Origin of the sequence: Micromonospora sp. SD12, assembly GCF_052068495.1 — a bacterium.
GTDB lineage: Bacteria > Actinomycetota > Actinomycetes > Mycobacteriales > Micromonosporaceae > Micromonospora > Micromonospora echinofusca.
In genome coordinates, this window is the sequence record NZ_JBQHDF010000009.1 from 1 (window position 1) to 56,909 (window position 56,909).

The window sequence follows — 56,909 nt, forward strand, 5'->3', positions numbered from 1 at the left end:
CGGCTACACCGCCTGACCAGCAGCCCCGCACCACGCAACGACGACAAGGGCCGACCCCCACCCGGGGGCCGGCCCTTTCGTCATACCGTTGTCGGGCGTCGAGCTAGCCGGAGGCGCCACGCCGCCGAGCCGGGACGTTGCGCCGAGCCCGGGGACCAGCCCTCTCGCCATGCAGCGCCAGCCCTCCCGCCCGGGTCGACCCCGTCCGGGCACCCGCCGCCGGTCGCTTCCCGGGTCCCCCGTTCGCTGCTCGTCCGGCTCAGGACCGGCGGTTGCGCTCCTGGATGAGCCGCTCGTCGAGCCGACCCAACTCGTAGATCGCGTTGAGTTCCGTCGGCAGGTGGGTCACGTTGTCGGCCACGGGTTCCTCGTACGGGTCCGGGGTGAGGGCCGCCGGACTGGCCGCGCCACTCGCCGACCCGGCCGCGCCAACCGCCGCCGCGACACCCCCGCCGGCCGCCGGACAATCCGCGACGGCCGCGCTGCTCCCCGCGACACCCGAGCCGGGCGCGGGACCAGCCGCGCCGCTCCCCGCGACACCCACGCCGGTCGCCGGACTGGCCGCGCCACTCGCCGACCCGGCCGCGCCGGTCGCCGGGCCAGCCGTACCGGTCGCTGCGACGGCAGGCTGGCGACGCCGGGTCAGGACGAGCAGCACGGACAGCACCAGGACACCCAGCGCCAGGCAGTAGACCAGCCACCGGTCCACTCCCCCGTCGTCCTCGCGGGGCGGGGCCGCGACCGTCGAGGGAGCGTCGGAGGCGGCGCCCGGCCCGTTCGCGGGCGGCGCCTCACCCTCCCGTGCCGCCGGGCGTCCGGCGGTCCCGTCGCGGGAACTCACGGGTGCGGATCCGGCGACGCTGGCGCTGGCGGGCGCGGACCGGCCGGGCGCCACCGGGGCGACCGAGGGGCCGACCGGGCCCGGGGCGGGCGCCGTCGAGTGGGACGGGACGGGCGTCGGGGAGGCGCCCGGGGTGGCCTTCCCACCGCCGTCGAGCAGGTCGTCGACGACCCGCCCGACGCCGTCGAGCAGGTCACCCACCGGGCCGCCAGAGGGCGTCGGCGCGGGAGCCAACGCCAGGGTCAGGGCGAGCGCGGCCACGACACGCATGGTTCACCTCGGAAGGGGTCGATGTGCCAGGCACCGTACCGCACTCCGGGTGGTCGCCGCGTGACGCCCCGGCGGCACGGCCCCGAAGACAGACGTACGGGGGACGCCGTCAGCGGCGTCCCCCGTACCGGGGTGGGTCAGACCGGCAGGCCACCGACCTGGGTGTTGATCCAGGTCCGGATGGACGGCAGGTCCACGTAGATGGAGGGGCCGGTGGCGCAGGTCGAGTTGTTGTTGCCGGCCCGGCTGGTGGCGCCGATCAGGGCCCACGCCCCGTTGATCCGGCGCACCTGCGGGCCGCCCGAGTCGCCGTAGCAGGCGCCCGCGTTGCCGTTGGTGTTGTTGGTGCAGATCTCGTACGGGCCGTTGATGCCGAGGCAACGGCTGTCCGCGACGATCGAGGTGTCCAGCTCGTGCGCGACGGTCGGGGCGCTACCGCAACCCCGGGGGGCGCAGGTCTGGCCCCAGCCGATGATCCGGGTGGCGGTGCCGACCGCGCCGGAGGTGCTCGGGATCGGCGCCGGGGCGTAGCTGACCGAGCTGGACAGCTGGAGCAGCTTGACGTCGACGCTCGGGTGGTTCACCGCCCGGATCACCGAGACGACGGTGCCGCCGCTGTTGCGGTAGATGCTGCCGACCCGCACCGAGGAGGGGGTCCCGCAGTGCTTGGCGGTGACCGCCCAGTTCGCCTTGATCAGCGTGCCGGTGCAGCCGGAGACGTACACCATCCACGGGTAGTTCTCGGTGGCCGGCCGGCCGTTGACCACCAGCGGCGAGATGTCGTCGGTGTCGTTCCACGTGAAGGTGCCGGTCGGCGCCTCCGCCGCGGCGAGACCGCCGGCGAAGAGCTGGTCCACCCGGGACGCCTCGGCGGCGCTCGGGTAGGCGTTGGTGCAGGAGACCGGCGCGCTGCTGCCGGACATCAGGTCGGAGCAGAGCCCCGTACGCCGGTCGGGCAGGCCGAGGATGTGGCCGAGCTCGTGGGTGGCGATGCGGGTACGGTTGTACCCCTGGTTGACGGCGGTCCAGCCCATCCAGACCCGGCCGGCGCCGAGGCTGGTGACCTGGGCGCGCGGCCAGCCACTGTCGACGTAGATGGTGACGTTGCCCGGCGTGCGGGGGACCAGCCGGACGTTGCTGACCTGGCTGTTCCAGATGGTCGCAGCCTGGTCGAAGTTGGTGCGGAACTCGCCGGCGCGGCTCGCGTCGTAGTAGACGGTGCGGGCGGCGGCGGACGCGCTCGTGTCGGTGGCGACCTGCATTCCGGTTGCGGCCAGCACCGCCGCCAGCGCGGCGGTCGCCGCGCGCAGCAGTTGTCGTCGGAACATACACGCACTCCCTGAGTTGGCCGGCGGCGTGCCACCGCCGGTCATCGATGTACGTGAATGCTAGAGCGAGGGCCGTCGATATGCGGCATAACGGAATCGTCATACCGGCCGCACCGCCGCGCGCCGCACGGACCGGATCGGCACGCAGTCGCGGCGGGCCGCACCGGGCCCGGCCACGCGGCTCGGCCCCGACCGCCGCCGGCCCGGCCGGAGCCTGCTCCGGCCGCCGGGAGGACCGCCCTCCGCCCCCTCGGCGCCGCGAGCGGATCGCCCCCGGCGCCGGCGCTCATCCGGCCGACGACGCGGCGGTCCGCTCCGACGAACGGACGGCCCGGCGGACGTCGCCGGCCGCCAGCGCGAACAGCGCGAGTGCGCCGGCGAGGGCCGCGTCCACCCCGATCACGAATCCCCGCTCCGACCCGGCCGGCGCCACGGCGACTCCGGCGGCAAGCGCCACCGCCGCCGCGAGCGCCATGCCCAGGCGGGCCGACGCCTCCCACCTCACGGCCCACCGGCTCCCCGACGACCGGCCCGCCGCGAGGCCCGCGCGCAGTCGCCACGCGGCGGCGGCGATGAGCGACGCACCGAGCGCCCCGGCGGCCCCGATCACCAGCCACGGCACGGCGAACGCCCCCGCCCGCCCGGCGGGCGACGACACGCCGCCCGCCGCGAGCAGCGCGAAGCCGACCGAGAGCCCGACATGCACGAGGATCACCCGCGACAGGCGACGCCGCAGCTCACTCAACTCGGTGACGGGTGTCGACACTGCCGCCTCCAATGCTCGGGTCCACCCCGCATCGTGCCACGTCGCATGCCACCCCACCCAGAGGTGACCGGCCTCGACGTTTGACAGCCAATCGACGCGCTGCTATCTGTTAATACAGTTTCCTGAAGCTCCCGGTGGCCGTCCGGCCGTCGTACGGGGCCGCGGGGCCCACCGACCGGAGGCGGCGCGCCGCCATCCCACCCGAGGAGCGCCATGCCTCGCAAGCGGACAGTCGCCCAGCTCTCGGGGGCACTCGCCGTCACCGTCGCCGCGATCGGCTACGGCCTGCCCTCGGCCAGCGCCGCGGCGGCCGGGACGGTCACCGGCCTCGGCGGCAAGTGCGTCGACGTCGCCGGGGCCAACCCCGCCAACGGCACGCCGATCCAGCTCTGGGACTGCAACAACACCGCGGCCCAGGTCTGGACGGTCGGCAACGCCGACGGATCGGTCCGCGCGCTCGGCAAGTGCCTGGACGTCACCGCCGCGTCGACCGCCGACGGCGCCAAGGTGCAGCTGTACGACTGCAACGGCACCGGCGCACAGAAGTGGACCGCCAGCAACGGCGCGCTGGTCAACACCGGCTCGGGCAAGTGCCTCGGCGTCACGGACTGGAGCACGGCCAACGGCACCCGGTTGCAGATCTGGAGTTGCTCCGGCACCGCCAACCAGCGGTGGGCCCTGCCCGGCGGCGGCGCCACGCCCACCCCGTCCGCCCCGGCCGGCGCTCCCCTCGACGACCCGGCCAAGAAGGACGTCGCCATGCAACTCGTGTCGGCGGCGGAGAACTCCTCGCTCGACTGGCGCGCGCAGTTCTCCTACATCGAGGACATCGGCGACGGGCGGGGCTACACGGCCGGCATCATCGGCTTCTGCTCCGGCACCGGCGACATGCTCGAACTGGTGGAGGCGTACACGCGGACCAAGCCCGGCAACGTGCTGGCCGGCTACCTGCCGGCGCTGCGCGCCGTCAACGGCAGCGACTCGCACGCCGGCCTCGACCCGTACTTCCCCCGCGACTGGCGCACCGCCGCCGCAGATCCCGTGTTCCGGGCCGCGCAGGAGGCCGAGCGGGACCGCGTCTACTTCAACCCGTCCGTCCGCGACGGCAAGGCCGACGGGGTGCGGGCGCTCGGGCAGTTCGCCTACTACGACGCGGCGGTGATGCACGGCTACGAGGGCATGCGCGCGATCCGCAGCCGCGCCCTGGCCCGGGCGAAGCCCCCGGCCCAGGGCGGCGACGAGCGGACCTGGCTGCACGCCTTCCTCGACGAGCGGGTCGCCGAGATGAGGAAGGAACCCGCCCACTCGGACACCTCCCGCGTGGACGCCGCGCAGCGGGTCTTCCTGAACAACGGCAACTTCAACCTGAACACGCCGCTGGTGTTCGCCGTCTACGGCGACCAGTACCGCATCGGCTGACGTCCCCGGTCACGACTCCGATGCGACGCCGGCGGGGGCGGCGGTCTCCCGCAGCCGGCCGTCGGCGAGCCGCAACCAGCGGTCCACACCGATCGACGCGAGGAACCGCGCGTCGTGGCTGACCACCACGAACGCGCCCTCGTACGCGTCGAGCGCGCTCTCCAACTGCGCGACGCTGACCAGGTCCAGGTTGTTGGTCGGTTCGTCCAGCAGGAGCAACTGCGGTGCCGGTTCGGCGAACAGCACGCAGGCCAGGGTGGCGCGCAGTCGCTCGCCGCCGGAGAGCGCCCCGACCGGAAGGTGGGCGCGGGGGCCCCGGAACAGGAAGCGGGCGAGCAGGGTCATCCGCTGCGCCTCCGGCGTCGTCGGGGCGTACGCGGCCAGGCTCTCCGCCACCGTGCGGTCGGGGTCGAGCAGGTCCAGCCGCTGCGACAGGTACGCGATGCGGCCGTCGGCCCGCCTGGTCCGGCCCCCTTCCGGCTGCACGTCGCCGGTGACCAGGCGCAGCAGGGTGGACTTGCCGGCGCCGTTCGGGCCGGTGAGCGCGATCCGCTCGGGCCCCCGGATCGTCAGCTCCAGCCCGTCGCCGGCGAAGAGGGCACGCCCGCCGTAGCGCACCTGCATCCCCTCGCCGTCGAAGACCGTACGCCCGGCCGGAACGTTCGTGCCGGGTAGCTCCAGCGTGATCCGCTGCTCCTCGCGCAGGGCTCGACCCGCCTCGTCGAGCCGGGCCTTGGCGTCGCCGACCCGCGCGGCGTGCGTTTCGTTCGCGCGGCCCGCCGACTCCTGCGCGCTCCGCTTCATCCCACCGGCGACGATCTTCGGCAGACCGGCGCTCTTGAGGTTGCGGGCGGCGTTGCCGGCCCGCCGCTCGGCCCGCTCGCGGGCCTGCTGCATCTCCCGCTTCTCCCGCTTGACCTCCTGCTCGGCGTGACGGACGTTCTTCTCCGCGACCTCCCGCTCGGCGCGCACCGCCTCCTCGTACGCGGTGTAGTTCCCGCCGTAGGAGCGGATCTCGGCGCGGTCGAGTTCGAGGATGCGGTCCATCCCGTCCAGCAGCGCCCGGTCGTGGCTGACCAGCAGCAGGCAACCGGTCCAGTCCGCCAGCACGGCGTGCAACGTGCGGCGGGCGTCGAGGTCCAGGTTGTTGGTGGGCTCGTCGAGGAGGAGGACGTCGGGGCGCCGCAGCAGTTGCGCCGCCAGGCCGAGGGAGACCACCTGCCCGCCGCTGAGGGTGTGCAGCCGGCGGTCGAGGGACACGTCGTCGAGGCCGAGGCTGTCCAACTGGGCGCGGGTGCGCTCCTCGACGTCCCAGTCGGTGCCGATGGTGGTGAAGTGCTCCTCGTCGGCGTCCCCGGACTCGATGGCGTGCAGCGCGGCGAGGACCGGCGCGACACCCATGACCTCGGCAACCGTCAGGTCACCGGTCAGCGGGAGGCTCTGCGGCAGGTAGCCGAGCACGCCGTCGACGGTCACGGAGCCGCCCGTGGGCCGACATTCGCCGGCGATCAGCCGGAGCAGCGTGGTCTTGCCGGCGCCGTTGGGCGCGACGAGGCCGGTGCGGCCGGCGCCCACGGTGAACGACAACCCCTCGAAGACCGGCGTGTCGTCCGGCCAGGAGAAGGAGAGGCGCGAGCAGACGATGGAGGGTTGCGGCATGGGGAGACCCTTGCGGTGACGTGGGCGCGCCCGGCGCCCGGGAGACGGGATGCGGCAACGACGCCCTGGGCCCACGGCGGCGGTCGAACGCCTGCCGGTGGCCGGGCACCATCCGGTGTCACCCGGAGATGTCGTCGTCACCCGCCATGTCTGGTCTCCCTGTCCCGATCACTGCCGCCCATCCTAACAGCGCGTGTCCGACGCGACGGGTACGCGCGCCGGCGTCAGAGACCCGCGCAGGGCGCGTCGCCCAGCGCGCAGTCCTCGGGCGCCCTGGTGAGCGGGTCGACGTCGCGGACCGCGAACGTGAACGTGCGGGAGCGACCGGCCGGCACGGACGGCCCGGTGAAGGTGACGACCTGCCCCTCCTGCCGCCAGTCGGCCCCGCTGACGTCGGTGAGCGAGCCGCCCTCGGCCAGCGTGACGACCACCTTCCAGCCGTTCACCGGCGCGCCGCCGGGATTGTCGACGACCACCTCGCCCGTGTAGCCGAGCAGCCGCGTCGACACGGTCTCGTAGCGGGCGGTCAGGGCGGGCGCCGACGGCGCGCCCGAGCTGGGCGTACGCGACGGCGTGGCCGAGGGGGTCGCCGACGGCGTGCGGCTCGGGCGGGACGGGCTCGGTGAGGCGCTGCGCGTGGGGCGGGCGGAGGGCGTCGGCTGCGGCGTACGGCTCGGGGTGGCCGTGGCGGTCGGCGACGGTGCCGGAGCCGGGCCGGCGACCGGCTCCGGGTCGGCGGGCAGCACGGCCCACACCGCCGCCCCGGCGACCAGCACGACGCCGACCAGCCCGCCGACCAGCAGCGGCCAACGGCGGCGGCCCGGCGCCGGCTCGTCGTCGACGCCCTCGGTCACGGGCATCTCGGCGGTCATCCCCGCCTCGCCCCGGCGCAGGTCGACCTGCCGGAAGGCCAGCCAGTCGAGGATCGCCGGCAGCCGGCCCGTCAGCGCCTGCCGGTAGGACTCCTCGCGGCCCTCGCGCTGTTCCTCGGCCCAACCGCCGTGCTCCAGCACCTCACGCACCGACAGCCGGCAGCCCTCGGCGGTGGGGGCGACGGCACAGGTCAGCCGGCTGCGTCGGCCGCCCTCGAGGCACCGCAACGCGATTAGCTCCGGCTCCCGCCGGTCGGTCACCTCCGCGTCGACGGCGGCGTCGAACCCGGGCAGGCCCGCCGTGAACAGCAGCAGCCGGCCGCGCGCCCCGGCCATCGGCTCGACCTCGGTGAACCACCGGGCGAGCAGGGCGCGATCCGTCAATGCGTGCCACACCCGGTCCGCCGGGTGGAACAGGTCGACCTGTACGTCGATCTCGGTCACGGCGAGACTCTACGGGTATCGATCGGGGGCCGGCCCGGACGGGGGGATCCCCACCGGACGCCGGCCGCGCCGCCCGGGCCGTACGACCGGCGCCCGCCCCCGTCCGGGCGCCGGTCGACGCTCAGCCCTTCACGCAGACCACCTGCTTGAGGTGCGCGACCACCTCGACCAGGTCCTCCTGCTGCGCCATCACCTGGGTGATGTCCTTGTACGCGCCGGGGATCTCGTCGACCACGCCGGCGTCCTTGCGGCACTCCACGCCGGCCGTCTGCGCGGCCAGGTCGGCGGTGCTGTACGTGCGCTTCGCCTGCGCCCGCGACATGCGCCGCCCCGCCCCGTGCGAGGCGGAGCAGTACGCGTCCGGGTTGCCCTTGCCCCGCACGACGTACGAGCCGGTGCCCATCGAGCCCGGGATGACGCCCAGGTCCCCCCGGCCGGCCCGGATCGCCCCCTTGCGGGTGACCAGCACGTCGACGCCGTCGTAGCTCTCCTCCGCCACGTAGTTGTGGTGGCAGCTGATCGGCTCGTCGTAGCCGACCTGCGGGAACTGCTCCCGCACCACGCCGCAGAGCAGGGCGAGCATGACCGCCCGGTTGCGCCGCGCGTACTCCTGCGCCCACCACAGGTCCCGGCGGTAGGCGTCCATCTCCGGCGTGCCGGCGAGGAACACCGCGAGGTCCCGGTCGGGCAGGTCGGCGTTGTGCGGCAGCCGCCGGGCGACGGCGATGTGCCGCTCCGCCAGCTCCTTGCCGATGTTGCGGGAGCCGGAGTGCAGCATCAGCCACACCCGTCCGTCGTCGGCGCCGCCCTGCTCCAGGCAGACCTCGATGAAGTGGTTGCCGCCGCCGAGCGTGCCGAGCTGCCGCTGGGCCCGCGTCTCCAGTTGCGCCACCCGCCGGTCGAGGTCGGCGAACCGGCGCCAGAAGTCGTCCCAGCCGGCCTGCTCCAGCCCACGGATCCGGCGCGGGTCGACCGGCTTCTCCCGCTGGTTGAACCCGACCGGGATGGTGGCCTCGATCGCCGAGCGCAGCCCAGCCAGGTCGTCGGGGAGGTCGGCGGCGGTCAGCGTGGTGCGCACCGCCGACATGCCGCAGCCGATGTCGACGCCGACGGCGGCCGGCGAGACGGCCTGCCGCATCGCGATGACCGAGCCGACCGTGGCGCCCTTGCCGAAGTGCACGTCCGGCATGACCGCGACGCCCTGCACCCAGGGCAGCGCACCGATGTTGCGCAGCTGCTGGGCGGCCTGCGGCTCGATGGCGTACGGGTCGGTCCAGACCCGTACCGGCGCGCGGGTGCCCGCGAGCGGGGTGTAGCTCATCGTCGTCTCCTCGTGTCGTCGGCTGGTCGTCGCCGTGACGGCGGAACCGGAAGGGATCGACGGCCGCCCGGGAGTCGAACCCGGTGGGAGTGGCCGCTCGGCCTCTCCCCGCGCCCGGCGCGCGGCCGGCCCGAAGGGGCGGGGCCCGACGGGTGCGGCGGTCGACCTGATTCGCACCGGGTGGACGAAAGAGCCGCCCGTTCCCCCGGTGGGGTGGGCGGCTGCGCGTACGCGTCGGCGCTAGCCGCGCCACCACCCCTGTCGCCGGCCCCGTTCGGGGCGGCGCCGCCAGTGGGCCCGTCCGCCTGTGGACAGCGCGGCCCCACCACGCGGCGTCGGCCACGTGGCGTCGGTGCGGGTGCGCTGCGACACGGCGTACTCCCCTGGGGTGGTTCGGTTGACCTTGCGCCGATGACGGTAGGCGGGCCGCAGGGGCCGCGCAATGGATATTCGGGGACACACGTGCCCGGCGGCGAGGATGAGAACTTCCCTAAACTTCCCTATGGGGGCTAGATTGGGTGCCGATGAGTGAGGAAATGTTCTCAGTCGAGCAGGTGGCCGAACGGTTGGGACTGCACGTGCGCACCGTGCGTGGCTACATCCGCGCCGGTCGGCTCAGGGCGGTGCGGATCGGCAAGCAGTACCGGATCGCCCGCGCCGACCTCGACGCGCTGACCGGCCGGCCGGCGCCCGCCGGCGGCGCGGCGGTGGAGGTGTCGAGCATCCTGCAGATCGACGGCGTCGACCGGGCCGCGGCCGACCGGCTGGCCACGCTCGTCCTGGCCACGGCGAACACCAACCACCAGCCCGCACACCCGCTGCGCATCCAGACCGTCCACGACGAGGAGCGAAACCGCATGAAGATCGTGATACTGGGCGGCGCCTCGGCCACCGCCGACGTGCTGCGTCTCGTCGACGCCGTGCTCGACGGCGACAACGGCCTGCTCACCGGGGAGGCCGGCGGTGCCTGACGTCATCCAGGAGCGGGCCGGGGTGCCGGTGCTGGTGTGCGACCCGGACGGTCCCCCCGTGGCCACCGAGCAGGACGCGCTGGACCTGATCGGCGCGGCCTTCCTCGGCGCCCAACTGGTGGCCGTGCCGGCGAGCCGGCTCGACCCCTCCTTCTTCGCCCTCGGCACCCGCTTCGCCGGCGAGGTCATGCAGAAGTTCGTCAACTACCGCATCCGCCTGGTCGTCGTCGGCGACATCGCCGCGCATCTCGCGGCCAGCTCGGCCCTGCGCGCCCTCGTCCACGAGTCGAACCGGTCCGGGCACGTGTGGTTCGTCCCCGACCTCGACGCCCTCGACGCCCGGCTGGCGCCGGCGGCGGGGCGCGGGCCGGACGGGGCACCGACGCGCGGCTGACCGCCCCGGGGTTGCCGGCCGGCGGGGCGGGTAACCGGCGCGGATGAGGCCCGGGGCAGAGCCCGTGGACGTCGACGAGCCGCTGGCCGTCGACGTACCGCCCGCACCGCACGACGCCAGCGGCGAACGCGTGCCGACCCGCGACCTGGCCGGGCTGGCGCCGGCGGCGCGCCCGGCGCGGCGGTGGACGCCGCGCCGGGTGGTCGCCACGCCGGCCGCACTCGCCCATCCGCACGGCCGGCGGATCGCCGAGCGGGTCGAGGCCCTGGGCATCGAGGTCGAGCGGCTGCGCGCCAACCGGCTCACCGGCGTCCGGGGCGACACGGAACGGCAGACGTACGCGCGGGCGAAGGCGACCATGGCGATCGTGGTCAGCCCGCCGTCGCGCCGCAGGCTGCAACCCATCGCGCCCAGCGCCGACTGGCGCTTCGACCTGGCGGAGGGCTGCCCCGCCCACTGCCAGTACTGCTACCTGGCCGGCTCGCTGTCGGGGCCGCCGGTGACGCGGGTCTACGCCGACCTGGACGACATCCTCGCCGGCCTGGCCGACTACGCCGGGCGGGGCACGGTGACCAGCCGCAGCACCGCGCGGGCCGGCGAGGGCACCACCTTCGAGGCGTCCTGCTACACCGATCCGCTGGCCCTGGAGCACCTCACCGGCAGCTGGCGGCGGGCCGTGGAGCACTTCGCCGGCTGGGACGCCCCGGTGCAGCTGCGCTGGACCACCAAGTACGCCGACGTCGACACGTTCGTCGGGCTGCCGCACGCCGGCCGCACCCGGGTGCGGTTCAGTGTCAACTGCCGCCCGGTCAGCGAGCGGATGGAGGGCGGCACCGCCACGGTCGCCGACCGGCTGTCGGCGCTGCGTCGACTCGCCCTCGACGGCTACCCCGTGGGCCTGACCGTCGCGCCGATCATGCCGCTGCCCGGCTGGCGGGAGCACTACGGCGAACTGCTCGACGCGGTGGCCGGCGCCGTCGCCGGAGTGCCCGGGCTCGACCTGACCGCCGAGCTGATCACCCACCGCTTCACCCCGGGCAGCAGGGAGGTGCTGCTCGGCTGGTACCCACGTACCCGGCTGGAGATGGACGAGTCCGCCCGCACCCGCAGGTACGGCAGGTTCGGCGCGGTGAAGTACGTCTACCCGCGCGACACCATGGCGGAGCTGCGCTCCTGGTTCGAGCGCGAGCTGGCGGCCCGGCTGCCGGCCTGCCGGGTCCTGTACTGGACCTGACGATCCGCTACGGTCGACGACCGTGGCCCTGACGCGTGTCGACCTCTACTCCGAGGTGCTCGGTCTCAGCACCTCGATGACGGTGATCCTGCCCCAGCAGACCACCACGCAGATCGGCATGTCCGGCAGCGCCGGGCAGGGCGACCCGCCCGTGCTCTACCTGCTGCACGGCCTGTCCGACGACGACACGATCTGGCTGCGCCGCACCTCGATCGAGCGGTACGTGGCGCCGCTCGGCCTGGCCGTGGTGATGCCGCAGGTGGGGCGCAGCTTCTACGCCGACGAGGAGCACGGCAACCGGTACTGGACCTTCCTCACCGAGGAGTTGCCCCGGCTGTGCCACGGGTTCTTCCGGCTCTCCGCGCGCCGGGAGGACACCTTCGTCGCCGGACTCTCGATGGGCGGCTACGGCGCGCTGAAGTGGGCGCTGCGCGAGCCGGGCCGCTTCGCGGCGGCGGCGAGCCTCTCCGGCGCGCTCGACGTGGCCGCCCGCCGCCACGCCACGACCGCGCCCCTCGACCCCGCCGTCTGGCACACCGCCTTCGGCGAGCGCACCGTCGCGGGCAGCGACGACGACCTCCTCGCCCTGCTCGGCAGGGCCACGCGCGACGACCTGCCCGCGCTGCGCGTCGCCTGCGGCACCGAGGACTTCCTGTACGAGGACAACCTGACCTTCGTGGCGGCGGCCCACGAGCGGGGCGTGCCGCTCACCGTGGACTTCTCCCCCGGCGCGCACGACTGGGCGTACTGGGACGCGAAGATCCAGGACGTGCTGGCCTGGCTGCCGCTGCGCACCGGCGGCTGAGCGCACGGGGCGCGGAAGCCGCCGGCCGGCTCAGGCGCCGACGGCGCCGTCGATGCCCTCGCGCAGCAGGTCGGCGTGACCGTTGTGGCGGGCGTACTCGTGGATCAGATGCAGCATCACCAGCCGCAGGGACACGTCCTCGCCGGACCTGGCGTGGCGGCCGGTCACGTCGAGCGACTCGGCCGCGCGCTCGATGCGGCGGGAGTGCGCCACCTCCCGCTGCCAGGCGTCGAAGGCATCGGCGCGGGTGGCGCCGCTCGCGTCGTACGCCACCTGGAAGTCACCGGAGTCCGACCAGACCAGCGGCACGTCCTCGCCGTCGATGGTGCGGCGGAACCAGGCCCGCTCCACCTCCGCCATGTGCCGGACCAGGCCGAGCAGCGACAGGGTGGACGGGGGCATCGACTGCCGGCGCAGGTCCTCGTCGGACAGGCCGTCGCACTTCATCGCGAGGGTCGCCCGGTGGTAGTCGAGGAAGGCGCGCAGCATCTCGCGCTCACCCCCGGTGACGGGCGGCCCGATTCGTTCGGTGGCCACGGCCCACTCCCCCTCGCGTGACGACACACCCGCCGTCCGACGGTCGCTCGGCTGCGCGGCGGGACCCCGCCGCAGGGTGATCATGCCGGACGTCGGCGGGGACGCGGTACGCGGCCGCCGCCCTCCGACCCGTGGCACCCCGAAGGTCCCGACCGGACGCGCCACGACCCCGTGATCAGGCCAGGAGCAGAAGGCCGTCCTGTTTGTCCGGTAGTGCTCCCGTAGAACGACTGACGACCTGCAAATTTGACGAAATTCGTCGCTCAGAGGCGATTATTTGACGAGTTAGCCAGGATCTATGGACATGAACCGCCGGCACTCGTAGGGTCTCACCATCTTCCGATGATCCTGGAGATGACGTGAACACTGCCGCCACGGAAATTCCCGCCAACTTGGCGACCGACCTCCACGCCGCCGCCACCGTGGTGGACGGGAGCACGGTCATCGAGCTCAGCGACGCCCACCTCGACCGGATCCGGCGAGGCGGCGTCACCGCTGTCAACCACACCGTCACCAGGCCGTACGCGGACACGGTCACCGCCCTGCGGGAGGTGAACCGGTGCCGCAGGTGGATCGACGAACACTCCGACGACGTGCTGCTCGCGCTGACCGTCGCCGACATCGAACGGGCCAAGGCCGAGGGCAAGGAGGCCGTCATCTTCGGTCCGCAGGACACGGAGATGATCGGCGTCGATCTCGACCTGCTCGGCACCTTCTACGATCTCGGCGTCCGCATCCTGCAACTGACCTACCAGCGGCAGAACCTGCTCGGCGCCGGCTGCGGCGAGGAGACCGACTCGGGTCTGACGCACCGGGGTCGCCGCTTCGTCCAGGCGATGGACGAGCTGGGCATCCTGGTCGACGTCTCGCACTGTGGCGAGCGCACCGGCCTGGACGCCATGGAGGCGTCCGCCAAGCCGGTCGTCGTCACCCATTCCTTCTGCGACGCGATGTCGCCGCACATCCGGGCCAAGTCCGACGGATACCTGCGCAGTCTCGCCGAGCAGGGCGGCGTCATGGGCATCACCACCTTGTCAGGTTTCCTGTACTACCCGGAGGACCCGTCCCGGCGTCCGGATCTCGCCCGCTTCGTCGAGCACGTCAGCCGCGTGGTGGAGGTGGCCGGCATCGACCACGTCGCGATCGCCACCGACTACGACGAGACGTGGACCGAGCCGATGCGGATCGCGCAGTTGAAGTCCATCGCCCAGTCGAAGTCCAAGGAGCACCAGAACCTCCTCGGCGACTTCGGCTGGACCGAGCGTCGGGCGATCGGGATGGACGACGCCGCGGACTTCCCCAACTTCACCCAGGCGCTGCTGGACGGCGGCTTCTCGCCGGCGGACGTGACCAAGGTCCTCGGCGGCAACTGGCTCCGGGTCTACGGACAGACGTGGAAACCGGCCTGACCTGTAAGTGCTGATCGTGATACCAGCCAAGGAGACCCATGCGAACTCGTGTTTTGACCAAGGTGCTGGCAGTGGGCGTCATCTCGGCGCTCGCCGCCGGCTGCGGAGGCGGTGAGCCTCCGTCCAAGAACAGCGGCAGCAGCTCCAACGACGGCCTGAGCGGCAACGTCCGCCTTCAGGACGAGTCGCAGCCGGCAGGCACCCCGAAGTCCGGCGGTCGGCTCCGGGTCATGATCCGGCTGGACGCGAACGAACTCGACCCGCACCGCATGTCGGAGACCTCGGCCTTCGTCATCAACGAGCAGATCTACGAGTCGCTGGTGCAGTCGTACCGGGGCGAGATCAAGCCGGCCATCGCGGAGTCGTGGACGCAGAGCACCGACGGCCTGTCGGTGACGTTCAAGCTGCGCGACAACGCCGTCTTCCACAGCGGGCGCAAGGTGACCGCGGCGGACGTGAAGTACTCGATCGAACGGATCAAGGACCCGGCGACCCGGGCGCCACGGGCCCGTAGCTACGAGGGCATCACCTCGGTCACGGCGCTCGACGAACGTACCGTCGAGATGAAGCTGGCCAAGCCGAACGCCGCGATCCTGACCCTGCTCTCCACCGCCGCCTCGTCGATCGTGGACCGCACGGTGGCCGAGGCGGGCGGCCTCAACGGCAGCGTCGACGGCGGCAGCGGCCCCTTCAAGATGGCCTCGCGGGTCACCGGCCAGGCCATCAAGCTCGACAAGCACGCCCAGTACTGGGAGCCGGGCGTCCCCTACCTCGACGGGATGGACTTCACGTTCAACCCGGACGACAACGCCCGCGCCGCGGCGGTTCGCAGCGGCACCGTCGACTTCCTCTGGCGTCCCGCGCCCGAGTTCATCGACGCGCTCAAGCGCGACGAGAAGCTCAAGTGGTACGGCGGCTCCGGGTCGCTCTCGCTGCACCTGCGGCTCAACACCTCCAAGGCCCCGTACGACAACGTCAAGGTCCGGCAGGCCATCTTCCTCGCGCTCGACCGCCAGGAGATCCTCAACGTGGCCAACTCCGGCTTCGGGACCGCGCTCAACGCCGGATACCTGCCACCGGACCGGTTCGGCGCGGTGCAGGAGCCGATCTACGGCAAGGCCGACATCGAGAAGGCCAAGGCGCTGCTGGCCGAGGCCGGGTACCCGAACGGCTTCGAGGCCAAGCTCATGGTCATCGCCACGTCGGCGTTCCAGGTGCGCTCGGCCGAGGTGGAGCAGCAGCAGCTCGCCAAGATCGGCATCAAGGTGACCATCGAGTCGGTCGAGTCGACCATCGCCGACACGAAGACGAAGTCCGCCGACTTCGACATGTACCAGTCCGGCTTCGGTCTGACCTACGACCCGGACGAGCGGTTCACCGCCAGCTTCCTCTCCGGCGGCGGCCTGAACTACGGCAACTGGACCGATCAGGAGTACGAGAACCTCGTCGTGCAGGCCCGCTCGGAGATGGACAAGGACAAGCGCGCCGCGCTCTACCAGCAGGCCGAGAAGATCCTGGCCGACCGCGGGCCGGTGGCCATGACCTTCCTGAACGCGGACTTCGACGTGGTGCAGAAGGACGTCATGGGATACCAGGGCGACCCGACACCGACGTACCGCTTCTACCGGCACATCTGGCTCGACCGCTGACGCCGTGGCGGGGACGCCGGCCTCCCGGCGCCCCCGCCACCCCCGCAGGACGACGAAAGGCAGGCCCATGACGGCTGTACCGCTGACCGACCGCTACGTCATCGCCGCCCGGCTCAAGGGCTATCTCAACAAGCACGGCGAGTCGGTGGCGCTGCTGACCGAGGCGCTCGAGCTGGAGCCGGGCAGCGCACGCCTGCTGCGCTTCCGTGGGCACCGGCGCATCTCGATCGGCGACTACGCCGGCGCCATCGCCGACCTGCGCGCCGCGGCCGACCAGCTGCCCGGCGTCGAGGACGAGTACGAGATGTACCAGCCCGAGGTGGAGAAGGACGTCGTCAGCCTGATCCTCGGCAGGCCCGAGCAGGTACGCCCGCAGCACCTCACCGACACCATGGCCGCCCAGGACCCGCAGGCCCTCGGCCGGTACCACACGACGCTGCACGCCGGCATCTGGTACCACCTCGGGGTCGCCCAGTACCTGAGCGGTGACTTCGAGGGCTGCCTGCCCAGCTTCCGCGCGGCCGAGGAGTCCTCCCGGCACCAGGAGGGCACCGTGGCGTCGCAGGACTGGCAGTACATGGCGCTGCGCCGCCTCGGCCGGCCGGCCGAGGCCGAGGAGGTGCTCGACCGGTTCCGCAAGATCGCCCTGGTCCAGGAGGACCACCTGGTCGGCTACGAGGGCCGGATGCAGCTCTACACCGGCGACATCACCCCTGAGCAGCTGTGGGCCATGTGTGACGGCAACGACCTGAAGACCGTCACACAGGGCTACGGTCTGGGCAACTGGCACTACTACCAGGGCGACATCGAGAAGGCCCGCGAGGTCTTCGACGGGGTGCTGCGGACCGGTGTCACGCACGCCTTCGCCTACCTCGCGGTCAAGGCCGAGTACGCCAACAATCCCGACTTCGCCGCGGCGGCGACGACAAAGGAGAACTGAGGACGATGGCAATCATCCGTGCCGAGATCGGCAAGCGTGACCAGGAGACCAAGAACGCGATCATCGCCGAGCTGACCGACGTGCTGGTCAAGTACGGCTCCCCGCGGGAGAACACCCACGTCCTGCTGTACGAGGTCTCGTACGACAACTGGGCCAAGGGCGGCCTGACCTACAACGAGCGGAAGAAGCAGGCGCAGGAGTCGTCATGACCACCGCCACCGGGGGACCCCACGTCCTGATCACGCCGAACCTGGCCGAGCTGCTGCCGCAGCTGCGCGAGCGCTATCCACAGTGCCGGTTCACGTCGGTGCCGGAGGACGAGCCGGTACGTGCGGAGTACCTCGACGCCGAGGTGATCCTACGCAGCGCGATGAACGAGGACACCTTCGACGAGCTGCTCAGCAAGTGCGACGGCCTGCGCTGGGTCCAGATCACCGCCGCCGGCTTCGACTGGGTGGGCGGCGACATCATGCGCCGCCGCCTCGACGAAGGGCTGGTCTACACCCGATCCGGGAACTCCTACAACGTGCCGATCGCCGAGTACGTCATCGGTGCGGTGCTGCTGCACCAGCGGGCGTTTCCCGAGCTGCGCGAGGCCCAGGAGCGCCGGGAGTGGGTGCGCATCGTCGGCCGGGACCTCATCGGCAGCACCATGCTGGTCTTCGGCACCGGCGGGATCGGGCGCGAGGTGGCCTGGCGCGCCAGGGCACTGGGCGTCACCGTGATCGGGGTCAACCGTGCGGGTACGCCCGCCGAGGGCTTCGACCGGGTGGTCTCGTTCGCCGACCACCTCGCGCTGCTGCCCGAGGCCGACTCCGTGGTGCTGGCCATGCCACTGACCAGGGAGAACCGGTACTTCTTCGACGCTGAGCACTTCGCGGCGATGAAGGAGACCGGCATCCTGGTCAACGTCGGGCGGGGTGCGCTGGTCGTCGAGGACGCCCTCGTCGACGCCATGCGGCAGGGCCGGATCGCCGGTGCCGTGCTCGACGTGTTCGAGGAGGAGCCGCTGCCCCCGGAGCACCGGTTGTGGGGGCTGCCCCGCACGACGCTCACCCCGCACACGTCGTTCCGGGGTTCGGGCAACCTGCAGCGGCTCTACGCGGACTTCTGCGCCAACTTCGACCTGTACCTGGCCGGTGAGCCGTTGACCGGCACGAAGCGTCAGCCCGAGCTGGGGTACTGACCGACCCGTCCGCGTCGTGAGGCGGCGGAGCACCTGGATACGGATGCTCCGCCGCCTCACGTCGTGCCCGGCCGCTGCCGCCCGGCGTCCGGGGGGACGCGGCGCCTGATGTCGTCAACGACTCAGCTCGACAGGGCGGACACGCCGTACGCGTCCCGCAGACACGCCGGCGGGCCACCCGGTCGATCGGGTGGGCCGCCGGCGTCCTGCGGTCCTGCCGGGGATCACCCGAGCAACGAGCGGGCCGCCGCCAGCACGTCGTCCTCGCCCAGCAGCACCTGGTCGGCGGCCGGGCCCAGGGGAACGTAGCTGTCGACGCTGTTGACGCGCGAGATCGGGCCGGTGAAGCCGCGGTCAACCAGCGCGGCCACCACCGCCTCGGAGACGCCACCACTGGTGCGGCTCTCGTCGACGACGAGCACCCGCGAGACCCCGGCGAGCGCGGCGCGCAGGCTCACGGCCGGCAGCGGCGACAGCCACTGCAGGTCGATGACCCGGGTGCTGACCTGTCGTTCCCGGGCCAGCGTCGCGGCCACCCGCAGGCTCATCGGAACGCCGTTGCCGAAGGTGACCATCGCCAGGTCCGTGCCCTCGCACACCGTCCGCACCTGGCCGAGCGGGTTCTCCGTCGCCGCCCAGTCGGCCGGCTCCGGATAGTCGGCGAGCCAGCCGCCGTCGCCGTCGGTGTGCAGGTCACGCCGATGGTAGAGCGCGATCGGCTCCAGGAAGACACACACCCGCCCCTCCTGCTCGGCCAGGGCGAGACACTGGCGCAGCAGGGCGGGAGCGGTGGCCGGGTGTGCGGCGACCGCGAAGGCCAGCCCGGGGATGTCCCGCAGCACCGCCACCGAGTTGTCGTTGTGGAAGTGCCCGCCGAACCCCTTCTGGTAGGCCAGGCCGGCGATCCGCACCACCATGCCGTTGGAGTACTGCCCGTCGGAGAAGAAACGCAGCGACGCGGCCTCACCGCGCAGCTGGTCCTCCGCGTTGTGCAGGTAGGCCAGGTACTGGATCTCCGGGATCGGCAGCGTGCCGGCCAGGGCCCCGCCGAGCGCCACCCCGAGGATGGTCTGTTCGTCGAGGAGGGTGTCGAAGACCCGGCTGGCCCCGAAGACCTTCCGCAGCCCCCGGGTGACGCCGTAGACGCCACCCTTGCGCGCCACGTCCTCGCCGAAGACCTGAGCCTGCGGCCAGGTCAGCAGCGCGTCGTGCAGGGCGGCGTTGATCGACTGGGCCAGGGTGAGCGGGCCGCGGGACTCGGGGGGTCTGCCGCCGAACGCCCTCTCCCGTCCGGCACCGGCACGGCGCGCGGCGGCGCCGACCCGGTCCACCCGCCGGGCGGTCAACGGTGCGGTCACCGCCGCCGGGTCGTCCAGTCGCCCGACCCGGCCCAGCATCAGCTCGGCCTGCTCCATCACCCGCTTGCGGGAGTGCTCGTAGCGGTCGAGGGTCTCGGCCGAACTGAGTATCCCGCGCCGCGCGAGCAGGGCCGCGGTCGCCAGGATCGGATCGCGGGCGTGGTCGGCGAGGATCTCCGCGCGGGCGCGGTAGGCAAGTTCGGCGTCGGAACCGGCGTGGCCCATGAACCGTACGGTGCTCAGGTGCAGCACGGCGGGCCGGCGCCGGGTACGCACCTGGTGCGCCACGTCGGCCGCGGTGGCCAGCAGGCCGGCGGGATCGGTGCCGTCGGCGTACGCGTAGTCGATGCCGGGCAGGGCCGACAGCATCCGGCGCACCCAGCCCCGCGGGGAGCGGGTGCTGATGCCGATGCCGTTGTCCTCGCAGACGAACAGCAGCGGTACCGGGATGCCCTGGTGGGCGCTGTAGCCCACCGCGTTGAGGGCGCCCGCCGCCGTGGAGTGGTTGGCAGAGGCGTCGCCGAAGCTGCACACCACCACGGCGTCGGCCGGGTATCCGGTGTCGGTGACGCCCCGGTCGAGCGCGAACGCCAGGCCCATGGCCCGCGGCAGGTGGGAGGCGATCGTCGACGTCTGCGGGATGATGTTCAGGTCCCGGTGGCCGAAGACCTTGTGCCGACCACCGGAGATCGGGTCCTGCCGGGACGCCGCCGCCGAGTGCAGCACGTCCGCGATCGGCGTGGAGCCGGCGACCTGACCGGCCCGCGCGGCGTAGAAGCCGCCGGAACGGTAGTGCAGCAGGGCGGGATCGGTCGGGCGCAGCGCCAGCGCGACGGCGGCGTTGCTCTCGTGCCCGCTGGAGCCGATCGTGTAGAACCCCTCCTGCCGGGCCTGCAACCAGCGCAGCGCGAGGTCGAGGTGCCGGCTCTGGATCTGGGCGTCGAGGTAGTCCAGCAGCAGGCCGGGGTCCACGTCGACGTCCGGGGAGGTCTGCTCGGGCAGCGACTGACCCGCGGACCACTCGCTGAGGCGGCGGACCAGGTGCTCGTCGATGGATTCCACGCGGTTGTGCTCCTTGCGGGTCAGCGACTGGAACGGCCCCGCAGCCGCGGGTCCAGAACGTCGCGAAGGGTGTCGCCCAGGAGGTTGAAACCGAGAACGGCGATCATGATGCAGACCCCTGGTACGACCGACGGCCAGATCGACATCTCCATGAAGGACTTGCCGTTCGAGAGCATCGAGCCCCAGGACGGTTGGGGCGGCTGCACGCCGAGCCCGAGGTAGCCCAGGGACGCCTCGATCAGGATCGCGTAGGCGATGCTCGTGGTGAACTGCACCGCGATCGGGGCGACCGAGTTGGGCAGGATGTACTTGAGGATGAGCCGGGTGTTGCTCAGCCCGACCGCCTGGCCCGACTCCACGTACGGCTCCCGGCGCACCGACATCGCGGTGCCGCGCACGATCCGGGCGAAGCTGGGGATGAAGACGATGACCAGGGCCAGGACGAGGTTCTCCGTGCCCGGCCCGCGGGCGGCCACGACCGCGAGGGCCAGCAGCAGGGTGGGGAAGGAGAACATGATGTCGGTCGCCGGGGTGATGATCGCGTCGAGTACGCCCCGGTAGAAGCCGGCGAGCAGCCCCAGCAGGACGCCGATGGCCCCGGCGCAGGTCACCACGATCAGGCTCACCGTCAACGAGGTGCGCGCGCCGTAGAGCGCCCGGCTGAGCAGGTCGCGCCCGGCCTCGTCGGCGCCGAGCGGGAAATCGCCCCCGGGCGGGGCGAGCCGCTGGTCGGACATCGCGGTCGGGTCGTACGGGGAGATCAGCGGGGCCAACGCGGCGGCCGCCATCATCAGCACCACGATGACCAGCCCGACCAGGCCGACCTTGTCACGCGTCAGCAACCTCAGCAGGTGCCCGCCACGACGCCCGACAGACTTCAGGGAGGCGCCCTCCTGCTGCTTGCCGGGACGTTGGCGGGGGCCGGGAACGACTTCAGTGACCACTGCGCAACCTCGGATCCAGGTAGGTGTAGAGCAGGTCGACGAGGAGGTTGACCACGACGTAGAAGAAGGCCAGGAAGAGCAGGGTCCCCTGGACGACGGGGTAGTCACGCTGGCTGATCCCACGGATGACCATGGTGCCGAGCCCCGGCCAGGCGAAGACCTGTTCCACGATGACCGTGCCGCCCAGCAACGCCCCGGCCTGGATGCCCAGCACGGTCACCACCGGGATGAGCGAGTTGCGCAGGGCGTGCCGGACCATGACCCCGCGTTCGCCCAGCCCCTTGGCGCGGGCGGTGCGGACGTAGTCCTGGTTGAGCACCTCCAGCATGCTGGACCGGGTCATCCGCATGCTGATCGCCGCGAGACTGGCGCCGAGGGTGACCGAGGGGAGGACGAGGTACTTCAGGCTGCCCAGGAAGCCCTCGCCCTCCCCGGCGCCCTGTGACGGCAGCCAGCCCAGCGAGACCGAGAAGATGTACACCAACAGGATGCCGAGCCAGAAGTTCGGCAGCGACAGCCCGATCAGCGACGCGACCCGGGTGCTGGCGTCGAGCAGGCCGTTGCGCTTGGTGGCGCTGAGCACACCGAGCGGGATCGAGATGAGGATCGAGACCAGCAGCGCCGAGACGGCCAGCAACAGCGTGGACGGGAAGCGCTGCATGATCTCTTCGAGCACCGGCTGACCGGTGCGCATCGAGGTGCCGAGGTCGCCCTGCAGGAGGGCGCCCAACCACCGCACGAACTGTTCGTACACGGGCATGTCCAGCCCGAAGTAGCGGCGCATCTCCGCCTCGATCGCGGGGTCGCCGAAGTCCTGCCCCATGATCGAGCTGATCACGTCGCCGGGGATCATGCGGATCACCAGGAACGAGATCACCGAGATCCCGAACAGGACCGGAATAACCGATACAAGGCGGATCAGCGTGATGCGCAGCATGTCTTGCCTCTTTCGGTCTGGTCAGACTTCAGAACCGGGCGCGCCAGGATCCGAGCTCGCGTCCCAGGCGGACTCCTCGTCGCCGGTGACAGCGATGTCGCGGGCCCACTCGTGCGCACGCTTGGCGACCCGCAGCACCATCACCGAGCGGCTCTCCATTACCCCGTCGAGGTGGCCCAGCCGCTCCGTCCAGAACCGGCGCATGGCGTTGCTGGAGGCGAAGTAGCCGACGGCGATGACGTCGAACTGCCCGGTCACGTGGTAGACGTACGCGATCTCGGGCATGCCCGCGAGCTTGTCGATGAGCTGTTCGGTGCTGCCCGGCGCACTCTGGATCTCGAAGAGTGTGTGCACCGGACGCCCCATGAACGCGGCGCTGGGAATCGCGGCGAACTGCAACTGCCCGTCCGCGATCAACCTTTCCATCCGTCGTCGGACCGACCCTTCCGACAGACCGACCTTGGCGGCCAGCGCCACGTTCGTCTGTCGCGGGTCCTGGACGAGTTCCCGGATGATGCTGCGATCTTTTTCGATCGAGCTCTTGGATGCCAACGTTGCTCCAACTTCACTGGGTGGCGGTATTCGTCGCTGTCGGGAGCCTAGACGACGAACATCGTCTGTGCAACACTCCTGGTTGACGAATGGCGACGTTCAAGCGTCCAGACTGCGGGGTGGGTTCGATGGCCTTGTTGGAGGTGCGGGACCTGCGTACCGAATTCCGTGCGGCACGGGGTTCGGTGACGGCGGTCGACGGGGTCTCGTTCACCGTCGACGCCGGCGAGACGGTGGCACTGGTGGGCGAGTCCGGCTGCGGAAAGTCGGCCACCGCGCAGTCCATCATGGGCCTGATCGTGCCGCCGGCCGGACAGGTGACCGGCGGACAGGTCCTCTTCGAAGGACGGGACCTGGTGCGCCTGCGCCCTCGCGAGCTGCGGGCCGTCCGCGGCAAGGGCATCTCGATGATCTTCCAGGACCCGATGACCTCACTGAACCCGGTGCTGACCGTGGGGAAGCAACTCACCGAGACCCTGGAGCTGCACCTTGGACTCAGCCGCAGGGCTGCGCGTACGCGAGCCGTCGAACTGCTGGAGATGGTGCGCATCCCGGCCGCGGAGACCCGGCTGAGTTCCTATCCGCACCAACTCTCCGGCGGCATGCGGCAACGCGTGATGATCGCGATGGCCCTCTCCTGCCAGCCCCGGCTGATCCTCGCCGACGAGATCACCACCGCACTCGACGTGACCATCCAGGCGCAGATCCTGGAACTGCTTCGGGAACTGGCCCGGGAGACCCGGACCGCCGTCCTGCTCATCACCCACGACCTCGGGGTGGTGGCCGGCATGGCGGAACGGGTCAACGTGATGTACGCCGGGCAGATCGTGGAGCGGGCCGAGACGGTCGACCTGTTCCACCGTCCGCAGATGCCCTACACGTGGGGGCTGCTGGGGTCGGTGCCCCGGCTGGACCTCGTCCGTGGCGGCAAGCTGCGCCCGATCGCCGGGCGCCCGCCGGAGCTGTCGGAGATGCCCCCCGGCTGCCGGTTCGCGCCCCGCTGCGCGCACGTCCGGGAGACGTGCCAGGGGGACGCACCCGACCTCATCACCACGTGGGAGAAGCCGGACCGGGGCCAGCTGACCCGCTGCTGGGGCATGCGACCGGAAAGCGAGGGCGGCTGGCTCTCCACCCAGGACCGGCACCCCTATCTCTCGACAGAGGAGAGCTGATGACCGAATCCCCTGTCGCCGCTTCCGAGCACGCCCTGCTGCGGGTGCGCGACCTGGCGGTCGACTTCAAGGTGCCCGCGCGTGGCAAGCTGCGTCCGGCCCGCCTGCGCGCCGTGTCCGGGGTGGACCTCGACGTCCGGCGGGGCGAGATCATCGGAGTGGTGGGTGAGTCCGGCTGCGGCAAGTCCACCACCGGGCGGGCCATCCTCCAGCTCCTCAAACCCACCAGCGGAACGGTGACCTTCGACGGCACCGAGCTGACCACCCTGAGCCGGGGCCGGATGCGGGCGATGCGCCGGCGGATGCAGATGATCTTCCAGGACCCGTACGCGTCGCTGAACCCGCGCATGACCATCGGCGAACTCATCGAGGAGCCGCTGCTCGTGCACGCGGACCTCTCCGCCGCCGGGCGGCGGGCCAAGGCGGTGGACACCATGCAGCTGGTCGGGCTCAGCGAGCAGTGGCACGACCGCTATCCGCACGAGTTCTCCGGCGGCCAGCGACAACGGGTGGGCATCGCGCGGGCGCTGGTCAGCAACCCGGACTTCATCGTCGCCGACGAGCCGGTCTCCGCGCTCGACGTCTCGGTCCAGGCCCAGATCGTCAACCTGCTCGAACAACTGCAGGAGGAGCTGGGTCTGACGATGATGTTCATCGCCCACGACCTGGCCGTCGTGCGGCACCTCTGCGACCGCATCGCCGTGATGTACCTCGGCACCGTCGTCGAGGTGGGCGAGTGCGAGGACATGTACCGCAGGCCGCAGCATCCCTACACCAAGGCACTGTTGTCGGCGGTGCCGATCCCCGATCCGCTGGTCGAGACCGAGCGCCAGCGCGTGATCCTCACCGGAGACGTGCCGAGCCCGCTCAGCCCACCCAGCGGATGCCGCTTCCGCACCCGGTGCTGGAAGGCGCAGGAGATCTGCGCGGTGCAGGAGCCGGTGCTCACGACGGCAGCCGGCAGCGGCCACCAGGTCGCCTGCCACTTCCCCGAGGAGCCCGGCCCGATGGACCAGACCCTCGCCGCCGCGGCCGGTGGCCGATGAGCGTGACCGTGCATCTCAATCTCGTCGACGGCGAGTGGGTCGACGGGGAACGCCGGTCCAACGGCAACCCCGCCCGCCCCGGCGAAGTCGTCAGCGAGTACGCCGTGGCCGACCGGGACACCGCCCGCGCGGCGATCGAAGCCGCCCGCCGTGCGCAGCCCGGCTGGGCCAGCCAACCCGTCGGGTCCCGCATGGCCGTCCTGGACGACATCGGCACCACCATCCTGCGCCGCACCGAGGAACTCGCGGTCCTGCTCTCGCGGGAGGAGGGCAAGCTGCTCAGCGAGGCGCGCGGAGAGGTCACCCGCGCCGGCCAGACCTTCCGCTACTACGCCCACCAACTGCTGCAACCGCAGGGCGAGGTCTACTCCTCCACCCGCCCCGGCGTCCACGCCGAGGTCCGGCGCCGCCCGCTGGGCGTGGTCGGGATCATCACACCCTGGAACTACCCCCTCGCCATCCCGGCCTGGAAGGTCGCGCCCGCGCTCGCCTACGGCAACGCGGTCGTGCTCAAACCCGCCGAACTGGTCACCGCCTCGGCCGGGGAACTCGCCCGGATCATCGCCGGATCCGCGCTGCCGCCCGGCGTGTTCAACCTCGTCATGGGCGCCGGGCGGGTCGTCGGCGAGGAGCTGCTGACCTCGACCGGGATCGACGGCGTCTCCTTCACCGGAGGCACCGGCACCGGCGGCCACGTGGCACGGCAGTGCCTCGCGCACGGCAACAAGCGGTTCCAGCTGGAGATGGGTGGCAAGAACCCCCTCGTCGTGCTCGACGACGCCGATCTGGAGGTCGCGGTGCGCTGCGCCCTGGACGGCAGCTTCTTCAGCACCGGCCAGCGCTGTACGGCGTCGAGCCGGCTGATCGTGCAGGCGGGCATCCACGACCGGTTCGTCGACGCGCTGGCCGCGGCGGCCGGCGCGCTACGGGTCGGCGACCCACTCGACCCCCAAAGCGAGCTGGGCCCGGTGGTGAGCCCCGAACAGCTCGCCCAGAACCTCGACTACGTCCGGATCGGGCGCGACGAGGGCGCGAGGGTGGTGGCCGGCGGGACGCACCACCCGGACGAGGGGCAGTTCATGCGGCCCACCCTCTTCGCCGGCGCACGCAACGACATGCGGTTGGCCCGGGAGGAGATCTTCGGCCCGGTCTCCTGCGTGATCGAGGTCGACGACCTCGACGAGGCGATCAGCTTCGCCGGCGACACCGACTACGGGCTCTCCGCCGGCATCGTGACCACGTCGCTGTCGGCGGCCGAACGGTTCAAACGCGACGCCCGCGCCGGCATCGTCTCGGTCAACCTGCCCACCGCCGGGACCGAGCTGCACCTGCCCTTCGGCGGCACCGGCGCCTCCAACCACGGCCCCCGGGAGCAGGGCGGCTACGCGCGGGACTTCTACTCCGTACCGGTGACCTGCTACACCGGCTGGTGAGGACGCCATGACACCGAAGATCCTGCTCACCGAGCCGATCGCCACACCCGGCATGGAGCTGCTGCGGGCGGCGGGCGAGGTGCACGTCGCCCACGCCACCGACCCGGCGACACTCGCCGCCGGGCCACTGACCACCGCCGACGCCCTCGTGGTGCGCTCCTCACCGGTGACTGCCGACATGCTCGAAGCGGGCCGCCGGCTCAGGGTCGTCGGCCGCCACGGCGCCGGGCTGGACGGCATCGACCTCGCCGCCGCCGACCGCCTGGGCATCCCGGTGGTCAGCACGCCGGGCGCCAACGCCGAATCGGTCGCCGAGTTCGTCATCCTGGCCGCCCTCACCCTCGCCCGGCAGGCGCCGTCGGCCGCCGCGTCGTTGACCCGGGGCGCCTTCCCGACCGGCCGGTCGCTGCCGTCCGCGGTCGTCGCGGCCGGGCTCACCGGGACCATGCTGGCCGGCCGCACGCTGGGCCTCGTCGGGCTCGGCGCGATCGGCCGGGGCGTCGCGGCCCGCGCCCAGGGCCTGGGCATGAACGTGATCGGGTACGACGTCGCGACGGCCACCCCGCCCCCGGGCGTACGCCTCGTCGCGCTGGACGACCTGCTGCGCGAGGCCGACGTGGTGAGCCTGCACGTGCCCCAGACCCCGCAGACGACCGGCCTGATCGGCGTCGCCGCGCTCGCCCGGATGCGGCCGGACGCCCTGCTGGTCAACACCGCGCGGGCCGGGGTCGTGGACAGCGGGGCCGTACTCGCCGCGCTCGACGCCGGGCGACTGCGGGGCTACGCGGTCGACGTCTTCGCGCCCGAGCCGCCCCGCCCCGACGATCCGCTCCTGCACCATCGGAGGGTCTTCGCCACCCCGCACATGGCGGCGATGACCCACGACGCGCTGGACGCGATGGCCGTCGCCGTCGCGCGTAGCGTGATCGCGCACCTGCAAGCCCCGGGAGGAAACCAACCGTGACCCTGTCCATCCCCTCGCCCGCGCTCGCGTACTTCGGCGTCGACGCCCTGATCGACGACGACACCCGGGACCTCCAGGCCGCCGTCCGCGGCTTCGTCGACCGGCGGATCCGACCGGAGATCGCCACCTGGTACGAGCAGGGCCGCCTGCCCGTACGGGAGCTGGCCCGCGAACTCGGCGAACTCGGCGTGCTCGGCATGCACCTGAGCGGCTACGGCTGCGCCGGCACCTCCGCCGTCGCGTACGGGCTGGCCTGCTTCGAACTGGAGGCGGGCGACTCGGGGCTGCGCTCCCTGGTCTCGGTGCAGGGATCGCTCGCCATGTACGCCATCTGGCGCTTCGGCTCCGAGGAGCAGAAGCAGCAGTGGCTGCCCCGGATGGCCGCCGGCGAGGCGATCGGCTGCTTCGGCCTGACCGAACCGGACTTCGGCTCCGACCCGGCCGGGATGCGCACCAGGGCCCGCCGCGACGGGGACGACTGGGTGCTCAACGGCACCAAGATGTGGATCACGAACGGCTCCGTCGCGGACGTCGCCGTGGTGTGGGCCCGCACCGACGAGGGCGTACGCGGCTTCCTCGTCCCCGCCGGCACCCCCGGCTTCACTGCCCCCGAGATCACCCGCAAGCTCTCCCTGCGCGCCTCGGTCACCTCGGAACTCGTCCTCGACGACGTGCGGCTGCCCGCCGACGCGATGCTGCCGGAGGCCGCCGGCCTGTCCGGGCCGCTGACGTGCCTCAACGAGGCCCGCTTCGGCATCGTGTTCGGGGCGCTGGGCGCGGCCCACGACTGCCTGGAGACGACGATCGCGTACGCCCGCAGCCGGCAGATCTTCGACAAGCCGCTGGCCGCGTACCAGGCCACCCAGCTCAAGCTCGCCGACATGGGGCTGGAGTTGGGCAAGGGAATGCTGCTGGCGTTGCAGATCGGTGCGCTGAAGGACGCCGGCACGCTCGACCACCGGCAGATCAGCCTGGGCAAGCTCAACAGCGTGCGGGAGTCCATCGCCATCGCCCGCGAGTGCCGCGCGATCCTCGGCGCGGCCGGGATCACCCTCGACTACCCGGTCATTCGGCACTCGGCCAACCTCGAGTCCGTGCTCACCTACGAGGGCACGTCCGAGGTGCATCAGCTGATCATCGGGCAGGTGCTGACGGGTCACGCCGCCTTCAAGTGAGCGGGGCGCGCAGGCACCTCGTGTCGCCTCGTCGCCGGCGATGGGTGGCCACGAGGTCTCCGGTACGGGTTCTTCCTGGTCGTTGAACCACCTACCGGAGACCCCGTGGAAGGCGCGTGAGGCAGATGAACCACTGTCGCCGTTTATGAAACAGACCGTAGTCGGCGTGGTGCGGCGCGACCACGGCAGCCGTCACGCCGGCACGCCCGACACGACGTCCGCGACATTGCCCTGGTAGCAGGTGGTGGTGGAGATGCTGGGGGCGGTGACCACCGGGCCGTAGACCACGTATCGCTGGCCTGTCTGCGCGTTGCGGCACTGGATCTGGACCCGGTAGGTGCCGGTGTCGCACTGGGCGGTACCACGGCCGTAGTAGTGGTTGCTCCCCTGGTGGACCCACTCCGCCCAAGAGACGCAACCGGTGACGCCGGCCGTGGGCAGTGGGTCCTCGACGGGGTACACGCCCTCGGCGACGTTACCGCTGTAGCAGGTGGCGGTGGCCGTGCCCGGCGCGTTCACCGCATAGCCACCGTAGATGACGTAGCCCACGCCCGTCTGCAGGTTGCGGCACTGAAGCTTGACCTTGTAGCGGCCGGTGGCGCACTGCACGTTGCCGCGACCGTAGTAGTAGCTGTTGCCGCCCTCCTGCACCCACTGCACCCACGTCGTGCAGCCGGTGGGGGCGACCTGGACGCCGAGGTCGGATTGCGCCACCACGTGGGCCGGTGCCGGGGCGGCCTGCGCGGGTGCGGCCACGGCGGAAAGGCCGAGGACAGCGGCTGCGACCAGCGAAAGCGGATGCCTGATCAAGTCTGTCTCCTGATTAGGGATAGAGGGGTCTTGCCCGCACGGCAGGGACAATATCAGGAAAAGCTTCGAACAACGTCTATGCGACGTCACCGTAGTTCGTCGAGGACTCGAATCTTGGCGTAGTGCCGGTCGACCTGTCTCTGACGGCGGGACAGGCGGTGCGGCGGCGTTTGAACGGAGTCCGGACGGCGCCGCGTGTGACGGGGCGGGGCCCTAGCCGCCCGCCGGCTCGGCCGAGGAGCGGGCCACGGGCACGTCGAAGTAGGTGTCCGGCCAGGGTTCGTCGCGGTAGCGGTAGTGCCACCACTCGCGGTCGTAGTTGACGAAGCCCCCGTCGGTCATGAGCTGCCGCAGCAGCCGCCGGTTGTCCCGGGCCACGCCGGTGACCTGCGGCGAGTCGGTGTGCGCGAGCGGGTCGAAGCAGTCGAAGCCGGTGCCCATGTCGACGCCGTTGTCGGCGAACCGCTGGCCCTTCGGGGCGGTGCAGGAGACCAGGGGCTGGCCCGGGGCGTACGGGGGCTGGGTGGGGGTCGGCACGTCGACCAGGGTCAGGTCGAGCGTGCTGCCCCGGCTGTGGGCGGTGGGGGCGCCGATGTAGCCCTCGTCGAACAGCTCGGACTTGGCCACCCGGGGATAGAACTCGGCCTTCATCCGCTGCTCCCCGGGCTGCCCGGCCCACTCGACGAAGTCGTCGGCGGCCCGCCGGGGGCGGTAGCAGTCGTACACCTTCAGGCTGCGCCCCCGGGTCAGCGCGGCGTCCTGCACCCGGCGCAGCGCCTCGGCGGCCGGGCGGCTGAGCAGGCAGAGGGGTTCGGCATAGCCGGCGACCGGGCGTCCGACGAAGTTGTGCGCGCCCGCGTACCGGATTTCGGTGCGGATGCGCGGGTCGACGTCGGTGAGGACGACGAGGCCCGGCCCGCGCGGCGTGACCGCCGACGCCGACGTCCGCGGAGCGGACGATGGCGGGGCGGACGGTGGCGGCGTCGGTGAGGCGGCCGGTGGCGGCGCGGCGGACGGCGACGGCGACGGCGCGGGCCGGGTGCAGCCGGGCGCGAGCGCCACGATCACGACGGCCGCCGCGACGGCCCGCCCACGGGCGGTCGCGGTTCGCCGGCGGATCCGCGCTGGGCTGGCCACGCCCCCTGTCTATCAGGCTGCGGGCCGTCGGGCGCCCGGTCCGGCGACAGGTGTACGCGCAGGAAGCGCACGGCCGCCTCGTCGTCGTCGATCCCGCCGGCCTCGTGGCCGTTGTACCGCCAGACCGACACCTCCGTCGGCCCCCGCCAGGCGTTGACGGCGGCGAAGACGGTCGACGGCGGCACGATCTCGTCCATCAGCGCGACGGAGAAGCGGCCCGGCAGGTGGCACCGGCGGGCGAAGTTGACCCCGTCGACGTAGGCCAGGGTGGCCAGCACCCGCTCCTCGGCGTGCCGGTGGATCGCCAGGAAGTCACGGACCTCCCGGTAGGGGTACGCGTCGGTGACCGTGATCGCGCGCGGGATGTCGCACAGGAAGGGCACGCCCGCCACGACGGCCCGCAGGTCGGGCCGCAGCGCCGCCACGGCCAGCGCCGCCGCCCCGCCCTGGCTGTGCCCGAGGACCGCGACCCGCGCCGGATCGACCGCCGGCAGGGTCCGGGCCGTGTCCACCGCCCGCACCGCGTCCGTGAGGAACCGCCGGTAGTAGTACGTGCGGGGGTCCGTCACGCCCCGGGTGAGCACCCCCGGCGCCTCGGGGCCGGCGGCGGCCGGATCCGGGGTGTCCCCCCGGGCCCAGCCCGCCCCCTGCCCCCGGGTGTCCATCTGCAGGTGCGCGAAGCCGGCCGAGGCCCAGAGCAGGTTCTCCAGCGGGTGGCCCCGGCCGCCGCCGTAGCCGGCGTACTGCACGACGGTGGGCAGCGGCGGCTCGACGCCGCGCGGCAGCCGCAGCCAGGCCCGCACCGGCTGCCCGGCGAACCCGGGGAAGGTCACGTCGTGCACGTCGATCGTGCTCAGCCCGGTGGGCACCGGCTCGACGCGCACCGGCCAGCCGCACTCGCGCGCCTCGGCGATCGTGTCCGCCCAGAACCGGTCGAAGTCCGCCGGCTCCGACACCTGACCCCGGTACGCCCGCAACTGCTCCTCGGGCAGGTCGGTGAGGGCCACCGCTCAGCCGGCCGACGGCGTGACGGCGAAGCGGGGGTGCAGCCGCCGGGTGTGGTCGACGTGCCGGGCCGGACCACGCAGCGCGACCGCCGCCACGAGCCGGTGGTCGGTGCTGGACGCCGCCAGCCGCAGCTCCAGCTCGCCCGGCTCGACCACGCGCCGTCCGTCGCGCCCCGTGAACGAGAACAGGTCGGCCGGCACCGCCAGGTCGATCCGGCAGGCCGCGCCCGCCTCCAGCGGCACCCGCAGGTAGCCGACGAGGCGCTGCACGGGCTGGACCACCGAGGCCACCGGGTCGTGGGCGTACACCTGCACCACCTCGCTGCCCCACCGGGAGCCGGTGTTGCGCAGCGTGAAGTGCAGCCGCAGCTCCCCGTCGGTCGCCGCGACCGGCTCGTCGAGCTCCAGGCCCGACCAGTCGAACGTGGTGTAGCCGAGGCCGTGCCCGAAGCCGTACGCGGGCGTCGGGTCGACGTTGGAGACGTCGCTGGCCTGGCCCAGCCGCGCCGACAGGTAGGTGGCCGGCTGCGCGCCCGGCCCGCGGGGCACGCTGACCGGCAGCCGCCCCTGCGGGTCGACCCGGCCGCCGAGCACGCCGGCGATGGCCGGGGTGCCCTCCTCGCCGGGGAAGAACGACTGAACGATCGCCGCCGCCTCGGTCACCGCCCGGCCCAGCGCGTAGGGGCGCCCGGCGAGCAGCGTCACCACCACGGGCGTGCCGGTGTCCAGCAGCGCGTCGAGCAGGTGCTGCTGCGCCCCGGGCAGGGCCAGCGACTCGGCGTCGCAGCCCTCGCCGCTGGTGCCCCGCCCGAACAGGCCCGCCCGGTCGCCGAGGGCGGCGACCACCACGTCCGCGCCCCGCGCCGCCTCGACCGCCGCCGCCACCCCGGCGGTGTCGTCGCCGTCGACGGAGACGCCGGGCACGGTGACCACGACGCTGCCCGCGAACTCGGCGCGCAGCGCCGCCGCCAGGGTGGGCAGCTCGATGCCGACGGGCACCTCGGGGTGGCGGGAGCCGACGTGGGCCGGGAACGAGTAGCAGCCGAGCACCGCCGTGGGGCTCTCCGCCTGCGGGCCGACCAGCGCGATGCGGGCCGGCCGGTCGAGCGGCAGGATGCCGTCGTTGGCCAGCAGCACCACGGATCGCTCGGCGACCTCGCGGGCCAGCGCCCGGTTGGCCGGCGGGTCCAGGTCGACGGTGCCGCGCAGCGCGTCCGGGTCGGACAGGTCGGCGCCGGCCAGCGCGGCCGGCACCGGGCTCCAGTCGGCGTCGAGGAGGCCCATCTGTGCCTTCTGCGTCAGCACCCGGCGGACCGCCCGGTCGATCAGCGCCTCCGGCACCGCACCGGCCGCGAGCGCCTCGCGCAGCGGCTCCCCGAAGGTCTTCACGGTCGGCAGCTCGACGTCCACGCCGGCGGCTAGGGCCTCCGCCGCCGCATCGGCCCAGCCGGCGGCCACCCCGTGCAGGGTGTGCAGGAAGGCGATGCCGAAGTAGTCGGCCACCACGGTGCCCGAAAAGCCCCAGGCCTCGCGGAGCAGGCCGGTCAGCAGCTGCTCGTCGGCCGCCGACGGCATCCCGTCGGTGTCGGTGTAGGCGTGCATCACCGACCGCGCGCCGCCCTCGCGTACCGCCATCTCGAACGGCGGGAGGATCACGTCCGCGCGCTCGCGGGGGCCCATCGGCACCGGCGCCAGGTTGCGCCCGCCCCGGGAGGCGGAGTAGCCGGCGAAGTGCTTCAGCGTCGCCACCACGCCAGCGGACTCCAGCCCCCGAACGTACGCGGTGGCGATGGTGCCCACCAGGTAGGGGTCCTCCCCGATGGTCTCCTCCACCCGCCCCCAGCGCGCGTCGCGCACCACGTCGAGAACCGGCGCCAGCCCCTGGTGCACGCCGACGCGGCGCAGGTCGGCGCCGATGGCGGCGGCCATCCGCCCGATCAGCTCCGGGTCGAAGGTGGCGCCCCAGGACAGCGGCACGGGGTACGCGGTCGCGCCCCAGGCGGCGAAGCCGGCCAGGCACTCCTCGTGCGCCATGGCCGGAATGCCGAACCGGTTGGCGGCGGCGACGCGCTGCTGGGTCCGCAGCAGCGACAGCGCGCCGAGCGCGGGGTCGACGGGCGCGGTGCCGAACGGGCGGGTGAGCTGGCCGAGGCCGGCGTCCAGCAGGTCGTCCAGGTCGACCGCTTCCTCCATGTCGTGCTGGTACGGCGCGACCTCTCCCCCGTCGGCGGCGGCGCCGACCCAGACGCCGTAGAGCTGGGCCACCTTCTCCGGCAGGGTCATCGCGGCGACCAGGGCGTCGACGCGGGTCGCGAGGTCGAGGGTCGGGTCGGTCCAGGTCGCGGTGCCGGGGGCGATGTCGAGGGTCACGTTGTCGGTCACTTTCCTCCGACGCCCATCAGCCCCTGCACCAGGGCCCGCCGGGCGAACAGATAGACGAGCAGGACGGGCACCATCGACAGCACGACCGCGGCGAGCAGGCCGGGAATGTTGATCCCGTACTGCGTCTGGAAGTTGTAGAGGCCGAGGGTGATCACCTTGGTGGAGTCGGACTGGGTGAGGATCAGCGGGAAGAGGAAGCCGTTCCACGCCTGCAGGGCGGAGAAGACCGCGATCGTGGCGATCCCGCCGCGCGACAGCGGCAGCACCAGCTGGCGGAACACCCGGGCGGGGCCGGCGCCGTCGATGGCCATCGCCTCGTACAGGTCGGGGGTGATGTCGCGCATGACGCCGCTGAGGATCAGCGCGCACACCGGCAGCGAGAAGGCGGCGGTGGGCAGGATGACGCCGACGAGGTTGTCGTAGAGCCCGGCCTTGCTGATCAGGTAGAAGATCGGCACGATGACCGCCTGCGCGGGGATCGCCAGGCCCAGCAGGAACAGCCGGAACACGCCGGAGGTGAGCCGGCTGCGGCTGCGCACGATGGCGTACGCCAGCGGTGGCACGAGCAGCAGCACGATGGCCACCACGCTCGCCGTCACCACCAGGGTGTTGAACAGGTAGCGGCCGAAGCCCTCGTCGAAGGCGCCGGTGTAGTTGTCCAGGGTGAAGGTGTCGGGCAGGGCGATCGGGCCGTTGCGGCCGTACCCCTCGCGGGTCTGCACGGTGATCGCCAGCATGACGTAGATCGGCAGGCCGACCAGGAGCAGCCAGGCCACGGCGCCGATGCCGGCGAGCCAGTTGGGACGGTGCCGCTTCACAGACCCTCCATCGTGGAGCGCATCCTGTCGTAGCCGGAGACCCGGACCACGATCAGCGAGATGACGGTGGCGACGACGACGAGCAGCAGGGCGATGGCCGCGCCGGCGCCGAAGTCGAAGCTGCGGAACGCCTGCTCGTACATGTGGTAGGCGGTGATGGTGGTGTCGGTGCCCGGCCCGCCCTGGGTGAGGATCAGCACGGTGTCGAAGGTGGTCAGCCCGCCGACGACCATGAGCACCACCGAGGTGATCATGGCGTTGCGCAGTTGCGGCAGGGTGACGTGGCGGAACTGCCCCCACCGGCTGGCCCCGTCGACCTCGGCGGCCTGGTAGAGCACCGCCGGTACGGCGCGGGCCGCGCCCTGGTAGATCAGCGCGTGGAACGGGATGAACTGCCAGCTGCTGACGAAGACCAGCACGGCGATCGCGCCCGTGCGGCTGCCGAAGAGGTTGCCGTCGCCGAACAGCCACGGGGCCTGGCCCGGCACGCCGAAGTTCGGGTCGAGCAGCGCCCGCCACAGCACCGAGACGGCGGTCGCCGACAGCAGCAGCGGGAGGAAGAAGATGGCGGACAGCACGGCCCGGTTGCGCTGCGGCCCGGCCGCCCACACGCCGATCAGCAGGCTCAGCGGGGTCTGCACCAGCACGCCGAGGGCGGTGAGCAGGACGCTCAACCAGAGGCTGTTGATCATGACGGGGTCGCGGGCCAGCCGCTGCCAGTTGTCCAGCCCGACGAACTCCGGCGAGCCGAGGCCGGCCCAGCTGGTGAAGCTGAGCACGACGACGAGGACCAGCGGGGCGAGCGCGAAGAGCCCGAAGAACAGGGTCGCGGGCAGGGCCCAGGCGAAGCCCGGGCGGCTGAGGGTGGGGCCGCCGCCCGGGCGTCGTCGGGCCCGTCGCTGCTCCGTCACGGTGGGGGCGGCGAGGGTGGTGGTGGACATGGTCGCGCTCAGCCCGCCTGGAGGGACTGCATGGCCTTGATGAAGCCGGCGGCGTCCATCCGGCCGTTGCAGTACTGCTGCACCGCCTGGTGGATGGTCGTGGTCGCGGCCGGCGGGTACGCCTGGTCCCAGGAGAGCTGGAAGCTCGGGGCCTCCTTGACCAGGGTGAACTGGTACTTCAGGTAGTCGGGGTTGGTGGCGCCGTCGAGGAACTTCTCGGTGTTGGTGGTGGTGGGCAGGTTGCCGATGGCGAGCTGCGCCTGGACGAACTCGTCGGAGTACTGGAGCTTGAGGAACTCGGCCACCGCCTCCGGGTGCCGGGTCTTCTTCAGCACGGAGTAGAAGTTGTTGGTGTTGCCGACCACGTTGCGCGGGTCGCCCTTGCCGCCCGGGACGCTCGGGAAGGCGCTCCAGCCGAGGCCCTCGGCGGCGAAGGTCGGGTTGGCGTCGTTGTGGGTCGAGTAGTTCCAGGAGCCCATCAGTTCGAAGCCGGCCTTGCCGCTGGACAGCAGCGCCGGAGAGCCGCCGTCGGTGAACTTGACCGAGTCGAAGTTGGTGCCGAACGCGCCGGCGTCGGTCAGCTGCCGCAGCAGCTCCAGGGCGCGGCGGCTCTCCGGGCTCTCCCAGGCGCTCTTGTCGCCGCCGAGCGCCTTGGCGAACAGCTCGGGGCCGGCCACCCGGTCGTAGAGGTACTGGTACCACATCTGGGTGGGCCACTGGTCGCCGCCGCCGAGGGCGATCGGGGTGATCCCCTTGCCCTTGAGGGTCTTCACGGCCGCCAACAGGTCGTCCCACGTCTTCGGCGGGGTGATGCCGGCGTCGGCGAGGACCTTCTTGTTGTGGAACAGCAGCACCGGCTGGGTGCCGCGCATCGGCACCCCGTACGCCTTGCCGTCGACCACGGCGGTGTTGAAGACCGAGGGCAGGAAGTTGGCCTTCAGCCCCGGGTCCTTGGCGATCATGTCGTCGAGCGGCAGCAGCAGGTCGGCCTTGACGAACGGGGTGATGCTGCCGCCGCCCCAGTTGAAGAAGACGTCCGGCGCCTGCTTGGTGTTGATGATCGTCTGGAGCTTGGTCTGGTAGTCGGCGCCGGGAATGGTGTCCAGCACCGCCTTGACCTTCGACGTCTTGTTGAACGTGTCGACGAGCTGCTTCTCGACCTTGTTGGTGGCGTCGCCGTACACCAGGATGCGGATCTCGTCCTGGCCGGCGGCCGAGTCACCGTCGCCGCAGGCGGTCAGTGGCAGCGCCAGCGCCAGGGCGGCGCCGAGCGCGACGACGCGGGCGAGCCGCGTACGTACAGTCATGATCGACCTCTCGTGGTGGGGGTGTGGTGGGGGACGTCGCCGCCGGCGCGACGACCGAAAGGTGTCCGACAAGTTTCCGGAATACTTCCGTAACTCGTCCGAACGCTAGAACCGACCTGCCGTGTCGTCAACCCCCGATCGTGGGGCAAGATGGGCCGGTGGAGCGGCCCCGCCGTTCCGGACGTTTTCCGGTGGTGACGGGTACGGTCGGCCTTCCGACCGGTGAAGGAGACGCGGGTGGACGGCGACGACGGGCGCAGGATCACCATCACCGCTATCGCGCGGGAGGCCGGGGTCTCGGTGCCGACCGTGTCGCGGGTGCTCAACGGGCGCTCGGACGTGGCGCCCGACACCCGCGAGCGCGTGGAGGAGCTGCTACGCCACCACGGCTACCAACGCCGGGGCAGCCGCACGGTCAGCCACGCCGGCCTGGTCGACCTGGTCTTCAACGACCTGGACAGCCCCTGGGCGGTGGAGATCATCCGGGGGGTCGAGGACGTGGGGCACGGCGCGGGCGTCGGCACGGTGGTCTCCGCGATACACCGCCAGTCGACCGCCGCCCGGCAGTGGTTGCAGAACCTGCGGGCCCGCGCCACCGACGGCGTCATCTTCGTGACCTCGCACCTGAGCCCGCCGCTGCACGCGCAGCTGCGCCGGCTCAACGTGCCCGTGGTCGTCGTCGACCCGGCCGGCGTGCCCGCCACGGACGTGCCCACCGTCGGGGCCACCAACTGGGCGGGCGGGCTCGCCGCCACCGAGCACCTGCTGTCGCTCGGGCACCGGCGGATCGGCTTCGTCGCCGGACCGACGCACCTGCTGTGCAGCCGGGCCCGCCTGGACGGGCACCGCGCCGGGCTGGAGGCGGCCGGGGTGCCGGTGGAGGACCGGCTGGTGCACCCGGGCGACTTCTACCACGCCTCGGGCTTCGCCGCCGGTACGGCGCTGCTCGACCTCGAAGACCCGCCGACGGCCATCTTCGCCGCCAGCGACCAGATGGCCTTCGGCGTCTACGAGGCCGTCCGGCGGCGCGGGCTGCGGATCCCCGACGACGTCAGCGTCGTGGGCTTCGACGACCTGCCCGAGGCCCGCTGGGCCTCACCGCCGCTGACCACCGTCCGGCAACCGCTGGTGGAGATGGGCCGGCTGGCCGCCCGCACCGTGCTGCGGCTGGCGCAGGGCGAGAGCATCGACTCCCCCCGGGTGGAACTCGCCACCAACCTGGTCGTCCGCGACAGCACGGCCCCACCCCGGCTGCCGTGAGGCTCCCCGCCCCTCGACGGCGCTCCCGGTAGCGTTCCGGAAGTTCCGATCACCCCCGCCGGCCCGGAGCACCCGGAGGTCCGGCACGGCCTGCCGCTCCCCGGCCGCCCGGGGCCGGCCGGAGGTTCCGGCAACAGCGCCACGGGCGGCGGGGTCGAACGGATCTGCGACGCCCGGGGCGCCGTCGACGGCGGGCGGGGAGGTTCAGCGGTGCTGGGGGTGGTGCCGGACCGCGCGCCGGATGTCGACCGGCAGGGCGGGTGCGCCGTCGACCGGCGCGGGATCCTCGACGGTGGGGGCGATCCCGCCGGCGGCGATCCGGTCGAGGGTGGCCAGGCCGGCGGCGTCGATCGAGCCGAAGACCGTGTAGTTGGGGCGCAACGCCGAGTCCGCCTGGACCAGGAAGAACTGGCTGCCGTTGGTGTCGGGGCCCGCGTTGGCCATGGCGAGCGTGCCCCGCGCGTAGAGCCGGCGCGCGCCGGTCGGATCGGTCGGCGCCGGCGGCAGGTCGGTGGGCAGTTCGTCGGCGTAGCGGTAGCCCGGCCCGCCGGAGCCGGTGCCGGACGGGTCACCGCACTGGAGCACCCGCAGCGTCGGGTACGCCGTGAGCCGGTGGCAGGAGGTCCGGTCGTAGAAGCGGTGGCGCACCAGGTGCAGGAAGCTCTGCACCGTGCAGGGGGCGGTCTCCCGGTCGAGGGTCAGCCCGATCGGCCCCTGGTTGGTCCGCAGCGTGACCCGCACGGTGCCCCGGTCGGGGGTGCGCCTCGGGTCGGGCGGCAGCGGGACCGGCCGGGCGGCCGGGTCCTCGGGCGTCTCGGTGTAGGCGCACGGGCCGGGGGTCACCCGGGGACCGCCGGCGGCGTCGGCCGGGGACCCGCCGGGCGCGGCGAGCGCGGCGGCGCCGCCACCGGTCACCAGCGCCCCCACGACCAGGGCCACCCCGGCGAGGCGGGACAGCGTACGGGTCGGTCGACGGCGTGCCGCGATGGGCGGCGCGACGGTCTGCGGTCGGGGTTCGCTCGACACGGTGATCCTCCCTGCACTGATGGCGCCAGAAAGACCGGAGTCTATGGATCCCGTCGTCGGTTGTCGATCCGCGACGCCCCGGGCCGGGTCGACCGGGCGACCCCGACCGCGCGGAGGAGCCCTGCCGCTAACGGCGCCGCCCCGCGCGGCGACGCCACAGCAGGGCCGCCCCCAGCAGCGCGACGGCCGTCGCCACGGCCACGGCCACGGGCCAGCGCGCGATCAGCCCGTCCTCGAGTGGGCCGCTGGCCGCAGCCGGGCGCGGGTCACCGGTGGCGGCGAGCGCGGGCGGCGGGGCGGCCGCCGAGGCGGTCAGCTCCCCCGGCTCGACCAGCCGGCCGACGGCGGAGCCCCGCGGCAGCGAGAAGCCCCAGTCGAGCAGGGCGGCCCCCTGCTCCCAGCCCCGCGCGGGCTGCGGCTCGGCGCCGAGCAGGGTCACCACCAGCCGCCGCCCGTTCCGCTGGGCAGCCCCGACGTAGGTGTGCCGGGCCAGGTCGGTGAAGCCGGTCTTGCCGCCGAGCGCGCCCGGGTAGCGGTAGATGAGCTGGTTCTCGTTCTGGATCTCGAAACCCTTGGTGCGCTGCGCCGGCTGGGCGGGGATGCGGTGCGTCTCGGTCAGCGCGTACCGGCGGAACGTCGGGTCGGCGAAGCAGGCCCGGGCGATCAGCGCCAGGTCGTACGCGCTGGTGAACTGGCCCCGCCCGTCGAGGCCGGACGGGGTCACCGCGTGGGTCTGGAGGGCGCCGAGGCGGTGCGCCTCCTCGTTCATCGCCCGTACGCCGCCGGCCATCCCGTCCGCCCCGCCGCCGAGGCGGGCCAGCACGTTCGCCGCCTCGTTGCCGGACTGGAGCAGCAGCCCGAGCCAGACGGTCTCGACCCGGTAGCGCCCGCCGGCGACCAGCCCGACGGCCGAGGAGCCGGGTTCGATGTCCATGTCCCCGTCGGAGACGGTGACGACCTGCCGTGGGTCGAGCCGGGGCAGCATGGTGGCCGCCAGCAGCAGCTTCTGCACGCTGGCCGGGGTGCCGTACTCGTGCGGCCCGCAACCGCCCAGCACCTCGCCGGTGTCCAGGTCGGCGACCAGCCACGAGATCGCGGTGACCGCCGGCGGGCGCGCGGCCCCCGGCGGGACGACCAGGCCGGCGGTGTCCAGCGCCGGGCCGCCGACGGTCCGCTCACTCGGCACGGCCGGCGGCGGCGATGGACGGGGTGGCCGGGACACCCGGGGCGCGGGCGCCTTCGGGCAGGGCGCGGGCGGGACGACGCCGGGCGTGGGCGCGGCCACACCGGACGCGGCGGCACCGGGAGTCGCCGGTACGGAAGCGGATGCCACCGGCACCAGGGCGGGCGCGGCCGGCGCGGCGGGACCGGCCGCCGCGGGAACGGGCACGCCGGTGCCGAGGAGGACGGCGGTCGCCGTGGCCGCCAGCAGCCGAACCTTCATGCCCCGCACCCTAGTCGGCCCGGTTCGCGGTCCGGGCCGGGTTCCCCAGGCCCGGGAGGGCGGGACGGGCTTCGTGGTCCGCGGCGGCGACGTCGCCCAGCTCGCCGACCGGGTGGCCACGGGTGTGTCGCCGGCGCCCGGAGGCCCGCCGGCGCACGCCGCCGACGGTGGCGGCGCGGGCCACGGCGACTTCGGGACCATCGGCCCTGCCCGCCGGGCGGCACCGCGACGGAAGCTGGGGACTGAAAACGGTAGACGATCTTCCGGTTTGCGCGATGATCCGCCGTACCGGCGGCCCGCCGCGCGGCCCGGACGACACCGACGAAGGGACGACCATGGAAGCCCTCTCGCTGACCCGCCTCGCCGACGAGCAGCTCGCCGCCGCGCGGGAGGCCGACAGCGGACGCAGTGCCCGTTCCCTGCACCACGGGCGGGACCGCCGGCTGCGGCAGACCCTGCTGGCCCTGCGCGGTGGCCGCTCCCTCGACGAGCACGACAGCCCGGGCGAGGCGACGTTGCAGGTGCTCGCGGGGCGGGTACGCCTGGTGGCCGGGGACGAGGCCTGGGAGGGCGACGCCGGCGACCTCGTGGTCATCCCGCCGCTGCGGCACGCGCTGCACGCCGTCACGGACGCCGCCGTCCTGCTCACCGTGACGCCGCGGCCGTGACCACCGTCCCGGCCCACCGCCGCCCGGCCGCCGGCCCGGCCGCCGGCCCGGCCGGGCGGACCACGGTCGGCGCCACCGGCCACGCGCCGGGCCGGGGCAGGTCGCCGGGGTGGATGCCGCCGCAGCACGGCGCGTGGGCGATGCTGCTGCTGCCCGTCCTGGCGGCGCTGACCGTCACCGGTCCGCAGCCGCTGCACCTGCCCCTGCTCGGCGCCGCGCTCGCGGCGTACCCGCTGTCGTACTTCGGGTTGCAGGCGGTCAAGACCGGGCGGTTCCGCCGCGTACGCCCGCAGCTCGTCGGCTACGGCCTCGCCACGGTCGTGCTGGCCGCGCCGGTGCTGGTGGCCCGGCCCGCGACGCTCGCCTACGCGCCCCTCTACGCGGCCCTCGCCGCCGTCAACGCCGGCCACGCCCGCCGGCGCCGGGACCGGGCGTTCGTCAACGACCTCGCCTTCGTGCTCCAGTGCGGGTTGCTCGGTCTCGTCGTCGCCACGGTCGCCGAGGTGCCGTGGACGCGCGTGGTCGGGGTGACGGTCGTGGCGCTGGGTTACCTGGTCGGCACCGTCCTGTACGTCAAGACGATGATCCGGGAGCGGGACAGCGTCCGGTACCGGTGGGCTTCGTGGGCCTACCACGCCGTGGCCGCGCTCGCCGCGGTGCTCTGGGCGTCGGTGCCGGTCGCCGTCGTCTTCGCGCTGCTGCTCGCCCGGGCGGTCCTGCTCGCCGGACGCCGCGTCGCTCCGGTGCGGGTGGGGCTGGTCGAGACGGCGTGCGCCCTGCTGGTGCTGGCCGCGGTGGCGCTCTGACCGGCCGGCGCGACGCCGGCGCGGGCCGCCCGGCCCTGCGGCCACCGGGCGGCCGTCGAGATACCTTCAGGGCACCTCTGTTCGGTCGGACATGGACGGTGTCGGCATGCGTTTCCTCTTCCTGCTGGGCAGCTCACGCTCGGGCGGCAACACCGAACTCCTGGCCCGGCGCGCCGCGGCCGCGCTGCCGGCCGGGACCGAGCAGCACTGGCTGCGCCTGGCGGACCATCCCCTGGCGCCCTTCCGCGACATCCGCCACGACGAGCAGCGCTACGCGCAGCCGACCGGCAACGAGGCGCTGCTGCTGGCCGAGACGCTCGCCGCGACCGACCTGGTGGTCGCCTCCCCGCTCTACTGGTACAGCGTCAGCGCCGCCTCCAAGCTCTACCTCGACCACTGGTCGGGCTGGCTGCGGGTACCCGGCGTCGACTTCCGCCAGCGCATGCGGGGCCGCCGGATGTGGGCGGTCAGCGCCCTCAACGACGAGGACCCGGCCACGGCGGAACCGCTGGTGACCACCCTGCGGCGAAGCGCCGACTACCTCGGCATGCGGTGGGGCGGCGTGCTGCTCGGCCACGCCAACCGGCCCGGCGACGTGCTCCGCGACGCCGCCGCGCTGCGCGCCGCCGACACCTTCTTCGCGCCGCCGTCCGAGGGCGGCGAACAGGACGGGTGCCTGGCGCAGCCCGCCTCCTGCTGACGCCCCGGCGCACCCCGGTCCGGGGCGTCCCGCGTCGACGGAGCCCGCTCGACGGGCCGGGCCGCCCGCGTCGGATGGCTCACAAGCCGTTGCCTCCCGCCTGCCGCACCAACTAGAACCGGGGAACGATCGCCCGGACCTCCCGGCGACGGTGGCGAGGTGATGGCCGTGGCGCTGATCCCGTACGACGACACCGACTCGGCGGCCTTCGCCGCGACCCGGGAGCTGCCGCGCAGCGGGCTGGAGCGGTGGCGGCACGCCGTGCAGCAGCACCTGCGCCCGCGTGCCGGCGCCACCGTGCTCGACGTCGGAGCCGGCACCGGCGCCTGGGCCACCGCCTTCACCGACTGGTTCGGCGTCCGGGTGGTGGGCGTGGAGCCCGCCGGGGCGATGCGCTCGCGCGCCACCCACCGGCCGCTGCTCGCCGGCGACGCCGTCGCGCTGCCGCTGCGCGACGGCACGGCGGACGCGGCGTGGCTGTCCACCATGATCCACCACGTCCCCGACCTCGACGTCGCGGCGCGCGAGCTGCGCCGGGTGCTCCGGCCGGGCGCCCCCGTGCTGATCCGCTCGCCGTTCCCCGGCCGGCACCGGCGGATCACGCTGTTCCGCTGGTTCCCCGAGGCCGTACGGGTCCTCGAGACCTACCCCGACCTGGCGCGGGTACGCGCGGCGTTCGCCGCGGCCGGGTTCACCGTCAGCACGGTCGAGCCCGTCGCGCAGACCACGGCGGCGTCGCTGGCCGAGTTCGCCGAGCGTCTCGACCGCCGGGCCCACACCCCGCTCCAGTTGATCAGCGACGAGGAGTACGCCGCCGGCCTGGCCCGGCTCCGGGCCGCCGCCGACGCGGTCACCGGCCCGGTCGTCGACCACCTCGACCTGCTGGTGCTGCGCTGAGTCACCCCGGCAGGGCCGGGTCGAGGTGGCGCAGGTAGTCGTGCAGCGCCGCCGAGGCGCCCAGCCGGCGCAGGCTGCGCCGGTGCAGCTCCTGCTCCCGCTTGGCCAGCTCCGCGCGGACCCGCTGGGCGCTGCCGGTGGTGCGCATCTCGTCGAGCACGGCCGCCACGATGTCGAACGGGTACGCCCCCCGGCGCAGCAGCGCGACGACCTGCGCGGCGCGCACCTCGGCCGCGTCGTACACCCGGTAGCCGGTGCCGCGCTCGCGGACCGGACGCACCAGGCCGCGCTGCTCCCACAGCCGTAGCTGCGAGGTGCGGACGCCGACCAGGTCGGCGACCTCGCCGATGCGGGCGCCACGCCGGGGCGCCGGCAGGACGGCGGCCGGGCTGGCCACCACGGTCTCGAACGCGCCGAGCACCCGCCGGATGTCGGCCCGCTCGCGGTCCAGCTCGGCGTGGCCGGCGTCGAGCGCCGCGAGCGCCGCCGCCAGGTCACCCTGGTGCACCGCGACCATGACCTCCCGGGTACGCGCCCAGCCGTGCCCCTCGGCCATCCGCCGCACCACCGCGAGCGCCCGCACGTGCTCGTCCGTGAAGACGCGGTAGCCGGCGGGGGTGCGCTCGACCGGCGGCAGCACGCCGAGGTCCACGTAGTTGCGTACCTGCTGCACGGAGATGCCGGCGGTCTCCGCCACCTGCGCTCCCCGCCACCGCCCGGCCCGTCGCCCCGGATCCACCACGCGGGCCACCCTACCGGTTTCCACGTAGTTTGAGACTTCGCCCCCTGATTCGGATGGCCAGCACTGGTGAACGACGTGAAACCCTCCACGGGAGCTTCAATGAGACGATTGAAGGCGGCCTGGCCCCCGTAGATGTAGTCCGGGCGGAACTCCGCCCACGATCACGCGAAGGGTTCGCATGCAGCAGCCAGCACGGTCCGCCGCCGACAGCCACGACATGATCGAGGTACGCGGCGCCCGGGAGAACAACCTCGCCTCCGTCTCGGTCGACATTCCCAAGCGCCGGCTGACCGTCTTCACCGGGGTCTCCGGCTCCGGCAAGTCCTCCCTGGTCTTCGGGACCATCGCCGCCGAGTCGCAGCGCATGATCAACGAGACCTACAGCGCCTTCCTCCAGTCGTTCATGCCGAACCTGAGCCGCCCCGACGTCGACTCGCTGCGCAACCTGAGCGCGGCCATCGTGGTCGACCAGGAGCGGATGGGTGCCAACTCGCGCTCCACCGTCGGCACCGCCACCGACGCGTACGCGATGCTGCGCATCGTCTTCAGCCGCCTCGGCACCCCGCACGTGGGTGGGGCCGGGGCGTTCAGCTTCAACCTCGCCGAGGGCATGTGCCCGACCTGCGAGGGCCTCGGGCGGGTCTCCGACCTCGACGTCGACGAACTGGTCGACCGCGAGCGCTCGCTCAACGACGGGGCGATCAAGGTGCCCAACTTCGCCGTCGACTCGTGGTACTGGCAGACCATCGTCCACTCCGGGCTGTTCGACCCCGACACCAAGCTGCAGGACTACACGCCGCAGCAGTGGGAGGACTTCCTCCACAAGCCGTCCACGAAGATCAAGGTGGGCAGCAACAACTGGACGTACGAGGGTCTGGCCGTCAAGGTGCGCCGGCTCTACCTGGCCAAGGACCGCGAGTCGATGCAGGCGCACATCCGGGCGTTCGTCGACCGGGCGGTCACCTTCACCACCTGCGCCGACTGCGGCGGTGCCCGGCTCAACCAGGCGGCGCTCTCCTCCCGGATCGCCGGGCGCAACATCGCGGAGTGCTCGGCGATGCAGATCAGCGACCTGGCCGGGTTCGTACGCGCGATCGACGACCCGTCGGTCGCCCCGCTGGTCGGCAACCTGCGCGACCTGCTCGACTCGCTGGTCGAGATCGGCCTGGGCTACCTCAGCCTGGACCGCGAGTCCGCCACCCTCTCCGGCGGCGAGGCGCAGCGGGTGAAGATGGTCCGGCACCTCGGCTCCAGTCTCTCCGACGTCACGTACGTCTTCGACGAACCGACCGTCGGCCTGCACCCGCACGACATCGCCCGGATGAACGACCTGCTGCTGCGCCTGCGCGACAAGGGCAACACGGTGCTGGTCGTGGAGCACAAGCCCGAGACGATCGCCATCGCCGACCACGTGGTCGACCTCGGGCCCGGCGCCGGCACGGCGGGCGGCCGGATCTGCTTCACCGGCGACGTCGCCGGCCTGCGCCGCTCCGGCACCCTCACCGGGCGGCACCTCGACCACCGGGTACGCCTGCGCGAGCACGTGCGCCGGCCGTCCGGCCGGCTGTCGATCCGCAACGCCGACCTGCACAACCTGCGCGCCGTCGACGTCGACATCCCGCTCGGCGTGCTGACCGTGGTGACCGGGGTGGCCGGCTCGGGTAAGAGCTCGCTCATCCACGGCTCGCTGCACCGCCGCGAGGGCGTGGTGGTCGTCGACCAGTCGCCGATCCGGGGTTCCCGGCGCAGCAACCCGGCCACCTACACGGGCCTGCTGGACCCGGTCCGCACCGCCTTCGCGAAGGCCAACGGCGTCAAGGCCGCGCTGTTCAGCGCCAACTCCGAGGGCGCCTGCCCCACCTGCAAGGGCATCGGCCTGGTCTACACCGACCTGGCGATGATGGCCGGGGTCGCCTCGGTCTGCGAGCGGTGCGAGGGGCGACGCTTCACCGACGAGGTGCTCACCTACCGGCTGCGCGGGAAGAACATCAGCGAGGTGCTCGGGATGTCGGCCACCGAGGCGAGGGACTTCTTCCCCAGCGGCCCGGCCCGGGTGATCCTCGACCGGCTGGTCGACGTCGGGCTGAGCTATCTGACCCTCGGGCAGCCGCTCAACACGCTCTCCGGGGGCGAACGGCAGCGGCTCAAGCTGGCCATCCGCATGGCCGACAGCGGAAGCACGTACGTGCTGGACGAGCCGACCACCGGGCTGCACCTGGCCGATGTGGACCAGTTGCTCGCCCTGCTGGACCGGCTGGTCGACGCCGGCAACACCGTCGTGGTCATCGAGCACCACCAGGCGGTGATGGCGCACGCCGACTGGCTGATCGACCTCGGGCCGGGGGCGGGGCACGACGGTGGCCGGATCGTCTTCACCGGCACGCCGGCCGAGTTGGTCGCCCACGGCGACACCCTGACCGCACGGCACCTGCGCGAGTACGTGGCCACCTGAGCCCCCGGGCCGGCCGGGCAGCGCCGGCAGCCGCCGCCGGTACGTGGCGGACCGTAGGCGGCGGTGCCGGCGGGCGCGGCGGTACCCGGCGGCGGCCCGCGGGCGGGCGGTGGCGGCGGGTCAGACGAGGCGGCGCAGCCAGCGACGCTGCCAGGGCGTCTCCACCGCCCGCGGCCGGTAGGTGGATCGCACCCAGTCCACCGCCCGCTCCGGCGGCAGCCCGTCGAGGATCGCCAGCGCCGCCAGCGCCGTGCCGGTGCGCCCCGTACCGCCCCGGCAGGCCACCTCCACCCGCTCGCCGGCGTGGGCGCGGCGCAGGGCCTCGCTCAGCGCGTCGATCGCGTCCGCCCGGTCGACCGGGACCCAGAAGTCGGGCCACCGGATCCGCCGGTGCGGCCAGGCCGGCACCGGCCCGGGCGCCAGCAGCAGGGCGAAGTCGGCGGGCGACGCCGCGTCCGCGACCCGCCGCCCCCGCACCCGCGCCCCGCTCGGCAGTACGACGACCCCCGCCTGCTCGCCCCACACCCGTACATCACCCATCCCCCCATCCTTCCGTCCACCCCGCTCCCCCGCTGCCCCGCCCGCTCACCCGCTCACCCGCTCACCCGCTCACCCGCTCACCCGCTCACCCGCTCACCCGCGTCGATCATGAGGTTAGCGGCGATGTCGATCTCCGCTGGTGCCGTCAACCTCATGATCACCGGGTGCAGGAACGGGAGGGATGGACGGGTCAGCTGTGGGTGGAGGGGGTGGGTGGGGGTTGGGTCCGGGGGCGGGCGCGTAGGTGGGCGCGTTCGCCCTGCCGGCCGAAGAGGCTGAGGAACTCCACCGGCTCGGCGTCGGCCGACCCGAACCAGTGGGGTACGCGGGTGTCGAACTCCGCCGCCTCCCCCGGCGTGAGTACGAGGTCCTGGTCGCCGAGGACGACCCGCAGCCGCCCGTTGAGCACGTAGAGCCACTCGTAGCCCTCGTGGGTCTGCGGATCGGGTTCGGCCCGGCGGCTCCCGCCCGGGATCACGAGCTTGTACGCCTGGATGCCGCCGGGTCGGCGGGTCAGGGGCAGCATGGTCATCCCGTGGCGGGTGACCGGGCGCAGGTGGATGCGCGGGTCCCCGGTGGAGGGGGCGTCGACGAGTTCGTCCAGCGTGACGCCGTGCGCCCTGGCCAGCGGGAGCAGCAGTTCGAGGGTGGGCCGGCGGACACCGGACTCCAGCCGGGACAGCGTGCTCACCGAGATGCCGGTCGCCGCCGACAGGTCGGCGAGGGTGGTCTCCCGCTGCCGGCGCAACGCGCGCAGCCGGGGCCCGACCGCGCCGAGCGTCTGGTCCAGTTCGTCGTCCATGCCGCCATATTGCCACTTCGGCAACAATGTTTGCCACCATGCTCGTCGCGACCGCACTGTGGTCGCGGGAGGTGGTCACGGTGACCGATCAGCTGGACAGCGGCTACGACGTGGTGGTGATCGGAGGTGGCGCCGCGGGGTTGAGCGGGGCGCTGACCCTGGCCCGGGCGCGGCGGTCGGTGGTGGTGATCGACGCGGGGGCTCCGCGCAACGCCCCGGCCGAGGGGGTGCACGGGCTGCTGGCCCGGGAGGGGATCCGGCCGGCCGAGCTGCTGGAACGCGGCCGGGCGGAGGTACGCGGATACGGCGGCCGGGTGGTGACCGGCGAGGTCGAGGCGGTGACCCGCGCCGACGGCGGGTTCACGGTCGCGCTGGGCGACGGCCGTACGGCGCGGGCGCGGCGGCTGCTGGTGGCCACCGGGCTGGTGGACGAGCTGCCGGACGTCCCGGGGCTGCGGGAGCGCTGGGGCAGGGACGTGCTGCACTGCCCGTACTGCCACGGCTGGGAGGTCCGCGACCGGGCGATCGGGGTGCTGGCCGGCGGGCCGCTCTCGGTGCACCAGGCGCTGCTGTTCCGGCAGTTGAGCGCCGACGTCACGTACTTCCGGCACACCTCGGCGCTCTCCGACGAGCAGGCGGAGCAGCTGGCGGCCCGGGAGATCCGCGTGGTGGACGGCGAGATCGCGTCCCTGGAGGTCGTCGGGGACCGCCTCGTGGGCGTACGGCTGGGCGACGGCACGGTCGTCGACCGCGACGCGCTGGCCGTCTCGTCGCGGATGGTGGCGCGCGCGGGTTTCCTCGCGGCCCTCGGGCTCACGGCGGCGGACCACCCGGCGGGGGTCGGCGAGCACGTCCCCGCCGACCCGACGGGCCGCACCGACGTGCCCGGCGTGTGGGTGGCGGGCAACGTCACCGACCCTGCCGCCCAGGTCGGTGCCGCCGCGGCGGCCGGCGTGGTCGCCGCGGCCCAGATCAACGCCGACCTCGTCGCCGAGGAGACCCGCCGGGCGGTGGCCACCCGGCGCGACCCGTTCTCCGCGCGCTCGGAGGCGGCGCTCTGCGAACAGGTGGTGGGCGACCGGCGCCACGGCCTGTGACGGTCACGACAGGCTGGGCGGCGGGCCGGCGGGGCGGGCTCAGTCGGGCGGCGGCCCGACCCGGGCACGGACCTTCCCGGCGCACGCGTCGAGCGCGCCACGGGCGTCCAGCCCGAGGCTCTCGATCGCGACCAGCGCGGTGAACGCCACGTCCGCCAGCTCCGCCGCCACGTCCTCGCGGCTGTGCGTGACCCCCTTGCGCGGGTTCTGGCCGAGCAGCCCGATCCAGGCGCCCGCCGCCTCCCCCGCCTCCTCGGTCAGCTTGAGAATCCGGCAGGTGAGTTCGGTCTGCCCGGTGCCGTTGGCGGCGTCCAACCAGCCGCGCGAGGCCCGGACCGCGTCCCAGATCGGCTCGTCCATCGGACCAGTGAACCGGACGCGGGTCACGGTCCGTATCGCGGGACGGTTGGCGGGTAACCGGGTCCGGGTGGTAGCAACAGGGACTACCAGCGCAAGCGAAGGGACGTGTCGTATGCCGGAGACCGTGGAGACGGTGTTCACCAGCGTGGTCGCCCGCAATCCGGGTGAGCCGGAGTTCCACCAGGCGGTACGCGAGGTGCTGGAGAGCATCGGCCCGGCGCTGGCCCGACACCCCGAGTACGCCGAGGCGCGGATCATCGAGCGGATCTGCGAGCCGGAGCGGCAGGTCATCTTCCGGGTGCCGTGGGAGGACGACCGCGGCCGGATCCAGGTCAACCGGGGCTTCCGGGTGGAGTTCAACAGCGCCCTCGGCCCGTTCAAGGGCGGGCTGCGCTTCCACCCGTCGGTCTACCTCGGGATCGTGAAGTTCCTCGGCTTCGAGCAGATCTTCAAGAACGCGCTGACCGGGCTGTCGATCGGCGGCGGCAAGGGCGGCGCGGACTTCGACCCGAAGGGGCGCTCGGACCGGGAGGTGATGCGCTTCTGCCAGAGCTTCATGACCGAGCTGTACCGGCACATCGGCGCGGAGACCGACGTGCCGGCCGGGGACATCGGCGTGGGCGCCCGGGAGATCGGCTACCTGTTCGGCCAGTACAAGCGGATCACCAACCGGTACGAGTCGGGGGTGCTCACCGGCAAGGGCCTGGCGTACGGGGGCGCGCAGGTGCGCCGGGAGGCGACCGGCTACGGGGCGGTCTTCTTCGCCGACGAGATGCTGCGGCAGGCCGGCGACAGCCTGGACGGCAAGCGGGTCGTGGTCTCCGGATCCGGCAACGTGGCGATCTACGCGATCGAGAAGGTGCACCAGCTCGGCGGGCGGGTGGTCGCCTGCTCCGACTCGTCCGGCTACGTCCTGGACGACAAGGGCATCGACCTGGAGCTGCTGCGGGAGCTCAAGGAGCAGCGCCGGGCCCGGCTCGACGACTACGCCCGGCACGTGCCGCACGCGATGGCGGTCTCCGGTCGTACGGTCTGGGAGGTGCCCTGCGAGCTGGCGCTGCCGTGCGCGACGCAGAACGAGATCGGCGGTGCGGAGGCCGCGGCGCTCGTGGCCGGCGGCTGCGTCGCGGTGGTCGAGGGCGCGAACATGCCCACCACGCCGGAGGCGGTGCGCATCCTCGGCCGGGCCGGCGTCCGGTTCGCGCCGGGCAAGGCGGCCAATGCCGGCGGCGTGGCGGTGAGCGCGCTGGAGATGCAGCAGAACGCCAGCCGCGACTCGTGGACGTTCGCCGAGTCGGAGCAGCGGCTGCGCGACATCATGCGCGACATCCACGACCGCTGCTGGAGCACCGCCGAGGAGTACGGGCTGCCCGGCGACTACGTGGCCGGAGCCAACATCGACGGGTTCCGCCGGGTGGCGGAGGCGATGCTGGCCCACGGCCTGATCTGACCGGGCGGCCGGTCCGCCGCGACAGCGCCGGCGGCCGACCGGGGGCGACGCGCATCGCGCCCCGGCGGCGCCGGCGGGCTCAGAAGCTGCTGACCAGCTTCACGAACGCCTCGTCGATCATGGCGGGATCGGTGGCGTCGAACGCCTTGCCCGAGGACGCCTTGGCGATCTTGTCCAGCGTGGCGAAGTCGGAATCCCGGTCGAAGGCGATGCAGAAGACCTTCACCGGGCGCCGCGGGTCGAGGGTGATGTCGGCGAGCAGCCGGGCCAGGTCGTTGTCCCGGGCGTACTCGTTCTTGCCGTCGGTCAGCACGACGACGGCGTTGATCCGCTGCGCGTCGTACCGCTCGAGGACCTGCTTGTGGGCGGCCCGGACGGTCGCGTAGAGCGCGGTGTCGCCCGCGACGTGCAGGCCGGCGATCCGGCTGTCGATCCGCTTCTTGTCGAAGTCGCCGAGCCGGACCTCCTCCCGGTACGGGCCGTCGGGCCGCTTCGACGTCTCCGAGGAGAACGACCAGAGCCCGACCCGGTCCTCGGAATTGAGCAGCGCGAGACCCTTGGCCGCCGCCGCCGAGGCGACCTGGAAGCGGGTGCGATCCCCGACAGGGGCCTGCATCGACCCGGAGGTGTCCAGCGCGATCAGGATGTTGGCCTTCTTGCGCAGCGTGCTCCAGCCGTCCAACATCGCCTCGACCACCGCCGGGTGCGGCGGCGCGAAGTACGCCAGCCCGCCGGCGGGCTCGGCGCCGACGCTGGCGAGCAGCTCCGCCGAGGCCTGCCGCTCGTGGTCGCGGAAGCCGAGGCGGGCGAAGCTCGCCTGCTGGTCGTCCTCGGTCAGGAAGGCCAGGAAGTCGTCCGCGGCCACGCGCTGCCGCTCGTCGGCGGAGGGGAGCACCACGAACGGGTGGTCCAGGTTGAAGGTGCCCTCCTTCGGGTGCACGGCGACCAGCGGGACCTTCGGCCGGTGGCCCCGCTCCTGGCCCTCCTGCCGCGGGCTCAGTCCCCCCTCGTTGTAGAGGTGGACCAGTTCCTCCTGCATGACCATGGCGCTCATGTCGCCGGCGCTGGCGCCCCCGCCGGCCAGGTCGGCCTCGGCGAGGTCGCGGAGCAGCTCCACCGAGTCGTCGCTGTAGTGCGACACGTTGGCCTCGATCTGCCGGACGAACCGGGTCACCTTCGGATCGGCCAGGTCCGACGTGGTCAGGTCGCTGGAGCGGTTCGCGGCGGCGTAGTAGGTGGCGATGGTCGCCGCCAGACCCGAGGTGGAGAGGTTCGGGTTGTCCTTGCCGAAGGTGAAGCGGCCCCACTCCGGCCTGCCGAAGCCCGCCCAGCCCTGCCGGCCGGAGAGGCCGAGGATCTCCCCCCAGCCCAGCGGACCGCGCTGGCGTACCAGCTCACCCTTGGGCTGGGGCATCGCGATGACCAGCGGGCTGTTGGCGATCGACGGGTAGCGGTCCGGGGTCTGCGGCGCCCGCCCGGCGGCCTCGTCGAGCAGCCGGAGCTGGCCCGTCCACAGGCTCGACGTCGGCAACCAGACCTGCGGCTGCGGCAGGCCGGTGCCGCTCCAGCCGGCGGCCAGCACCTCGGTGGCCCGGCCCGAGTTCAGGGCGCTGACGTGCACCTGGGCGCAGCCGCCGCCGTCGAGCGTCCGGCCGCTGTCGTTGTACCGCTTCGCCAGCTCGACCAGCAGCGCCGCCTTCTCGGTCGAGGAGTTGACGTCCAGGCGCAGGGCGCAGTCGGCCCGGGGCCGGTCGGTGCCCGCGTCCCGCTGCCGTACGAGCACGAACGCCCCGACGATGACCAGCAGCCCGGCGGTGACGGCCGCGGTGTACGGCAACCACTGTCGTGCGCGCGGCGGGGCTGGGGCCATGGGACGTCCTCCTCGCGGGTCGACTGACGGCAGTCAACCTATCGGGGCGGTGCCACGGGCGGCGGCGGGCCCGGCGCCCCTCGGTCAGGGGCGCTCGCCCCGGTCGCCGAGCGCCACCGCGACCAGCAGCCGGACCACGTAGACCACGCCGAAGGCGCTCGCCCCGGTCGCCGCGGCCACGCCCACCCCGCTCGACGCGACGTAGCCGGCGGCGGCACCGACCGAGCCGAGGAAGATCGCGGTCGAGATGCCCCAGGCGTCGACCGACTCCCGGCGCAGCCGCCGCCCCCAGCCGCCGCCCGCCTCAGCGACGGGGGCGAAATCCGCAGACCGGCTCTGCGCACCTTGTGTCGGTTCCGCCCGGCCCACCGGTGCCGTGCCGACTCGGGTCGGCGACGTCGGTTCCGGTGGTGCCGTCGGCGCATCCGACGCGGGACGGGGCAACGGCAGCGGCTGGTTCGGCGTGGGCGCGCCGGCGGTCTCGTTGCCCAGGCGGAGCACGCTCTCGTGGCGCAGCGGGCCGGGTGCCCCGACGTCCTGCCCGAGCAGCCGCATCAGCACCTGCTCGGCCTCCGGCCGGTCCGCCGGGTCCTTGGCGAGGCACTGCCGGACCAGCTCGTCGAGGCCCGGCGGCAGGGGCGGCAGGTCGGGCGGGTCGTTCAACACCCGGTGCATCACCGCGAAGAGCGAGTCGGTGCCGAACGGCGGGCGGCCCCCCGCGGCGAAGGCGATGGTGGCGGCCCAGGCGAAGACGTCGCAGGGCGGCCCGACCGAGTCGTCGTTGCGGAACCGCTCCGGAGCCATGTACGCGGTGGTCCCCAGCACCCGGCTGGTCACCGTCTCGGTGACGCCCAGCGCGCGGGCGATGCCGAAGTCGATCACCCGGGGGCCGTCCCGGCCGAGCACCACGTTGTCGGGCTTCAGGTCGCAGTGCACGACGTCGCAGCGGTGGATCGCGGCGAGCGCGGTGGCGGTGCCGACCGCCAGGCGGTGCAGCGCGTTGCCGGTGACCGGGCCGTGCTCGCGTACGTGCCGGTGCAGCGTGGGACCCTCGATGAACTCGCTGACCACGTACGGTCGTTCGCCGTCGACGTCGGCGAAGAGCACCTGCGCGGTGCAGAACGGCACGACGCGGCGCGCCGCCGCGATCTCCTTCATGAACTGCGAACGCGCCCGGGGATCGCTCAGGTCGATGTTGATCATCTTGACCGCCACCCGGTGGCCCTGCTCGTCCTCGCCGAGGTAGACCACTCCCTGGCCGCCCGAGCCGAGCCGGCCGACCAGCCGGTAGGGACCGGCGGTGCTCGGGTCGTGCGTCCACAGTGGCGCCAGCCCCGGCACCGGCGCGCTGGCCAGTCCTGTCATTCCGACTCCATCAGATGTCGTGTCCCGCCCACCCGGCGGGCAGGACACGGTCATGGTGCCATGCCCTCGCCTGCCGGCCGAGGACGGCCGCACGGCCGGTCGCCCCGGCGGGCGGGCCCGCCACGGACCGGGCGACCGGGGCCGGGCAGGCGGACGGCTGGCGCCCGCCGGAGTTGTCCGACGGGCGCCAGCCGTTTCGCGGTGTCCGGGCCCTGCCCGGAGGGAGTCACACCGTCAGCGCGCGGCTCCCATGCCGAAGCGGTGACGCTTGCGCCAGACCAGCGACAGCAGCAGGAGCACCGCACCGGCGCCGACGAGGCCGCCGCCGAACTTCATCGGGGTGCTCAGGCTGTCGCCCGTGACGGGCAGCGGCGGCGCGTGCTTCTTGAGCACGGTCAGCGTCGCGGTCGCCACCTGGCCCGACGTCTGGCCGACGGCCCGGAAGGTGTACCTGCCCGGGTGACGCGGCGTGTAGGTGGTGCGGAAGTTGCCGGCCCCGTCCGCCGTGACCACGATGGTGCTGGGGCTCGGCTGGGGCGCCCGCTGCAACGAGACCGGCGCCATCGCGACCATCTCGCCGTTGCTGCGGCGCGCCTGCTCGGCGCCCGGTACGGCGGCGGCGAGCGGCGACGTGCTGACGGTGATGATGACCGTCTCGCCCGGCGTCCAGCCGCTACCGATCAGGGTGGCGGTCTGGCCGACGAAGACGGTCGGCGGGCTCACCGCGAGCGTCGCGGGGCCGGGCGGGTAGACCGGTGGCTGTGGCGTTCCGGTGCCGGGCGCCGGCTGCGGCTGGGCCGCCCCCGCTGCGGTCGGCGCGGCCAGCACGGCCATACCGACCGTGAGCGCCATGATGATGCGGGATAGCCGCATGATTGGTTCCCTCCTACTGATCACAGCTTGGTGCGGAAACAACTTGGGTGGTCCATGGGGTGGCGGTGGGGGTCAGCCACAGCTCGGCGGTACCGACGCCGGTGGTCGCCGTCAGCACGGTGACCTCCAACGTGCGCGACTGCCCCGGGCCGACCTCGACGTTGACGGTGCCGACCTGGCGGCGCCGTTCGGTGCCGCTGCCGACGGCCGTCTCGGCGCCGTCCAGACGGGCGGCGAGCACCGCCCCGCCGGCCGGGCTGTGCACCGACACCAACGTGCGGACGGTGTACGGGTCGCCGGCCAGACCGAGACCGAGGACCGACTCGCTGAGACCCGACCTGGGCGCCGACGAACGCAGGGTGACCCGGAGCCGGAGCTCCCGGCGGCCGTCGGGCCGGCAGTCGCCGACCGCCAGGGTCGCCGACGGCCGGAGGTAGTAGCCGAGCTTCGCGCCGCTGCCGTCGTTGAGGAACACGCCGACGGTCGGCACGGTGTCCTTCTCCGGGAGCGTCCCGGCCATCCGGCTGTCGCCGATCGTCCGTTGCTCCTCGGGTCGGGCACTCCAGAACAATATCCGGCGTTCAGTGACAGCACGGTCAAATGAGGACAATAACGCCTTCGGGTCAATATTCTTCGTGACCAGCGCGTCGAACACGGCGGCGGCGGACGCGGCGAAGAAGGCGTCCTGTTTCTCGTTGTCCATCCGCTGGTAGCTGTCGCTGAGCACCGTCTGCACGACCTTCTCGGCAGCCAGCGGGACCCCGCCGGGCACCATCACCGGGCCGGTGGCCTTGAGCAGGTACGACAGCACCACCGGGTCGACCGCGAGCACCCCGTCCACGGCGGTGCCCGTACGCCGCCGGAACATCTCCCGGTAGAGGGCGGCGGCGGTCGGGAAGTGCGGGGTGAGGTTGACGTCGGCCGGGTAGATCCCCGGCAGGTCGGCCCAGATCCCGCGTACCTCCGCGGGCACCTTCAGCGGCGGCACGAACCGGCCCAGCGCGCTGCTGCTGCCCTGCCGCCCCATCCGGACCCGACCGTCGGCCGCGTGCACGACGGCGTACGCGCCGATCATGCCGCCGGTGGCGCGCAGCTCGGCGGGATTCTGGGAGACCACGAGGTAGGTGCGGCGGCCGTCGGCGCCCAGTAGCGGCGGAAGCAGTCGGCTGGCCTGGTCGGCGGCGGCGGTCAGCCCGGCCAGCCGGTCGATCTCGCCGCGCAGGTCGGCCAGCGCCTGCCGGACCTGGGCGACCAGGCCGTCGGTGGGTACGGTCGCGAGGCTGTCCCGGGCCCCCCGCACCGCCGAGTTGACCCTGGCCAGCTCGGCCGACAGGGCCCGCAACCGCGCCACGTCCAGGCGCCCGCCCGCGGGTACGAGACTGGTCAGGTCGGCGCGCAGCAGCGGCGGGAACGCCTGCCGGGCCAGGTCGTCGATGGCCACCGAGATCTGCCGGACCGCCGCCAGGT

51 protein-coding genes (1 of these 51 running past the window's edge) are annotated in these 56,909 nt (G+C 73.1%); 23 read left to right on the forward strand and 28 right to left on the reverse strand.

Annotated elements, in window-relative coordinates:
• Nucleotides 1-259: 259 nt before the first annotated feature.
• The 3 genes from ACTMS2_RS18590 to ACTMS2_RS18600 form a co-directional block, all read right to left on the reverse strand.
• The gene (locus ACTMS2_RS18590; protein ID WP_441176499.1) at nt 260-1,111 is read right to left on the reverse strand and encodes a hypothetical protein; all 852 of its coding nucleotides are present in this window, start codon (nt 1,109-1,111) and stop codon (nt 260-262) included.
• A 137-nt stretch (nt 1,112-1,248) separates the two neighbouring features.
• Nucleotides 1,249-2,484 carry a snapalysin family zinc-dependent metalloprotease gene (locus ACTMS2_RS18595; RefSeq protein ID WP_441176500.1) on the reverse strand — a complete coding sequence of 412 codons (1,236 nt, stop codon included), beginning with the start codon at nt 2,482-2,484 and terminating at the stop codon, nt 1,249-1,251.
• A gap of 241 nt (nt 2,485-2,725) precedes the next feature.
• Nucleotides 2,726-3,205 carry a hypothetical protein gene (locus tag ACTMS2_RS18600; RefSeq protein WP_441176501.1) on the reverse strand — a complete coding sequence of 160 codons (480 nt, stop codon included), beginning with the start codon at nt 3,203-3,205 and terminating at the stop codon, nt 2,726-2,728.
• A gap of 213 nt (nt 3,206-3,418) precedes the next feature.
• Between ACTMS2_RS18600 and ACTMS2_RS18605 the strand changes: the two genes are divergently transcribed.
• On the forward strand, nt 3,419-4,624 hold the full coding sequence (locus ACTMS2_RS18605) for a chitosanase (protein WP_441176502.1): 1,206 nt from the start codon (nt 3,419-3,421) through the stop codon (nt 4,622-4,624).
• A gap of 9 nt (nt 4,625-4,633) precedes the next feature.
• Here the strand turns inward: ACTMS2_RS18605 and abc-f are convergent, their stop codons facing one another.
• From abc-f to ACTMS2_RS18620, 3 genes are all read right to left on the reverse strand, one after another.
• The gene (abc-f, locus tag ACTMS2_RS18610) at nt 4,634-6,283 is read right to left on the reverse strand and encodes a ribosomal protection-like ABC-F family protein (RefSeq protein WP_441176503.1); all 1,650 of its coding nucleotides are present in this window, start codon (nt 6,281-6,283) and stop codon (nt 4,634-4,636) included.
• Between the two features lie 224 nt (nt 6,284-6,507).
• Complete coding sequence (locus ACTMS2_RS18615) at nt 6,508-7,599, reverse strand: SRPBCC family protein (protein ID WP_441176504.1); 1,092 nt, start codon at nt 7,597-7,599, stop codon at nt 6,508-6,510.
• 121 nt (nt 7,600-7,720) lie between these two features.
• Nucleotides 7,721-8,920, reverse strand: coding sequence for an RtcB family protein (locus ACTMS2_RS18620; protein WP_089000085.1), 1,200 nt, complete (start codon nt 8,918-8,920; stop codon nt 7,721-7,723).
• Between the two features lie 524 nt (nt 8,921-9,444).
• Between ACTMS2_RS18620 and ACTMS2_RS18625 the strand changes: the two genes are divergently transcribed.
• The 4 genes from ACTMS2_RS18625 (at nt 9,445) to ACTMS2_RS18640 (ending at nt 12,324) form a co-directional block, all read left to right on the forward strand.
• Nucleotides 9,445-9,891 carry a helix-turn-helix domain-containing protein gene (locus ACTMS2_RS18625; RefSeq protein WP_363904600.1) on the forward strand — a complete coding sequence of 149 codons (447 nt, stop codon included), beginning with the start codon at nt 9,445-9,447 and terminating at the stop codon, nt 9,889-9,891.
• A complete protein-coding gene (locus ACTMS2_RS18630) occupies nt 9,884-10,285 on the forward strand; it encodes a DUF4180 domain-containing protein (protein WP_441176505.1) in 402 nt (133 codons plus the stop codon). The genes ACTMS2_RS18625 and ACTMS2_RS18630 overlap by 8 nt, the downstream gene beginning before the upstream one ends.
• 64 nt (nt 10,286-10,349) lie before the next feature.
• Complete coding sequence (locus ACTMS2_RS18635) at nt 10,350-11,519, forward strand: spore photoproduct lyase family protein (protein ID WP_441176506.1); 1,170 nt, start codon at nt 10,350-10,352, stop codon at nt 11,517-11,519.
• Between the two features lie 22 nt (nt 11,520-11,541).
• On the forward strand, nt 11,542-12,324 hold the full coding sequence (locus ACTMS2_RS18640; protein ID WP_441176507.1) for an alpha/beta hydrolase: 783 nt from the start codon (nt 11,542-11,544) through the stop codon (nt 12,322-12,324).
• 30 nt (nt 12,325-12,354) lie between these two features.
• On the opposite strand, the gene ACTMS2_RS18645 is transcribed toward ACTMS2_RS18640, so the two are convergent.
• On the reverse strand, nt 12,355-12,861 hold the full coding sequence (locus ACTMS2_RS18645) for a DinB family protein (RefSeq protein WP_441176508.1): 507 nt from the start codon (nt 12,859-12,861) through the stop codon (nt 12,355-12,357).
• A gap of 392 nt (nt 12,862-13,253) precedes the next feature.
• Between ACTMS2_RS18645 and ACTMS2_RS18650 the strand changes: the two genes are divergently transcribed.
• The 5 genes from ACTMS2_RS18650 to ACTMS2_RS18670 all read left to right on the forward strand — a co-directional run bounded on the left by ACTMS2_RS18650 (nt 13,254) and on the right by ACTMS2_RS18670 (nt 18,045).
• Complete coding sequence (locus ACTMS2_RS18650) at nt 13,254-14,270, forward strand: dipeptidase (RefSeq protein ID WP_441176509.1); 1,017 nt, start codon at nt 13,254-13,256, stop codon at nt 14,268-14,270.
• Nucleotides 14,271-14,308: 38 nt separating this feature from the next.
• Complete coding sequence (locus tag ACTMS2_RS18655; RefSeq protein ID WP_441176510.1) at nt 14,309-15,919, forward strand: ABC transporter substrate-binding protein; 1,611 nt, start codon at nt 14,309-14,311, stop codon at nt 15,917-15,919.
• A 67-nt stretch (nt 15,920-15,986) separates the two neighbouring features.
• A complete protein-coding gene (locus ACTMS2_RS18660) occupies nt 15,987-16,859 on the forward strand; it encodes a tetratricopeptide repeat protein (RefSeq protein ID WP_441176512.1) in 873 nt (290 codons plus the stop codon).
• 5 nt (nt 16,860-16,864) lie between these two features.
• On the forward strand, nt 16,865-17,068 hold the full coding sequence (locus tag ACTMS2_RS18665) for a tautomerase family protein (protein ID WP_089000078.1): 204 nt from the start codon (nt 16,865-16,867) through the stop codon (nt 17,066-17,068).
• Nucleotides 17,065-18,045: a D-2-hydroxyacid dehydrogenase gene (locus tag ACTMS2_RS18670; RefSeq protein ID WP_441176513.1), complete on the forward strand. Its 981-nt coding sequence runs from the start codon at nt 17,065-17,067 to the stop codon at nt 18,043-18,045. Before ACTMS2_RS18665 ends, ACTMS2_RS18670 begins: the two co-directional genes overlap by 4 nt.
• A 224-nt stretch (nt 18,046-18,269) precedes the next feature.
• On the opposite strand, the gene ACTMS2_RS18675 is transcribed toward ACTMS2_RS18670, so the two are convergent.
• The 4 genes from ACTMS2_RS18675 to ACTMS2_RS18690 form a co-directional block, all read right to left on the reverse strand.
• Nucleotides 18,270-20,405 (reverse strand): thiamine pyrophosphate-dependent enzyme, encoded by a 2,136-nt coding sequence (locus tag ACTMS2_RS18675; protein ID WP_441176683.1) that lies wholly within the window; start codon nt 20,403-20,405, stop codon nt 18,270-18,272.
• A gap of 80 nt (nt 20,406-20,485) precedes the next feature.
• Nucleotides 20,486-21,409 carry an ABC transporter permease gene (locus ACTMS2_RS18680; protein ID WP_441176514.1) on the reverse strand — a complete coding sequence of 308 codons (924 nt, stop codon included), beginning with the start codon at nt 21,407-21,409 and terminating at the stop codon, nt 20,486-20,488.
• On the reverse strand, nt 21,399-22,346 hold the full coding sequence (gene nikB / locus ACTMS2_RS18685; protein WP_250102417.1) for a nickel ABC transporter permease: 948 nt from the start codon (nt 22,344-22,346) through the stop codon (nt 21,399-21,401). The genes ACTMS2_RS18680 and nikB overlap by 11 nt, the downstream gene beginning before the upstream one ends.
• Nucleotides 22,347-22,367: 21 nt before the next feature.
• On the reverse strand, nt 22,368-22,898 hold the full coding sequence (locus ACTMS2_RS18690) for an Lrp/AsnC family transcriptional regulator (protein ID WP_101410296.1): 531 nt from the start codon (nt 22,896-22,898) through the stop codon (nt 22,368-22,370).
• Between the two features lie 128 nt (nt 22,899-23,026).
• On the opposite strand from ACTMS2_RS18690, the gene ACTMS2_RS18695 reads away from it, so the two are divergent.
• Genes ACTMS2_RS18695 through ACTMS2_RS18715 form a run of 5 tightly spaced genes read left to right on the forward strand, consistent with a single transcriptional unit; the run spans nt 23,027 to nt 28,688 of the window.
• Nucleotides 23,027-24,070: an ABC transporter ATP-binding protein gene (locus ACTMS2_RS18695; RefSeq protein WP_441176516.1), complete on the forward strand. Its 1,044-nt coding sequence runs from the start codon at nt 23,027-23,029 to the stop codon at nt 24,068-24,070.
• Nucleotides 24,070-25,116 carry an ABC transporter ATP-binding protein gene (locus ACTMS2_RS18700; protein ID WP_363904571.1) on the forward strand — a complete coding sequence of 349 codons (1,047 nt, stop codon included), beginning with the start codon at nt 24,070-24,072 and terminating at the stop codon, nt 25,114-25,116. Before ACTMS2_RS18695 ends, ACTMS2_RS18700 begins: the two co-directional genes overlap by 1 nt.
• 8 nt (nt 25,117-25,124) lie before the next feature.
• On the forward strand, nt 25,125-26,549 hold the full coding sequence (locus ACTMS2_RS18705; protein ID WP_441176517.1) for an aldehyde dehydrogenase family protein: 1,425 nt from the start codon (nt 25,125-25,127) through the stop codon (nt 26,547-26,549).
• A gap of 7 nt (nt 26,550-26,556) precedes the next feature.
• Nucleotides 26,557-27,513: a hydroxyacid dehydrogenase gene (locus ACTMS2_RS18710; protein WP_441176518.1), complete on the forward strand. Its 957-nt coding sequence runs from the start codon at nt 26,557-26,559 to the stop codon at nt 27,511-27,513.
• 47 nt (nt 27,514-27,560) lie between these two features.
• Nucleotides 27,561-28,688 (forward strand): acyl-CoA dehydrogenase family protein, encoded by a 1,128-nt coding sequence (locus ACTMS2_RS18715; protein ID WP_441176684.1) that lies wholly within the window; start codon nt 27,561-27,563, stop codon nt 28,686-28,688.
• Nucleotides 28,689-28,880: 192 nt separating this feature from the next.
• On the opposite strand, the gene ACTMS2_RS18720 is transcribed toward ACTMS2_RS18715, so the two are convergent.
• From ACTMS2_RS18720 to ACTMS2_RS18750, 7 genes are all read right to left on the reverse strand, one after another.
• Nucleotides 28,881-29,498 (reverse strand): hypothetical protein, encoded by a 618-nt coding sequence (locus ACTMS2_RS18720; protein WP_441176519.1) that lies wholly within the window; start codon nt 29,496-29,498, stop codon nt 28,881-28,883.
• Nucleotides 29,499-29,711: 213 nt separating this feature from the next.
• Nucleotides 29,712-30,566 (reverse strand): M15 family metallopeptidase, encoded by an 855-nt coding sequence (locus ACTMS2_RS18725; protein ID WP_441176520.1) that lies wholly within the window; start codon nt 30,564-30,566, stop codon nt 29,712-29,714.
• Nucleotides 30,563-31,642 carry an acetylxylan esterase gene (locus tag ACTMS2_RS18730; protein ID WP_441176522.1) on the reverse strand — a complete coding sequence of 360 codons (1,080 nt, stop codon included), beginning with the start codon at nt 31,640-31,642 and terminating at the stop codon, nt 30,563-30,565. Before ACTMS2_RS18730 ends, ACTMS2_RS18725 begins: the two co-directional genes overlap by 4 nt.
• 3 nt (nt 31,643-31,645) lie before the next feature.
• Nucleotides 31,646-34,024: a beta-glucosidase family protein gene (locus tag ACTMS2_RS18735; RefSeq protein ID WP_441176523.1), complete on the reverse strand. Its 2,379-nt coding sequence runs from the start codon at nt 34,022-34,024 to the stop codon at nt 31,646-31,648.
• Complete coding sequence (locus ACTMS2_RS18740) at nt 34,021-34,842, reverse strand: carbohydrate ABC transporter permease (RefSeq protein ID WP_441176524.1); 822 nt, start codon at nt 34,840-34,842, stop codon at nt 34,021-34,023. Before ACTMS2_RS18740 ends, ACTMS2_RS18735 begins: the two co-directional genes overlap by 4 nt.
• Nucleotides 34,839-35,783, reverse strand: coding sequence for a carbohydrate ABC transporter permease (locus ACTMS2_RS18745; protein ID WP_089000068.1), 945 nt, complete (start codon nt 35,781-35,783; stop codon nt 34,839-34,841). The genes ACTMS2_RS18740 and ACTMS2_RS18745 overlap by 4 nt, the downstream gene beginning before the upstream one ends.
• Before the next feature lie 8 nt (nt 35,784-35,791).
• Nucleotides 35,792-37,090 carry an ABC transporter substrate-binding protein gene (locus tag ACTMS2_RS18750; RefSeq protein ID WP_441176525.1) on the reverse strand — a complete coding sequence of 433 codons (1,299 nt, stop codon included), beginning with the start codon at nt 37,088-37,090 and terminating at the stop codon, nt 35,792-35,794.
• Nucleotides 37,091-37,327: 237 nt separating this feature from the next.
• On the opposite strand from ACTMS2_RS18750, the gene ACTMS2_RS18755 reads away from it, so the two are divergent.
• The gene (locus tag ACTMS2_RS18755) at nt 37,328-38,350 is read left to right on the forward strand and encodes a LacI family DNA-binding transcriptional regulator (protein ID WP_441176685.1); all 1,023 of its coding nucleotides are present in this window, start codon (nt 37,328-37,330) and stop codon (nt 38,348-38,350) included.
• A gap of 204 nt (nt 38,351-38,554) precedes the next feature.
• Here ACTMS2_RS18755 and ACTMS2_RS18760 read toward each other — a convergent pair whose 3' ends face one another.
• Together ACTMS2_RS18760 and ACTMS2_RS18765 are read right to left on the reverse strand one after the other, a co-directional pair.
• The gene (locus ACTMS2_RS18760) at nt 38,555-39,376 is read right to left on the reverse strand and encodes a peptidylprolyl isomerase (RefSeq protein WP_441176526.1); all 822 of its coding nucleotides are present in this window, start codon (nt 39,374-39,376) and stop codon (nt 38,555-38,557) included.
• Between the two features lie 127 nt (nt 39,377-39,503).
• Complete coding sequence (locus tag ACTMS2_RS18765; RefSeq protein ID WP_441176527.1) at nt 39,504-40,820, reverse strand: D-alanyl-D-alanine carboxypeptidase family protein; 1,317 nt, start codon at nt 40,818-40,820, stop codon at nt 39,504-39,506.
• Nucleotides 40,821-41,095: 275 nt separating this feature from the next.
• On the opposite strand from ACTMS2_RS18765, the gene ACTMS2_RS18770 reads away from it, so the two are divergent.
• From ACTMS2_RS18770 to ACTMS2_RS18785, 4 genes are all read left to right on the forward strand, one after another.
• Nucleotides 41,096-41,488 (forward strand): cupin domain-containing protein, encoded by a 393-nt coding sequence (locus ACTMS2_RS18770; protein WP_231926077.1) that lies wholly within the window; start codon nt 41,096-41,098, stop codon nt 41,486-41,488.
• A complete protein-coding gene (locus ACTMS2_RS18775) occupies nt 41,485-42,294 on the forward strand; it encodes a YwiC-like family protein (protein ID WP_441176528.1) in 810 nt (269 codons plus the stop codon). Before ACTMS2_RS18770 ends, ACTMS2_RS18775 begins: the two co-directional genes overlap by 4 nt.
• Nucleotides 42,295-42,400: 106 nt before the next feature.
• A complete protein-coding gene (locus ACTMS2_RS18780) occupies nt 42,401-42,994 on the forward strand; it encodes an NAD(P)H-dependent oxidoreductase (protein ID WP_441176529.1) in 594 nt (197 codons plus the stop codon).
• A gap of 168 nt (nt 42,995-43,162) precedes the next feature.
• A complete protein-coding gene (locus ACTMS2_RS18785) occupies nt 43,163-43,891 on the forward strand; it encodes a class I SAM-dependent methyltransferase (RefSeq protein ID WP_441176530.1) in 729 nt (242 codons plus the stop codon).
• A 1-nt stretch (nt 43,892) separates the two neighbouring features.
• On the opposite strand, the gene ACTMS2_RS18790 is transcribed toward ACTMS2_RS18785, so the two are convergent.
• Entirely contained in the window at nt 43,893-44,588 is a 696-nt protein-coding gene (locus ACTMS2_RS18790) for a MerR family transcriptional regulator (protein ID WP_441176531.1), read from the reverse strand.
• A gap of 223 nt (nt 44,589-44,811) precedes the next feature.
• Here ACTMS2_RS18790 and ACTMS2_RS18795 point away from each other — a divergent pair, with 223 nt between their 5' ends.
• Nucleotides 44,812-47,085: an ATP-binding cassette domain-containing protein gene (locus tag ACTMS2_RS18795; RefSeq protein ID WP_441176532.1), complete on the forward strand. Its 2,274-nt coding sequence runs from the start codon at nt 44,812-44,814 to the stop codon at nt 47,083-47,085.
• 120 nt (nt 47,086-47,205) lie between these two features.
• Here ACTMS2_RS18795 and ACTMS2_RS18800 read toward each other — a convergent pair whose 3' ends face one another.
• Nucleotides 47,206-47,625, reverse strand: coding sequence for a protein-tyrosine phosphatase family protein (locus ACTMS2_RS18800; RefSeq protein ID WP_441176533.1), 420 nt, complete (start codon nt 47,623-47,625; stop codon nt 47,206-47,208).
• Nucleotides 47,626-47,815: 190 nt separating this feature from the next.
• On the reverse strand, nt 47,816-48,427 hold the full coding sequence (locus ACTMS2_RS18805) for a helix-turn-helix domain-containing protein (RefSeq protein ID WP_357660873.1): 612 nt from the start codon (nt 48,425-48,427) through the stop codon (nt 47,816-47,818).
• A gap of 80 nt (nt 48,428-48,507) precedes the next feature.
• Here ACTMS2_RS18805 and ACTMS2_RS18810 point away from each other — a divergent pair, with 80 nt between their 5' ends.
• Nucleotides 48,508-49,524 carry an NAD(P)/FAD-dependent oxidoreductase gene (locus ACTMS2_RS18810; protein ID WP_441176686.1) on the forward strand — a complete coding sequence of 339 codons (1,017 nt, stop codon included), beginning with the start codon at nt 48,508-48,510 and terminating at the stop codon, nt 49,522-49,524.
• A gap of 39 nt (nt 49,525-49,563) precedes the next feature.
• On the opposite strand, the gene ACTMS2_RS18815 is transcribed toward ACTMS2_RS18810, so the two are convergent.
• Entirely contained in the window at nt 49,564-49,884 is a 321-nt protein-coding gene (locus ACTMS2_RS18815; RefSeq protein ID WP_441176534.1) for a MazG-like family protein, read from the reverse strand.
• Between the two features lie 112 nt (nt 49,885-49,996).
• On the opposite strand from ACTMS2_RS18815, the gene gdhA reads away from it, so the two are divergent.
• The gene (gene gdhA / locus ACTMS2_RS18820) at nt 49,997-51,334 is read left to right on the forward strand and encodes an NADP-specific glutamate dehydrogenase (protein ID WP_441176535.1); all 1,338 of its coding nucleotides are present in this window, start codon (nt 49,997-49,999) and stop codon (nt 51,332-51,334) included.
• A gap of 79 nt (nt 51,335-51,413) precedes the next feature.
• Here the strand turns inward: gdhA and ACTMS2_RS18825 are convergent, their stop codons facing one another.
• From ACTMS2_RS18825 to ACTMS2_RS18840, 4 genes are all read right to left on the reverse strand, one after another.
• Nucleotides 51,414-53,204, reverse strand: coding sequence for an extracellular solute-binding protein (locus ACTMS2_RS18825; RefSeq protein ID WP_441176536.1), 1,791 nt, complete (start codon nt 53,202-53,204; stop codon nt 51,414-51,416).
• 84 nt (nt 53,205-53,288) lie between these two features.
• Complete coding sequence (locus ACTMS2_RS18830; protein ID WP_441176537.1) at nt 53,289-54,569, reverse strand: serine/threonine-protein kinase; 1,281 nt, start codon at nt 54,567-54,569, stop codon at nt 53,289-53,291.
• A 234-nt stretch (nt 54,570-54,803) separates the two neighbouring features.
• Complete coding sequence (locus tag ACTMS2_RS18835) at nt 54,804-55,442, reverse strand: hypothetical protein (RefSeq protein WP_089000057.1); 639 nt, start codon at nt 55,440-55,442, stop codon at nt 54,804-54,806.
• A 13-nt stretch (nt 55,443-55,455) separates the two neighbouring features.
• On the reverse strand, nt 55,456-56,909 hold the 3' portion of the coding sequence (locus ACTMS2_RS18840; protein WP_441176538.1) for a DUF4012 domain-containing protein. The gene runs 325 nt beyond the window's last position; 1,454 of the gene's 1,779 nt are visible here — the last part of the coding sequence; the start codon falls outside the window, past its right edge; the stop codon is at nt 55,456-55,458.

Excerpts from the sequence above, each read along its gene's own strand:
- ACTMS2_RS18745 (WP_089000068.1), bottom strand. The coding sequence starts at position 35,783 with ATGTCCACCACCACCCTCGCCGCCCCCACCGTGACGGAGCAGCGACGG.
- ACTMS2_RS18830 (WP_441176537.1), bottom strand. The coding sequence starts at position 54,569 with ATGACAGGACTGGCCAGCGCGCCGGTGCCGGGGCTGGCGCCACTGTGG.
- ACTMS2_RS18695 (WP_441176516.1), top strand. The coding sequence starts at position 23,027 with ATGGCCTTGTTGGAGGTGCGGGACCTGCGTACCGAATTCCGTGCGGCA.
- ACTMS2_RS18750 (WP_441176525.1), bottom strand. The coding sequence starts at position 37,090 with ATGACTGTACGTACGCGGCTCGCCCGCGTCGTCGCGCTCGGCGCCGCC.
- nikB (WP_250102417.1), bottom strand. The coding sequence starts at position 22,346 with ATGCTGCGCATCACGCTGATCCGCCTTGTATCGGTTATTCCGGTCCTG.
- ACTMS2_RS18595 (WP_441176500.1), bottom strand. The coding sequence starts at position 2,484 with ATGACCGGCGGTGGCACGCCGCCGGCCAACTCAGGGAGTGCGTGTATG.
- abc-f (WP_441176503.1), bottom strand. The coding sequence starts at position 6,283 with ATGCCGCAACCCTCCATCGTCTGCTCGCGCCTCTCCTTCTCCTGGCCG.
- ACTMS2_RS18660 (WP_441176512.1), top strand. The coding sequence starts at position 15,987 with ATGACGGCTGTACCGCTGACCGACCGCTACGTCATCGCCGCCCGGCTC.
- ACTMS2_RS18805 (WP_357660873.1), bottom strand. The coding sequence starts at position 48,427 with ATGGACGACGAACTGGACCAGACGCTCGGCGCGGTCGGGCCCCGGCTG.
- ACTMS2_RS18605 (WP_441176502.1), top strand. The coding sequence starts at position 3,419 with ATGCCTCGCAAGCGGACAGTCGCCCAGCTCTCGGGGGCACTCGCCGTC.
- ACTMS2_RS18655 (WP_441176510.1), top strand. The coding sequence starts at position 14,309 with ATGCGAACTCGTGTTTTGACCAAGGTGCTGGCAGTGGGCGTCATCTCG.
- ACTMS2_RS18700 (WP_363904571.1), top strand. The coding sequence starts at position 24,070 with ATGACCGAATCCCCTGTCGCCGCTTCCGAGCACGCCCTGCTGCGGGTG.
- ACTMS2_RS18795 (WP_441176532.1), top strand. The coding sequence starts at position 44,812 with ATGCAGCAGCCAGCACGGTCCGCCGCCGACAGCCACGACATGATCGAG.
- ACTMS2_RS18665 (WP_089000078.1), top strand. The coding sequence starts at position 16,865 with ATGGCAATCATCCGTGCCGAGATCGGCAAGCGTGACCAGGAGACCAAG.
- gdhA (WP_441176535.1), top strand. The coding sequence starts at position 49,997 with ATGCCGGAGACCGTGGAGACGGTGTTCACCAGCGTGGTCGCCCGCAAT.
- ACTMS2_RS18800 (WP_441176533.1), bottom strand. The coding sequence starts at position 47,625 with ATGGGTGATGTACGGGTGTGGGGCGAGCAGGCGGGGGTCGTCGTACTG.
- ACTMS2_RS18825 (WP_441176536.1), bottom strand. The coding sequence starts at position 53,204 with ATGGCCCCAGCCCCGCCGCGCGCACGACAGTGGTTGCCGTACACCGCG.
- ACTMS2_RS18770 (WP_231926077.1), top strand. The coding sequence starts at position 41,096 with ATGATCCGCCGTACCGGCGGCCCGCCGCGCGGCCCGGACGACACCGAC.
- ACTMS2_RS18590 (WP_441176499.1), bottom strand. The coding sequence starts at position 1,111 with ATGCGTGTCGTGGCCGCGCTCGCCCTGACCCTGGCGTTGGCTCCCGCG.
- ACTMS2_RS18670 (WP_441176513.1), top strand. The coding sequence starts at position 17,065 with ATGACCACCGCCACCGGGGGACCCCACGTCCTGATCACGCCGAACCTG.
- ACTMS2_RS18780 (WP_441176529.1), top strand. The coding sequence starts at position 42,401 with ATGCGTTTCCTCTTCCTGCTGGGCAGCTCACGCTCGGGCGGCAACACC.
- ACTMS2_RS18710 (WP_441176518.1), top strand. The coding sequence starts at position 26,557 with ATGACACCGAAGATCCTGCTCACCGAGCCGATCGCCACACCCGGCATG.
- ACTMS2_RS18835 (WP_089000057.1), bottom strand. The coding sequence starts at position 55,442 with ATGCGGCTATCCCGCATCATCATGGCGCTCACGGTCGGTATGGCCGTG.
- ACTMS2_RS18765 (WP_441176527.1), bottom strand. The coding sequence starts at position 40,820 with ATGAAGGTTCGGCTGCTGGCGGCCACGGCGACCGCCGTCCTCCTCGGC.
- ACTMS2_RS18625 (WP_363904600.1), top strand. The coding sequence starts at position 9,445 with ATGAGTGAGGAAATGTTCTCAGTCGAGCAGGTGGCCGAACGGTTGGGA.
- ACTMS2_RS18620 (WP_089000085.1), bottom strand. The coding sequence starts at position 8,920 with ATGAGCTACACCCCGCTCGCGGGCACCCGCGCGCCGGTACGGGTCTGG.
- ACTMS2_RS18815 (WP_441176534.1), bottom strand. The coding sequence starts at position 49,884 with ATGGACGAGCCGATCTGGGACGCGGTCCGGGCCTCGCGCGGCTGGTTG.